We start from the raw sequence: 55,872 nt of genomic DNA, 5'->3' as shown, positions 1-55,872 counted from the left end.
ACACCAAATACACGCCGAACTCGCCCTTGGGCGCCTCGACCGCGGCGTAGACCTCGCCCTCGGGGACGTGGAAGCCCTCGGTGTAGAGCTTGAAGTGGTGGATGAGCGCTTCCATCGAGCGCTTCATCGCCCGCCGCGGCGGCGGCGCGAACTTGCCGTCGACGGAGGCGATCGGCCCCTGCCCGGCGGGCTCGCGCAGCTTGGCGCAGCACTGCTTCATGATCTTGGCCGATTCCCGCATCTCTTCCATGCGGATCACCTGCCGGTCGTAGGTGTCGCCGTTCTTGCCCACGGGGATGTCGAAATCCATCTCCTCGTAGACCTCGTAGGGCTGGCTCTTGCGCAGGTCCCACGGGATGCCCGAGCCGCGCAGCATGACGCCGGAGAAGCCCCAGGCCATGCACTCGTCCACCGACACGATGCCGATGTCGACGTTGCGCTGCTTGAAGATGCGGCTCTCCATCACGAGCGCGTCGAGGTCGTCCACCACCTTCAGGAACGGGTCGCAGAAGGCGTCGATGTCCTCGATCAGCTTCGGCGGCAGGTCCTGGTGGACGCCGCCGGGCCGGAAGTAGTTGGCGTGGAGCCGCGCCCCGCTGGCGCGCTCGTAGAAGATCATCAGCTTCTCGCGCTCCTCGAACCCCCAGAGCGGGGGCGTGAGGGCGCCGACGTCCATGGCCTGCGTGGTGACGTTCAGCAGATGCGACAGCAGCCGCCCGATCTCGCAGAACAGCGTGCGGATCAGCTGGGCCCGCCGCGGCACCTCGATGCCCGCGAGCTTCTCGATGGCCAGGCAGAAGGCGTGCTCCTGGTTCATCGGCGACACGTAGTCGAGCCGGTCGAAATAGGGCGTCGCCTGGACGTAGGTCTTGTGCTCGATCAGCTTCTCGGTGCCGCGATGCAGCAGGCCGATATGCGGATCGACCCGCTCGACGACTTCGCCGTCGAGTTCGAGAACCAGCCTGAGAACGCCGTGCGCCGCAGGATGTTGCGGCCCGAAGTTGATGGCGAAGTTGCGGATGTTGTGTTCAGTCATCGACCGGCTCCGCCGGAGAGCGAATAGGGAGTAGCGAATAGCGAATAGGTCTGCGGCGTCATGGTCGCGCTTCCTTCTCGCCTTGCGTGGTGCGTTGGAGTGAGCGGATCAGCGAGCGGAGCATCTTGCCGATGTCGTCGCAGCTGCTCAGGAGCTTGCCGGTCCGTACCGAAGGGAGAAGGCCGATCCGGTGCGACAGGGTCAGATGGGTTTCGAGTTCCTTGGTCGAGCCTTGCGCGATGCGCAGGAACTGGACGAAGGCGCCCGGCGTCTCGCGGCCATGCCCTTCGGCGATGTTGGCGGCGATGGAGGCCGCAGCACGACGGATCTGCGCGGTGAGGCCGAAGACCTCCTCGCGCGGAAACGACCGCGTCTCGCTGTAACACATCACCGCCAACTCGATGGCCTCCTGCCAAACCTTGAGATCCCGATAGGAACTGATCGTTGTCCGATTCACGCCAGTCCCCTATTCGCTACTCCCTATTCGCTACTCGCTCTCAGGCTTTCGCCTTCTCATCGCCCGGGAGCACGTAGTCGGTGCCCTCCCACGGCGACAGGAAGTCGAAGTTTCGGAATTCCTGCGTCAGCTGGACCGGCTCGTAGACGACGCGGCCCTCGTCCTGGTCGTAGCGGACCTCGACGAAGCCGGTGAGCGGGAAGTCCTTGCGCAGGGGGTGGCCCTCGAACCCGTAATCGGTCAGCAGCCGGCGCAGGTCCGGGTGGCCCGAGAACAGGATGCCGTAGAGGTCGTAGGTCTCGCGCTCGTACCAGTTGGCGGCGGGGAAGACCTCGATCACCGAGGGGACCGGCGTCGTCTCGTCCGTCTGCACCTTCACCCGGATGCGGGTGTTATGGCGCAGCGAGAGCAGGTGGTAGACGACGTCGAACCGCTTCTCCCGCTGCGGATAGTCGGCCCCGCAGAGGTCGATGAAGCAGCGGAAGGCGCAGGACGGGTCGTCGCGCAGGTAGGTCAGCGCGTAGACGATGTCGGAGGCCTGGACGACCAGGGTCAGCTCGCCGAAGGCCGTGCTGCGCGCGACCACCGCCGGCCCGAGGGCGCCGGAGACCCGCTCGGCCAGGGCGGCCAGGGTCGCCTCGCCGCTCTCCGGCCGGGTGTGGGTGAGGATCGAGATGCCGTTCGTCATGGTCAGCGCTCGATCGTGCCGATGCGGCGGATCTTCTTCTGCAGGAGCAGCACCCCGTAGAGCAGCGCCTCCGCCGTGGGCGGGCAACCGGGGACGTAGATGTCCACCGGGACCACCCGGTCGCAGCCGCGCACCACCGAATACGAATAGTGGTAGTAGCCGCCGCCGTTGGCGCAGGAACCCATCGAGATCACGTAGCGCGGCTCCGGCATCTGGTCGTAGACCTTGCGCAGCGCCGGGGCCATCTTGTTGGTGAGCGTGCCGGCGACGATCATCACGTCCGACTGCCGGGGCGAGCCGCGCGGGGCGAAGCCGAACCGCTCGCAGTCGTAGCGCGGCATCGACATCTGCATCATCTCGACCGCGCAGCAGGCGAGCCCGAAGGTCATCCACATCAGCGAGCCGGTGCGGGCCCAGGTGATGAGCTCGTCCGCGCTGGTGAGCAGGAAGCCCCGGTCGGCCAGCTCGTCGCTGATCGACAGGAAGGTCGGGTTGTCCGCGCCGATCGGCCGGCCGGTATTCGGGTCGATGATGCCCTTGGGCTGCGGCGCGATGGCCGGGGCGCGGGGGGAGGTGTCGGTGATCAGGGCCATTCAGCGCCTCGGATTCATGCGGTCTCGGTGGCCGTGACGGCTAGTCCCACTCGAGGGCGCCCTTGCGCCACTCGTAGACGAAGCCGACGGTCAGCACGCCGAGGAAGATCATCATCGACCAGAAGCCGTACCAGCCGAGCTCCCCGAAGGTGATCGCCCAGGGAAACAGGAAGGCGACCTCCAGATCGAAGATGATGAACAGGATGGCGACCAGATAGAAGCGCACGTCGAACTTCATGCGCGCGTCGTCGAAGGCGTTGAAGCCGCACTCGTAGGCCGACAGCTTCTCGGGGTCCGGCGCCTTGAAGGCCACCAGGAAGGGCACCACCAGCAGCGCGGCGGCGATGAAGAGCGCCACGCCGATGAACACGATGAGCGGCAGATAGTCCGCCAGCAGTCCGGTCATGCCCAAGCCTCGCGAGACGAGGGACGTGTGCGGCGCGAGGCCGGACCGGCTCCCCCGGTGGAATTGTTCTTATGCCAGGATGCGTTCGGGCGTGGCTTAGTCGAGCCGCCGCCGCATGACAATGGGCGTTGCGCGTCGCACAAACTGCGTCCTGCGCATAGAGATGGTCGACCTTCCCGGCGAACCAACACGGCAGATCCGCACAGGCGGCAAGGCGCCACCTGCGACAACCGTCGTTCCCCCCTTCCCTCCCCCCACCCGCACCGGCTGCGGCGGCCGGTGATTCCGGCGCCGGCGATTTTCCCGGCCGAGTCGCGCTTGACAGTAAGGCTCCCCCCCCATAAACCCCGCCTCGTCGCGCAGCACTGAGGTGTTCAGCAGCGGCCGCCCGCGCGGGCGTAGCTCAGTTGGTTAGAGTGCCGGCCTGTCACGCCGGAGGTCGCGGGTTCGAGCCCCGTCGCCCGCGCCAGTTTCCCCACCATCCCCCCCCTCCGTCATCGTCTTTCGCGATCGCAGCGGCGTGTTCGCCGCCAAGCGCCCGCGGCACACGACCATCGACTGCGGCACGCGACCATCGCCCGGGGGGACCTGACCATGCGCCGCACTCGGTACGCCCGTACCGGTTAACGCATGTTGCGGCGATCCTTTCGTCTCCGGGCGACAATCGGGGCCCTGACGCGAGCCATGTCCTCGCGGCACCGATCAGCGGACCAGATGACCGAGCCTGACGCGCTGAACCACGTCGGCGGGGTGAGCCCCGCCCTTCCCGATCCCGTGCGCCGGCACCTGGGTGCGCTCCTGCGGGGTGCCTACGCGGAGGCGCCCGGCGAACCGGACCGCTTCGCCGACCTCCTGGCGCGGCTCGAGACGGCAATGGGTGGCCCCGGGGGCCTCGGCGCGGCCGCCGAGACGGCCTTCCGCACGGGCCTCCTGGCGAGCGTGCCGGCGCTGCGCCGGTTCGCCCTCTCCCTCGCGCGCGAGCCCGCCGCCGCCGACGACCTCGTGCAGGACGCGCTGCTGCGGGCGTGGCGCGGGCGCGGCGGGTTCACGCCCGGCACGAACCTCGAAGCGTGGCTCTTCACCATCCTGCGCAACGTCTTCTACAGCCGCCACCGCCGCCAGACCCGCGAGGTGTCCGACAGCGACGGCGACTATGCCGGCCGCCTCGCCGCGGCCCCCGAGCAGGGCGGGTACCTCGACCTGCAGGACGTCCGCGCCGCCCTCGACCGGCTCGCCCCGGCGATGCGCGAGGCCCTCGTCCTCGTGGGCATCGAGAACCTCAGCTACGAGGAGGCCGCCGCGGTGATGGAGTGTCAGATCGGCACCGCCAAGAGCCGGGTCTGGCGGGCGCGGGCGCAGCTCGCCCGGATGCTCGGCTACGGCGGCGCCGACATCGGTAGCGACGGCGTCACCCTCTCGGCGCTCGGCACGGTGAGCGACGCCTCGGCCTAGCCCGGCAGGCGCAGGGTGGCGCGCAGGCCGCCGAGGGACGAGCGGCCGAGGCTGAGGGAGCCGCCGTAGAGCTCGGCGAGCTCCAGGGTGATCGGCAGGCCGAAGCCGTCGCCGGGGACGCCCTCGTCCAGGCGCCGGCCCCGCTCCAGCATCGCCGAGGCCGCGTCGGACGCGAGGCCGGGGCCGTCATCCTCGATCCGGATCTCCACTTGGCCTCCGGCCCGCTCGGCGGCGACCCGCACCGTGCCCGCGCACCAGCGGCAGGCATTGTCGAGGAGGTTGCCGAGCATCTCGTCGAGGTCCTGGCCCTCGCAGGCGACGGAGGTGTCCTCCGGCACGGCGAGGGCGATCTCCGGCCGCCGCTCCGCATGGATGCGCAGCAGCACCTCGCGCAGGTCGGCGAGCCGGGGGAGGAGCGGCGTGCGGGCCCGGGCCGGCCCGGCCAGGGCGGCCGCGCGCGCCCGGCGGAGATGGTGGCGCACCCGGCGGTCCATGTCGTCCACCTGCGCGGCCAGCCTGCCGCCGGGGTCCAGGGCCGGGTCGCGCAGCGCCATCGCCAGGGTTGCCAGGGGCGTCTTGAGCGCGTGGGCGAGGTTGGCCACGTGGCCGCGGGCCCGGTCGAGGTTGCGCTCGTTCTGCTCCAGCAGAGCGTTCAGCTCGGCCACGAGGGGCCGGATCTCCTTCGGCTGGTGGCCGGGCAGCCGTGCCTCCCGCCCTTCGCGCACCGCGGCGAGGCCGTCGCGCAGGCGCTTCAGCGGGGCGAGGCCGAGGCGCACCTGTGCCACCGCCCCGGCGGCGAGGAACAGGCCGAGCAGGCCGAGGGCCAGGGCGAGGCTCGCCAGCACGTCGCGCAGCGGGCCGTAGGCGGCGGCCTGCGGTGCGCCGACGAGGATCGTCGCCCCCGGCAGGGCGAGGAGGCGCACGAGCAGCGCGCCGCCGCCGGGGGCGCGCCCCTCGGCGGGCCGGGGCCGCTCGCCCTCCCCCGCCGGCCCGAGCCGGCCGAGGGCGATGGCGTGCCCTTCGAGGGATTCCGAGCGGATCGCCCCGGTCCCGCTGCGCACCTCCCAGACCCAGCCCCCGGGCCGGTCGAAGGGCGGCCCGTCGAACCGTTCGGGGTGGGCGGCCAGCGTCCCGGCCTCGAACCCGGCCCGGAGGGCGGTGACCTGCGCGTCGAGCCGCTCGTCGATCTGCCCGCCGACGAAGCGCGTGAGGATCACCGCGATGCCGAGGCCCGCCGCCAGCAGCGCCACGGCGACCAGGGCGAGGGCCGCGGCCACGAGCCGGGCGCGGAGGGAGCGCAGGCGCTTCACGACGCCTCCGCCGTGAGGCGATAGCCGTGGCCGCGCACGCCCTCGATCCGCGCCGGGGCGACCTTCTTGCGCAGCCTCGCGAGGATCACCTCCACCGAGTTCGAATCGACCTCCGCGTCCCCGTCGTAGACCCGCTCGATCAGGTAGGTCCGGGGCACCACCGAGTCCTTGTTCAGCATCAGGCAGGACAGGACGCGCCATTCGAGGCCGGTGAGGCGCAGGGGCAGGCCGTCCCGCTCGAAGGCGCCGAGGCCGGGGTCGAAGCTCAGGGGCCCGCAGGCGATGCGGCTCGCGCCGTTCCCCTGGGTCCGGCGCACCAGGGCGCGCAGGCGGATCACCAGTTCCTCCACCCGCACCGGCTTGACGAGGTAGTCGTCGGCGCCGGCCTTGAAGGCGGCGACCTTGTCGCTCCACCCGTCCCGGGCCGTCAGGACCAGCACCGGCAGGGTCCGCCCCGCCGCCCGCCACGCCGTGAGGACGGACACGCCGTCGCCCTTCGGCAGGCCGAGGTCGAGGACGCAGGCGTCGTACCCTTCCGTCTCGCCGAGGTGGCGGGCATTCTCGCCGTCCGCCGCCCGGTCGAGGACGAAGTTCTCCGCGCGCAGGGCCTTGTCGATCTCGGCCGCCAGCGCCGCATCGTCCTCCACCAGCAGGATCTTCACACCCGTCTCCCTCGCGCGGCCGGCGCGGCCCGCTGTCGATCTAGGGCCGCCCCCGCCTTGGCGGGCGCGGCGACGCCATCCAGGCCGGCGGGAGGCATCCCGCCCCCGGCCCCCCCGGCGCGCGTCGCGGCGCTCGCGGGGGTGGCGAAGAGCGACCGCCGCCGGGGTAGGTCAGGCCGTTTAACCGGGGCTGAACCGCCGGGTTCAGTTCCCGTCGCCCCCTCCCGCTTAAGCCCTGTCTCCACGGACCGAGCGGGTCCGCAACAGGAAAGCGACGGATTATGAGCGAGACACACGACGAGACCCGGACGATCGATGCCACCGCGACGGAGATCCCGGCGCAGGGGGCCCGTTCCAAGCCGATCCCGAAGCGGACCTGGGTGATCGGCGCCCTGGCGCTCCCCCTGGCCTTCGGGGCGGTGGGGATGTCGCTCGCCCGGAACGGGGCCGTGACGCAGACGGCGGTGGATCCGGTGGCGATCCAGGCCCTCGCCCCCTCGGGCGCCACGGCGGTGAAGGGCGACGTGGTCGAGATCTTCGGCAACAAGTTCGTGGTGCAGGACCCGACCGGGCGGGCGCTGGTGGAGACCGGGCCGGCGGGCGAAGGCGGCAAGCTCGTCGCCAAGGGCGAGGGCGTCACCGTCCAGGGCCGGTTCGAGAACGGCTTCCTCCACGCCCGGCTCCTGACCCACGGCGACGGCCGCCAGGTCGTGCTCGGCCCGGCGGGCGGCCCGCCCTTCGGCACCCTCGATTGGGCGAAGGACCGGGTCGGCCTCGCCCCGTCGCCGGACGTCCCCGCCCTCACGGCCACGGTGAAGGCGGCGGGCTACGACGATGTCCGCGTCACCGGCCGGGGGCCGCGCCACCTGGAGGTCGCCGCCAAGGACAGGGACGGCCAGGAGCACCAGCTCCATGTGGGCTTCGACGGGCAGGTCCGCGAACGCCCGGCGCCGTGAGCGCGCCGCCGCGTGCAACCACCGGGCGTCTGGCGCGTCCTCCGCAGACCGGATCGGAGCGGAGGACGCGACATGGAACCGATGAAGCCGATGGAACCCATGAAGCCCATGGAGCCGATGAAGCCCATGGAAGGCACCAAGCCCTGGTGGCCGGAGGATCTCGGATCCCCCTCCACCAGCGGCGCGCAGAACGGGATGAAGTACGCCTTCTTCCCGGACAAGCACCGCCTGCTCATCGAGACGAACGGCACGGTCGAGACCTACGACAGCGGCGACCATCGCATCGGCGGCGTCTCGCAGGCCGATGGCGGGTCCAAGTCCCTCACCTTCACGAGCCAGAACGGCGAGGTCGATCTCGGTTCGCTGAAGAAGGTGGACTGAGGCCCTTGCGCCCTCCTCCCGGTCCTTTAACTCGACAGTCGAGACAGGACCGGGAGCAGGCCGTGGGCGAGCGGATCGACCTCATCGCGCAGGATGGGAGCACGGCATCGCTCTCGACCCACGGGGCCGAGCCGGTCTCCTGGCAGGTCGGGGGCACCGAATATCTCTGGAGCGGCGACCCCGCCCACTGGAACAGGCACGCCCCGTGGCTCTTCCCGGTCGTCGGCGCCTCGGCCGGCGGGGCGGTGACCGTGGACGGGCGCCGCTACCCGATGGGCCAGCACGGCTTCGCCCGCGACATGCCCTTCACCGTGATCGACCGGAGCGCCGATTCGGTGCTCCTGCGCCTCACCGACGGCCCGCAGACGCGGGACCACTACCCCTTCGCCTTCCGCCTCGATGTGGCGGCGCGGCTGCGCCGGGCGGGGCTCGACCTCGCGGTGACGGTCGCCAACCCCGGCGGGACGCCCCTGCCCTATGCGCTGGGGTTCCACCCGGCCTTCCCCTGGCCCTTCGCGGGGGGCGAGCGGGCGAAGGAGGGCGGCTATGCGGTGGCGTTCGAGCAGGCCGAGCGGCCCTTCGCCCCGATGGTCGGCGAGGGCGGCCTCCTCCTGCGCGACGAGCAGCCGGTGCCCCTCGACGGCGCACGCCTGCCCCTGGACCCCGCGATCTTCACCGAGGCCTTCGTCCTCCGGAACGCGAACAGCCGGGTGATGCGCTTTACCGGGCCGGGCAAGGCGATCCGCATGGAGATGGAGGACTTCCCGCACCTCGCGGTCTGGACCAAGCCGACCGCGCCGTTCCTCTCCCTGGAATGCTGGACCGGGCATGCCGACTGGGCGGGCTTCGCGGGCGAGTTGGCGCAGCGCGACTCGCAGCGTCTCCTCGCCCCCGGTGCGCAGGCGCACCACGAGGTGCGCCTGAGCCTGGAGGGCTGAGGGCGTGCGCGTCTGGGTGGCGCGGCCGGAGCCGGGGGCCTCGCGCACGGGCGCGGCCCTGGCCGGGCTCGGCCACGCGGCCCTCGTCGCCCCGGTCCTGGCCGTCCGTCCGGTGGGGGAGCCGCCCCCCGCGGGTCCGTTCGAGGGCATCGTCCTCACCAGCGCCAACGCCGTGCCGGCCCTCGGCGCGGATTTCCGCGGCGTGCCGGTCTTCGCCGTGGGCGCGCGGACCGCGGAGCGCGCCGCCGCCGCCGGGCTCGGCCCGGTGACCGAGGGGCCCGGCGACGGTGCGGGCCTCGCCGCCCTCGTCAGGGGCCGCCTGAAGCCGGGCGCCCGCCTGCTCCACGCGGCCGGGGCCGAGCGCAAGCCCGAGCCCGCCGCCGCCCTGGAGGCCGCCGGTTTCCGCCTCGTCACCCACGTCGCCTACCGCGCCGAACCCGTCCCCCGCCTGCCCGATCCGGTCGGCGCCGCCCTCGCGGCGGAGGGGCTGGAGGCGGCCCTGCACTACTCGCATCGCAGCGCCGAGGCCGCCGCCTCGCTGTGCGAAGCGGCGGGACTCGGCGGAGCTTTCCGGGCCCTCGATCATTACTGCCTGTCCGCGGATGTCGCCCGGGCCCTGGAAGTCGCGGGTGTCCCGGTCCATTTCGTCGCGGCGTACCCGCGCGAATCCGCGCTGCTCGATGGGCTTTCCCGGTGACGGGTGGCCCGACACACGCATCAGGCCCCCATCGCCGGAAGCGGCGGCGGGGTGGTAGGGGAACGGGCCACCGCGACGCCGCGGGGGCTACGACGCCGAAAGTGGAGGATCTGCCCGTGACGCCAGCGCCCAGCGACGCAGACAAGCCGGTCTCCGGCCCGGCCGGCGCCAAGCCGGACGCGTCGCCCGCGAAGGGCGGCTCGCCCTCGCCCGCGCCCAGGGTCCCCTCCGCCGATGGGGCGAAGCCGGCCGTGCCCGGCGGCGACGCCAAGCCGGGCGCCGGGCCCGCACCCGTCTCCCCCTCCGCGGCGAAGCCCGTGACGCCCTCCCCGGCCGGCACCCCGCCGAAGCCCGGCCCGGCGACGGCCGCCGTCTCGGGCGATGCCAAGACCGAGCCTTTCAAGGCCGAGCCGCCCAAGGCCGGGCCTCCCAGCTTCGAACCCCCGAAGGCCGACCCGGCGAAGCCCGGGGCGCCCGGGGGTGCCAAGCCTGATCTCAAGCCGATCCCGGCGACCGCGCCGGAGACGAGGCCCCCGGCCTCCGGCCCCGCCAGCACCCCGCCGAAGCCCGGCGGGTCGGGCGTCACGCCCCCCGGCGCGGCCAAGCCGGATGCGGTCAAGCCCGAACCCGCCAAGCCGGCCGCCGCGGGCGACGCATCGAAGCCGGGCCAGGGCAAGCCCGATCCGGTGGACACGGCCGGCCCGAGCGCCCGCGCCGGCGGCCCCGCGGGGGCCGTGGCGGGTGCGGCGGTGACGGCCGGGCCGATCCTCGACCTCAAGGCGACCCGCGTCCCCGACGCCTCCGCGGGCAAGGACGCGCCGAAGGATCCGGCCAAGACCTCCGCCACCGGGGCCAAGCCCCCGGAGGCGGGGATCGGCGCCAAGCCACAGACCAAGCCCGAGACGAAGCCCGAGACCAAGTCCGGCACCGGGGGCCCCTCCGGGACGGGGCCTGCGGCCACCGTGCCCCCCGCCGCCCGGGCGCGGGGCGGGTTCGGCTCGGTCGCCGCGGCCGGCCTCCTCGGCGGCGTGATCGGCGCGGGCCTGCTCTTCGCCGCGGACAAGGCGGGCCTCGGCGGCGATGCGGGCCGCGTGAGCGCCCTCGATCAGAAGCTCACCGGCCAGATCACCGCCCTCGACCAGCGCGTCGGCACCCTCGCCCCCAGGGACGCCCTCTCGGCCCTGGACAAGCGCGTGGCGACCGCGGAGGCCAGCGCCAAGGAGGCCCTCGCCAAGGCTTCCGTCGACAAGGCTTCCGTCGCCCCGGCGGGCACCCCCGACCAGGGTCAGCCGGCCGGCCAGGCCGCGCTGCCGGCCGACCTCGCCTCGCGCCTCGACAGCCTCGACCAGCGCGTCGCCGCCCTCCAGGAGGAGCCGGGGCGCGACGCGTCCGGCGCGGCCGGGCTGGGCGTCACCCAGGCCGACGGCGGCAAGCCCCTCGCCGCGCTCGCCGCCCGGGTGAGCGCCCTGGAGGGGGCCTCCGGCGGGGCGAGCGACGGTCAGGAGCAGATCAAGCAGACGGCCGACGCCCTCGCCTCCCTGAAGGGCGAGGTCGAGGCCCGCACCAAGCGGAACGCCGATGCCGACGCGGCCCTGGGCCAAAGGCTCGACTCGCTACAGCAGACCCTCGACGCCCGGGTGAAGTCCGCCACCGAGTCGGTCCAGGCGACCACCGAGGCGAGCCGCAAGGCGGCCGAGGCGGGGCAGGCCCAGGCGGCGGAGACCGCCAAGGCCACGGACCGCAAGCTCGCGGAGCAGGCCGACCGGATCGCCGCCCTCGACAAGGGGCTCGCCGACCGGGCGCCGGCCTCCACGGTCCAGGCGGCCCTCCGGGTGGTCGTCGCGGACCGGGTGGCCTCGGCGCTCGCCAGCGGCGCGCCCTATGCCGAGCCGCTGGCGACCCTGCGCAAGCTCGATCCCGCCGTGCAGGATCAGGCCTCGGCGCTCGCCCCCTTCGCCGAGAAGGGCGCGCCGACGGTCGGCCAGCTCGCCGGCACCTTCCGCGGCATCGCCGACAGGATCGCCCAGGCCCGTCAGGCGGCCCGGGCCAAGGCGGCGGCCGAGACGGGCGACTTCCGCGCCAAGCTCCTGAGCATGGCCGACGGGCTGGTGCAGGTCCGCAAGGCCGATTCCGCCGCCCCGGCCGACGGGCCGTCGGCGGCGCCCGAGGAGGCGGTGCAGGCCGCCCTCGACCGGGGCGACCTCGCGGGGGCGGCCAAGGCCTTCGACGCCCTGCCGGCCGAGGCGAAGGCGCAGGCGGGGGAGTTCGGCACCACCCTCGCCACCCGGGCCCAGGCGGCCCAGGCCTCCCAGGCGCTCACCGCCTCGGCCTTCCAGGCCCTGCCGGCCCCGGCCGGGCAGAAGTGACGGCGGCGCCCGCCCGCCCCCGCAACCCGTCGGCATGGGGCCGCACGCGCCCCGCGCCATCCCGCACGCGTGCCGGCCTTCCATGGGCCGGCGCCAGGAGAGACTGACCCCATGTGGCGCGCCCTCGCCTACCTCGTCCTGCTGGCCGTGGCCGCCTTCGGGGCGGTCTGGATCGCCGACAGGCCCGGCACCGTCACGGTGGTCTGGAACGGCTACCAGATCGGCACCAGCCTCGCCCTGGCCATCGTCGGGGTGATCGCGGCGGCGGTCGTCCTCGGCCTCGTCTGGGCGATCATCCGAGGGGTGATCGGCCTGCCGGAGGTGCTGGTGCGCGGCTCCTCCGAGCGGCGCCGGGCCAAGGGGCTCTCGGCGCTGTCGCGGGGCATGATCGCGGTGGGCTCGGGCGATCCCCTGGCCGCCCGGCGCTATGCGGGCGACGCAGAGCGGCTCCTGGGGACCGAGCCGCTGACCCTCCTGCTCAAGGCGCAGGCCGCGCAGATCTCCGGGGACCGCGAGGGCGCCGAGCGCGCCTTCCAGGCCATGGCCGACGAATCCGAGACGCGGGTGCTGGGCCTGCGGGGCCTGTTCGTGGAGGCGCGCCGCCGGGACGACGAGGTCGCCGCCCGGGCCTACGCCACCGAGGCGGCCCGGCTGGCGCCGAGCGTGACCTGGGCCAACGACGCGATGCTGGAGGCGCATTGCGCCGACACCGACTGGACCGGCGCCCTGGAGACGGTGGAGCGCCGGGCCTCCCTCGGCCTCATCGACAAGCCCGCGGCCAAGCGCCAGCGGGCGGTGCTGCTCACCGCCATCGCCCGGGACCGCGAGGCCGGCGAGCCGGAGGCCGCCGCCGAGCGGGCCCTCCAGGCGGTCAAGCTCGCCCCCGACCTCGTGCCCGCGGCCTGCATCGCCGCCCGGCTCCTCGCCCGCCGGGGCGACCTCAAGAAGGCCGCGCGGATCGTGGAGGCGGCGTGGCGGACGAACCCGCACCCCGACCTCGCCAAGGTCTATCTCGGCCTGCGCACCGGCGATTCCGTGCGCGACCGGCTCGCCCGGGCGGAAAACCTCGCCAAGCTCTCCTCCTGGGACCCGGAGGCGCGCCTCGCCGTGGCCCAGGCGGCCCTCGACGCCCGGGAGTTCGGCCGCGCCAGGGAGGCGCTGCAGCCCCTGACCACCGACCAGCCGACCGTGCGCACCTGCCTGATGATGGCCGCCATCGAGGAGGCCGAGCACGGCGCCCAGTCCGGCCGCGCGCGGGAATGGCTCGCCCGCGCCGCCCGCGCCCCGCGGGACGCCCTGTGGATCGCCGACGGCACCGCCTCGCAGACCTGGGAGCCCGTCTCTCCGGCCACGGGGCAGCTCGACGCGTTCCAGTGGCAGGCCCCGCCGAACGCCCTCGCTGCCCCCGCCGGGCCGATGGACCCCGAGGCGGACGAGCCGCGGGAGGAGACCCTCTTCGTGCCGGCCAAGCCCCCCGCGGCCCCGCAGGCGGACAAGGGAACCGCCGACCCCGTCTCGGCAGGCATGGCCGCAGCCGCCCTGCCCGTCCCCGCCCCGGTCCTCCCGGCCGCGACGGCGGCGGTCCCGCCCGCCGGACGCGACACCACCGCACGTGGTATCGAGCTTGCATCGGGTCCAGGACGTAGCAATATCTAGACAACGGCTCATTCCGGGCCACGCGGGGCAACCCGCCGACAAGGGCGTCGTGGGCTGTGGCCCGGACGCCCCGAGGAGCCTCCGATCGCCACGCGCACCGTCAAGCCCGGCCAGGCCAAGTCCAGCCAGGCCAAGTCCAGCCCGTCGAAGTCCAGCCCGTCGAAGTCCAGCCTGTCCAAGCTCGCCTCCACCAAGTCCCACTCCGCCAAGTCCGGCCCTGCCAAGGGGGCCGTGAGCAAGGAGGGGGTGAGCAAGGGCAGCATGGACCGGCCCCTGGCCTTCGACCTCCCGACGGAGGAGACGGAAGAGCCCCGGCGTCAGGTGGGCGTCCTGCCGATCCGCCGCGGCCGCGACGGGGCGATGAAGGTCCTCCTCGTCACCTCGCGCGAGAGCCGCCGCTGGGTGATCCCGAAGGGCTGGCCGATGAAGGGGCGCAAGCCCTTCGAGGCGGCGGCGCAGGAGGCCTACGAGGAGGCCGGGCTGCGGGGCGCGGTCGGCAAGCGTCCCCTGGGCTACTACCTCTACGAGAAGCGCCTGAAGAACCTGGAGGCCGTCACCTGCCAGGTGAAGGTGTTCCCGCTGCGGGTGCGCAAGCAGCTGAAGCATTTTCCCGAGGAAAACCAGCGGGATCTGCGCTGGTTCACCCCTGCGGAGGCGGCGGACGCGGTGACCGAGCCCGGTCTCGCGGCGATCATCCGCGCGACGCTGCAACGTCCGGCGGTGCTGGAGGCGACGGCCTAGCCCTGAGGGGCTCCTGCAAAACGAGCGTTGCCAAGCCGTCCCCGATCCGGTATGGCCCCACTCGCGCGGTCGGAACGCCCCAGCGGCACCCCGATCCGCCCGCATCCCCGAGGGGATGCCAGATGCTGCGGTAGCTCAGTGGTAGAGCACTTCATTGGTAATGAAGAGGTCGAGAGTTCAATCCTCTCTCGCAGCACCAGTCACCTAGCTCGGTCTTAGAGCCCCCCAAAAAAGCTTCCGGGTAACGTGCTGGGTAAACGGCGCGCGTCCGTTATGGCAGGTCTGCAGCCCCGAACCTCCGGCCCCTGCCCTGTCGAGGGAGCGGCCTCGGCGTGCCGTTGCGTTGACGGTGGGAACGGGCCTCGCACCTGCAGGAGCATGGATCGCGATAGACAGCACTCTCGGTGCGGGTGGTGGTGAGGGCCGGCCCGCAGGGGGGTGCTTTCGCCCGGCCCATCGTCGTGGTATTACCGAAATCATGCCGGCGTCGAGTGCGGACATACCGAAGAAGCGCGGACGGCCTGCAACTGGGCGTGATCCGATGCTGACCGCACGCATGCCGCAAGAGGTCATTGAGGCGCTCGGCGACTTCGCCCGTGATCGGGAGGTCAGTCGGTCCGAAGCTCTGAAGCGGATCGTCAGCGAGCACCTCACGGCGAAAGGCTACCTGAAGTGAGCCACAACGCTCAGCCTTTGAACGCGCGCGATGTCCTGCGTTTGTCGACGAAGCTCGCTGAGCGGATGCTCCACACCAACAGCACGGGGCACGCATTTTCCGTCGATGAACTCGAAGCAGTGGTGAAGGCGGCGGAGTTTCTTCACGCCCACAACGTGCCATGGCCGGCGGTCGTCACCGAAATCATCGACATGCTCGTCGCGCAGAAGGAAGCTATCGGTTTGGCGGCGGGCGATACTGCCGCCAGCGGTTCGGATGTCATCCGCTAGCCAGCCATCGGGAGAGGCGCTGGGGGCGAAGCAAGACCGAGGCTGGACACCGCGCGGTCGGGGCGACCGGATGGGGCGCCTAGACGAGGGCCGGGAGCACGAACGGAGCCGACATTCGGTCGTCTGCCGCGGCGGCTCTACTGACGCCGCCAGTCTACGCACCGGTTAGCGTTGTCGGCTTCAAGGCAGTCGGTCTCGGACGCCAGGGAGCCGCAGGATTGCCGGCCTGACCGGCCGGGTCATCGCTGAGAATGGCACGGGAAGCGAGCCGGATTATCCACGTCATTGAGTCTCGATTTCGCACCGCCCGGCTGTAAGCAGATGACCCGGTCGGCTTGAATCGTTATGACTGATAAGCTTCTCCGATGGCCTTCGAAATTCATTATATGGCCGCAAAATTACGGCCTAAGCCTCATAATCGATATCGAACAATGGTAGGGTTATGATAATAACGCGCTTCATTCTTATGGCGGTTTCAGCTTTAGCCTCTCTGTTTTTGATTGCTTTCTGGACCATATCCGGCAGAGCTGCGGATCTCCTGCTCTTGATTGCGCTGATATTTTTCGCGTCGAACACATTTTATCTTTTCTTTACGCGACCGACAATCATGACGAGCGATATCATTCAAAAAGTATCGGCATTCTTTGCCCGCGCGTCATTGGAGCTACAATATCAAGCTCAAGAAGCCCACGAGCGGGAGGTGATTTCAGAGAAAAATCGTCTCAATGAAGCGGAGTACAATCAGCAAAAACTTCAGGCTGCGCGGGATTTTCTGGAACAGGTGCGCGCGAAGATACCATCGGACAGAAAAATAAGCCTGGATACTCGACAAATTACACAGCAGTTCCGTCTCAAGGATCCCGCACTCCCGGCGCCGGTATCCTACCCAGCCGCAGCGGACAGTGCCCGCCTCACAATCAGCCACGATACTGTTGCGGCGTCCGCCCAACCCACACCGTCGATAGTGCCGTCGCCATCCAGCGCCGCCTTAAACTGACATGGCCGCTCGAGGGGCAGGCTCTCGGCCCCGCCTCGCAAGGGCGACCAGCCCGCTCTGGACGGAATCGGCGCGCATTGCGGACGGGCGGTTTTGCGGATCCAAGCTTGCCTGCCGATCGACGACACGGCCCGGCCAAAGACGGGAACCCGCTCGGTGCGCGTGGCGCGCCAGTCCGGCGGGCGGATCGCCAGGAATGCTGATTGCCCGTTACTCGTCTCCCTCGCGGGGCGAGCCGGGCCACCTCTCCGTCGCCTCAGTCGGAGCGAGATGCCCGGCCTGAGGATGTACAGGTCCGCCTTCGGCATGTTGCGCAGAAAGGCGTCCGCGCCCGGCACGATGACGGGCGGGGTCATGGCGGCCCCACGGCACGGGCGTCGGTAGCGGCTGGCCGTGCCTCCAGGCCGGCCAAGCCGAGCAGGAGATGGTGCGGGTGAGGCAGTCGTAGGGCAATGCTGCCCGGATCTCCCGCTCGTCCGGCCGCGCCAGAATGGCGTACTCGTCGGTCCAGGTGTCCGGATCGTACCGCGCAGCGTGGGGGCCGGTGCTGAGGGGGCGTTGCTTGACGCTCTCCAACGAGCTGAACGCGTCGCCCTGCTCGGAATGCGCCGCCGCATCGGCCCAGTGCCGGGCGATTCCCTGCCACGTGGCACCCCGGCCCTCCGCGATGGCCTCGGCGTTCCGGATGGGCCATCGCTGTGCGGAACCCGGCCGGGCCCCGGCGATCCCGTATGACGGGCGTGTATCGCGCGATGTCGAAAGGGGCGACCAGCGCCTCCATGGTCTTGGCGGGATCACCGGAGGTGTCGGTGTGCTGCGCGGCAGACGGCGCGTCGCCCTGGCCGAAGCCCCAGTCGTCGGGGGCGATCGGCTGGTCGCGGTCGGACAGCCGTGGCAGCAGCGGATCCCACTGCCGGTCGCCGTGCGGCAGCGGGACAGTCGGCGCGTGCCGCAAGCCCGCCTCGCGGGGAAAAACGGATCGCGACCCGATGAGCGGCCGCCGTGGCCGGAGCCCGACACCGCCCGCGCCTCACCCCCGGCTGCCCCTTCGCTGGGAGACGGACCGGCATCGGCCCCCCGATGATGCCGGAGCACAGCATCCGCCAAAATCGAAGAACTCGATGTATTTCGAAAATCAAAGAAAATTTCAAATAGACAACGACGATTGATAAAAGAAAACCCATTTTATTTGGCGAAACTCGGAACCGTATTTATGGTCAAGCTGCCGAACGAGTGGCGGCCAAACCATTAAAAAGCTGCAACGCTCACCTTCGCCAAAAGCGAAGACTGCGATTGCGCGCGGATTCGGGTCGATGCCGGCGCTTGCGCGCGAGTGGCGTCGAATGTGGGGACACCATGCGACACCTCAAGACGATTCTGCTCTGCTCTTCGGCCCTGTTGGGCACCGGAGGCGGCGCCCGCGCCGCGGATCTCCCGGTCAGGAAGGCAGTCCCCGTCGACTATGTCCGCGTCTGCACCACCTACGGTGCAGGCTTCTTCTACATTCCGGGGAGCGACACCTGCCTGCGTCTGTCGGGCCGGGCGCGGTACGACTACCTGTACCAGAGCAGCAAGGTCCGCACCGGCACCGGCGGTGACGTGTCCGGTTATGTCGGCCTGCTCCGGCTGAACCTCGATGCCCGCACGGCCACCGATTACGGCACCCTGCGCGCCTTCATCCGCCTCGACGTGGCCTCGCGCAGCGGCCCCTTCCTGACCTCCGCCTCCCGGCAACGCGAGGGGCAGGCCTTCCCGGGCCTCGGCGCCGACGCCTTCGGCCGGACGCAGGATTTCGTGAACGCCGACAAGGCCTTCATCCAGTTCGCCGGCCTCACCGCCGGCCGCGCCTCGTCCTTCTTCGACTTCTACTCCCACGACTTCGAACTGATCGGCGGCACCGCCGGATCGGACAATTACAGCACGAACCTGCTCGCCTATTCGGCGGTGCTCGGCAACGGCATCACCCTCACCGGCTCGATGGAGGATCCGACCTTCCGGCGCTTTCCGATCTTCGGCAGCGGCGCCGCCGTCGGGGCCTTCACGGCGGCCGGGGGCTTCGCCGGCTACAGCAACGCCTTCAATCCCTTCACGCCCTCCACCTTCCTCGCCCCCATCGTCGTGGGGCCGGGCACCGTCGCCTTCGTGGACGTGACGCAGAAGAGCCGGTTGCCGGACTTCGTCGGCGTCGCGCGCCTCGACCAGCCCTGGGGCTCGGCCCAGCTGTCGGCGGCGGTCCACGAGATCGACGCGGGCGACGCGTCCAGCACGGTCGCGGGCGTCAGCACCGCCACGGCGGGGCTCGGCATCGCGCCGACCGGCCGGGCGTCCAGTGCCTACGGCTTCGCGGTCCAGGGGGCCGTGAAGGTCAACCTGCCCTTCATCGCCCAGGGCGACGCCTTCTACCTCCAGGGCGCCTACGGCCAGGGCGCCATGAGCTACACCGGCATCTCGAACTACACGGCGCCCTACGATGCCCTCGCCGCCGCCCCGGTGAGCGGCGGGTCGTTCCTGCAATACTACTCCGATGCCGTGCTGAACCCGGCCACCGGCAGGCTCGAACTCTCGACCTCGTTCTCGGTCGTGGCCTCGCTGCTGCACTACTGGTCGCCGTCCTGGCGCTCGGCCGTGTTCGGGAGCTACGCGGAGATCGACTACAACCCGAAGGGCCGCAACGCCCTCGGCGCCCTCGGCTTCGGCTTCGCCCCGACCGGTGCCAGCGCCGCCAACGCCCTCGCCTTCGCCACGAGCCCGATCCTGCGCGGCAACAACCAGATCGTCACGGGCGCCAACTTGATCTGGACGCCGGTGAAGGACCTCGATATCGGCGTCGAGGGCGAATACATCCGCACTGCACTGAACAGCGGCGTCACGCCCGACATCTCCAAGAACTCCCTGCGCACCATCAGTTCGCAGGATGCCGGCCAGTTCCGCTTCCGCGTCCAACGCGACTTCTGACCCGACCTGTCCCGCACGATCGAACCCGCCCGGCCGTCAGGCCGGGCTTTCGTCGTTGGCATGGCGAGCAAGCATCGTTCAACGAATAAAACTTTTTTTCATTGAGATATCATCAGGTCATGCTAGAAAGATCATAGCTCTTCGGCGGAATATTCGCTGCCTCCGAGCGAATGCTTAGGTTTCAGCGGCGACCGACTCAGGTACCGGGGCCTGTCGGCTCTGAACCAAAGCTTCAGACCCTTCGACTCAGCCGACCGGGAAACCGGTCGGCTTTTTCGTGCGCTGAAACCGGGGCCATCCGGCTTGAAATCGGCTTTAAAAATCGAACCGGATGTTCAAGATGAAAACCTTATTGTTTGATAAAACATTGAATTTATACTTGGGTAGATACATTATGATGGCATGTCGCCAGCGAGCGACGCCACCAATACGAGATTCCGCCATGAAGACCATCGTCCTGGCCTGCACCCTCGGGGCCGTCCTGATGTCCGGCGCCGCCTCTGCCGAGGGGACCCCGCCGCGCATCGACCCGAACCTCATCATCCGCACGGGCGGCGACGGGCTCGATGCCGACGCCTACGCGCAGGGCAACGACCGGTCCGGCGGCATGTGGCAGAACGCGGAGGGCGCGAGCGGCTCCCTCGCGGCGCAGCGCCCGACGGCGGTGGGCGCGATCCCCGCCAACCGGCAATGGACCCGCCTGCGGACCCAGCAGCGCCGGGGTTCCGGCGACTCGTACTGAGCGGGGAGGCCCCCGGCCGCGGCGCGCCCTACGCGCTCCGGGCCGGGCCCACCGCCAGGGGGCCGGCCGTCGGCATGGCCGGCTTCCAGACCAGGGTCGCGCGCGTGCCGCCCCCGTCGCTCGCGATGTCGAAGACGGCGCTGTGCAGCCGTGCGATCGAGTCCACGAGGCTGAGCCCGATCCCGAAGCCCCCCTTGCCCCGGATCAGGGCCCCCCGCCGGAACCGCTCCCGCACGGCGCCCAGTTCGTCGGCCGGGATCCCGCAGCCCGTATCCGCGACCCGGATGCCGGCGGGGGCCTGCAGCAGGGCGACCTCCACCTCGCCGCCGGCGGGCGTGAACTTCAGGGCGTTGTCGATGAGGTTGCTCACCGCCTCGAAGATCAGGCTGCGGTCGCCCTCGACCAGGCAGGGCTCCTCCGGTCGTTCCCAGCGGAGCGGGATCTCCCGCTCCAGAGCCAGGGGCTCGTAGTACTCCACCGCGTCTTCCAGCAGGCGCGCGAGGTCGACCTCGGTGAAGCCGGAGCGGCGCAGGCGGTCCTCCATCTCCGAGATGCGCAGCAGGGCGGAGAAGCGGATGACGATGTCCTTCACCTCCACCAGGGCGTCCTCGTTGCAGGCGCGGAACGCCTCGACGCTGTCGGCCTTGCGCAGCGACCGCTCCAGGGTGCCCACCACCCGCGTCAGGGGCGTGCGCAGGTCGTGGGCGATGTTCTCGTTGACGCCCTTGATCTCGAGCATCAGCCGCTCGAGCTGATCGAGCATGTCGTTCACGACGCGGGTGAGGTGGGCGAGGTCGGCCGAGACGCCCCGGGTCGGCAGCCGCTCGCTCAGGTCGCCGCGCATGATGCGCTCGACGGCCTTGGTGATGGCGTCGTTCTGGCGGAGCGACCCGGCGCCGAAGATCACCGCGCCGATGAGGCCGATGACGACGGTGGCGGCCATGCCCCAGACGAAGGTCTCCACCAGCGCCTTCTCCAGGGCCTCCAGATCCTTGGCCGAGCGGCTGACGAGGACGTAGTCCCCGTCCGGAAGCCGGCTGAGCTGGCTGAACAGGGTGCGGGGGCCGTGGTCCGTCCGGTGGGTGAGGATGAAGGGGTGGCCGACGGGGGCCGCCCGGGGGAAGGGGATCGGCGCCCCGGCCCGGTGGGCGTAGTCCGGGCCGAACAGCGTGAGCGGGCGCCCGCCCTCCGCGAAATCCTCGGACGCGTCGATCCGCTCCCGCAGGGCGCGCGGCGAGAGGCCGAGCAGATGCTTGGACTCCCACCCCACCCATTCGAAGGCGGCCTTGCGGCCGTAGCTGCGGGTGTCGACGTAGAGGAACCCCGACAGGGCCAGGGAGGCGGTCCCGAAGGTCGCGAAGAACAGGCACGCGACCCGGAACCCGCTGGTGCGGCGGACCTCAAGCAGTCGCACGGAGGATGAAGCCCGTGTTGCGCACGGTGTGGATGCGCGGGTTCAGTCCGTCGGGATCGATCTTCTTGCGGATCTTGCCGATGTGCACGTCGATGACGCTCGACTGGTGATTGAAGCTGTAGCCCCAGACCGACTCGAAGATCATCTTCCGGCTCACCAGCACGCCGGCGTTCTGCATGAGGAACTCGATGATCGCGAACTCCTTCGGCAGCAGCTCGATCTCCCGGTCGGCGCAGTGGAGCACCCGCTCGATCAGGTCGAGGCGCAGGTCGCCGACCACCAGTTCGTTGACCGCCTCGGCGGCCAGCTTGCGCCGGGCCAGGGCATCGACCCGGGCGGTGAGCTCGATGAACTCGAAGGGTTTGGCGAGGTAGTCGTCGCCCCCGGCGCGCAGGCCGTCCACCCGCTCGTTCACGGCCGAGAGGGCGCTGAGGATGAGGACCGGGGTGGAGACCTTGGCGGCGCGCAGCTTCGTGAGCAGCACGAGGCCGTCGATCTCCGGCAACATGCGGTCGAGGACGATGACGTCGAAGTCGCCGCCCAGGGCCTTCTTCAGCCCGATGGACCCGTTCGAGGCCTCATCGACCCGGAAGCCGTACTCGGTCAGGGCCGAGCCGATCTCGGCGGCGACCCGCCGGTCGTCCTCGACGACAAGAACGCTGGCCATCCTTTTTTCCTTCTTATTATGGACCCGCCGGACCGCCCTGCGCGCGGGCGTCTCGGACGGGTCGCCGGAGTTAGGCTCTTCGGCATCGGAGTCAAATGGCGGCCCGTCGGGGCGGGGGGCGTGCGTCATTTCGTCGGCGAAGCTTATCGAAGGGGGGCTGTCCTCGGCCATGCCGGTCACTCCGCGCTGGCCTGCACGGAGAGCTTGGCGACGGGCTCCCCCGAGGAGACGGTGCCTTTCGGGACGACGCGGCTGCCATCGTGCAGGTCGGCGGGCGGGTTCAGGACCACCGTCTCGCCGCCCTTCAGCCCGCTGCGGAGCTCCAGCCACGTGCCGAGATCGCGCGCGATCGTGATCGGCCGCAGCTGCACCGTGTCGTCGGGCTGGACCACCGCCACCTGCGTGCCGGCCGCGTCGAAGATCAGCGCCTCGGCGGGGATGCGTACGCCCGGATGCGCCCGGGGCACGGCGAAGGTCACGCTGACGTAGAGGCCGGGCCGCAGGACCCCGTCGGGATTGCCCACGTCGACCTCGGTGTCGAGGGTCCGGACCGCCGAGCGGAGCGCCACGGAGCTGCGCGAGACCGTGCCCGCGAAGGTGCGATCCGGCAGCTGGGCCACCTGCACCGTCGCCCCCACGCCGTCGTGGATGCTCACCGCCGCCGATTGCGGCACCTGGACCGCGACGCGCAGCACGTCGGTGCTGTCCTCCGCGAAGAGCGGCGAGCCGCCGCCGGAATCGGCGTGGACGAGGTCGCCGACATCGACCCTGCGCGACACGACGATGCCGTCGAAGGGGGCGGTCACGTCCTCGAAGGTGGTGAGCGTCCGCAGCCGGTCCACGGTGGCCTGCTGGGCGGTGATGTTGGCCTCGGCGACCTTCACCTTCGCGTCCGCGGCGGTGAGGGAGGCCGTGGCGGTGAGCATCTGCGCCCGGCTCTGGTCGGCGTTCTGCTTCGAGGCCCAGCCCTGGCCGGCGAGCGTCGCGGTGCGGGCGTCGGTGGCGTTGGCGAGGGTGACGTTCGCCCTGGCCTGCTCCACGTCGGCGTGGGCGACGGCGAGCTGGGCCTGGAGCTGCCCGAGCTGGGCCTCGGCCTGGCGCTTCTGCTGGTCGAGATCGGGGGAGGCGATGCGCACCAGCAGGTCGCCCTTCCTCACCCGCGAGCCGATATCGACCTTGCGCTCGGCGACGTAGCCGGTGGCGCGGGCGAAGATGTCGGCATGGTCGAAGGCCTCCGTCTGGCCCGGCAGGGTCAGGCTGATCGGCCCGTCGTCCTCGGCGGCGGGGACGGTGCGCACCGTCGGCACGAAGCCGGCCGCGTCCGCCTGGGTGTCCAGGGAGGTGCGGTAGGTCTGCCAGTGGTGCCAGCCGCCGAGCCCGAGGGCGCTGCCGAGCGCCAGCAGCGCGATCAGGAACGGGCGCTTGCGCGGCGGGGGCAGGGCGGCGTGGGCGAAGGTCTCGCCCGCCGCGTCCTGGCGCAGGGGATCGGCCGCGACGGCCTGGGCATGGGCCCGTTCCACGGCGCCGGCCCCGGCGGCACCGTTCCCGGTGCCATCATTCCCGGCGTCTTGGGGATCGGTGAACGGGCTCATCAATAATCCTCGAGGGGCTTGATCGGGGCGCGGCGGAAGAGGGTGTAGAGGAGCGGCACGAAGAGCAGCGTCGAGAGCGTGCCCATGCCGATGCCGCCCATCACGGCGCGGGCGAGCGCGGCGTTCTGCTCGGAGCCCTCGCCCGAGCCGATCGCCATCGGGATCAGGCCGAGGAACATCGCCGAGGCGGTCATCAGCACCGGCCGCAGGCGGGTGTGGCCGGCCATCAGGGCGGCCTCCTTGGCGGAGCAGCCCGTGGCCTCCCGGTGCTCCTTGGCGAAGGTGACGAGCAGGATCGAGTTCGCGCTCGCCACCCCCACCGACATGATCGCCCCGAACAGCGCCGGGATGGAGAAGGCCGTGCCGGTGAGGAACAGGCTCATCACGATGCCGCAGAAGGCGAGCGGCAGGGCGGCGATGACCACGAAGGGGTCGGCCCAGGTCTGGTAGTTGAGGACGAGCAGCAGGTAGACCGCCACCAGCGCGATCCCGAGGCCGGTCTCGATATGCGCGAAGGCGCTCTCCATGCTCTCGATCTGGCCGCGCACCCGGATCTTGTCGGGGGCGGGCAGCTGCGCCTGCGCCTGCGCGACGATCCCCTCGACCGCGCGCCTCACGCTGCCGAGGTCGGCGTCCTGCACGTTGGCGAGGATGTCGAAGGTCGGCTGCGTGTCGATGTGGTTGATCACCGTCTGCTCCGGCTGCCGCCGCATCGTGGCGATGTTCGAGAGCAGGACCGGGATGCCCGGCTCGCCGTCGCCGGTGCCGTGGACCGCGACCGGCGTGTTCATCAGCCGGGCGATGTCGTCGTTGCGCCATTCCGGCGTCTGCACCCAGAGCTGGTAGGGCGTGCCGGATTTCGGGTCGGCCCAGAAGTTCGGGCTGACCTGGAAGGAGCCCGACAGCGAGACGTTGAGGTTCTGGGCGATCGTCTGCTCGCTGACGCCCATCTCCGAGGCGAGCCGGCGGTCGACGTGCACGGCCATCTGCGGCGCATCGACGATCTGGTGCAGGTGGACGTCCACGGCGCCGCGCACCGCCGAGATGCGGCGCACGAGGTCCCGGGCCACGGCGAGGTCCCGGGCGTCGTGGCGGCCGGAGACCTGCACGTCGATCTGCGCCACGGTGCCGAAGTTCAGGATCTGCGTGATGATGTCGGAGGGCTGGAAGTAGAACACGTCCGAGGGGAACGCATCCCGCAGGACCTTGCGCAGGCGCCGCTCGTAGAACGAGATCGGCCTGTGCTCGCCCTTCAGGTTGATGAGCATCTGCCCGTCGTTGTAGGCGACGAAGGACGCGTCCATGAAGGCGTAGTTGTAGTTCGACGCCGGCAGGCCGATGTTGTCGAGGATCAGCCCGAGCTCGTCCTTCGGCACCACCTGCCGGACGATGTCCTCCACCTGCGCGAAGGTCTTCTCCGCCTCCTCGATCCGCATCCCCGGCCGGGTGCGGATGTGGAGCGTCATCTGGCTCGATTCGATCTGCGGGAAGTAATCCTGGCCGACGAAGGGGAAGAGCCCCGCCGTCACGGCGAAGACGCAGGCCACCCCGGCGAGCGCCCGGCCCGGCCGCCGGATCACCGCGCCGAGCAGGCCGACATAGCCCGCATGGAAGCGCGCGAAGCCGCGCTCGAAGGCCGCCCGGAACGCCAGGGCGCCGCGCAGCGGGAGGCGCAGGAGCCCCGCCAGCGGCGCGAGCAGGCGCATGAGGGGCGCCCGGCGCCGGGGCTTGGCCTCCGGCGCGGGGAGGCCGCCGCCGTGGTGCCGGGCGTATTCCGGGGCGACGAGGACGTCGATGAGGATCGCCACCAGGGTGCGCGAGAGCAGGTACGAGGCCAGCATCGCGAACACCACCGCCTCGGCCTGCGGCACGAACAGGTAGCGGGGGGCGCCGGTGAGGAAGAACACCGCCGAGAAGGCCGAGCAGATCGCCAGCGTCGAGATCAGCGCCGGCTTGGCGATGCCGGCCACGCCCTCCAGCACCGAGCGGCGGAAGGGGTAGCCCTCCTCGAACATCCGGTAGGTGTTCTCGATGGCCACCGTGGCGTCGTCCACGAGGATGCCCACCGCCAGGGCGAGGCCGCCGAGCGTCATGACGTTGATGGTTTGGCCGAGCGCCACCAGCACCGCCAGCGAGGTGAGGATGCACAGCGGGATCGAGACGAGGACCACCAGCGTCGAGCGCCACGAGCCCAGGAACAGCAGGATCGCGAGCCCCGTGAGCCCGGCGGCGATCACCGCCTCGCGCACCACGTCGCCGATGGCGTCGGAGACGAAGACCGACTGGTCGAACAGCGGCGTGATCGTCAGGCCCTTGGGCGCCGCCGCGCGGATGTCGGGCAGGGCCGCCTTCACCGCATCGACCACGGCGAGGGTCGAGGCCGAGCCGTTCTTGAGCACCTGGAGCAGCACGGAATGCTTGCCGTCGGCGCGCACGATGTTGATCTGCGGCGGAGCCCCGTCGCGGACATGGGCGACGTCGCGCAGGAGGACCGGCTGGTCCTTCACCACCTTGATCGGGATGCGGTTGAGCTGATCGACGAGGCGCGGGCTCGAATTCAGCCGCACGGTGTATTGCTGGCCCCCGATCTTCGCGAGGCCCGAGGGGACGACGAGGTTCTGCGTGAGCACCGCGTTCGTCACGTCCAGGGGCGTCATCCCCACGGCGCGCAGCTTGGCGAGGTCGAGATCGACCATCACCTGGCGCGGGGCGCCGCCATAGGGCGAGGGCAGGGTCGAGCCCGGCACCTGGGCGAGGCGCTGGCGGGTGCGGTACTGGGCGTAGTCGAACACCTTCGTCAGGGGCTCGGTGGTCGAGGACAGGGCCAGCTGGATCACCGGCACCGAGGAGGCCGAGAAGCGCATGATCACCGGGGGCTGCACGCCCGGCGGCATCCGCGAGCGGATGGCGTTCATGGCGGAATCGACCTGCGTCATCGCGAGGTCGATGCTCACCGCGGAATCGAAGGAGATCCGCTCGGTCACCGTGCCCTGGATCGACGTCGACTCGATCCGCTTGATGTTGTTCACGTTGCTCGACAGCGAGAATTCGCTGTAGTTCGTGATGCGCTGGACCATGTCGGTGGCGTCGAGGCCGCTATAGGTCCACACCACGACGACGACGGGGATGTTCACCGAGGGCAGCACGTCCTTGGGCGCCACGGCGATCGCGCCGAAGCCGGCCAGGGCCATCAGGATCGCCAGAACGTAGAAGCTCTTGCGGAATTTCAGGGCGAAGCGGACGAGATTCATCGATCGATCGGGCTTCCCGGCACGATCCGCCCCGCGGCCGGCGCAGGTCCGCGCTCGGTCGAACAGAGGAAAGGCGCTATTTCAAAATTCTTCGAAGCGAAGCTGGTCGGCTGCTAAATAGTACCGCCGGGATAGTCTTGCGAATGAATTCGCGATTGATTTTTTAAAGATATTTTAGAACGGAAAATTGGGCTGCAAGCTCTAAAATGCGCCTATCCCAGACCGCTGGGACGCCGAGGGACGGCGCGAAAGCACGGTCGCCGCGACGCGTGTTTATAAATTAAGTTTCAAGATATATATTTGGTTTTAGCGATTGAATATTTATTCGGTTGCAGGGGCGGGGCGCGTTCGCAAGCATTCTCCGGCACCGCCGACGTGGCGGGCTTGCGCGTTCGGAGTTCGCGATGTCGAGACAGCGCCGGTGCGCCCTCGCGATTTTGGCGATCCTGTCGGCCTGGACCGCCCCCGCCCCCGCCCTGGCCCGCAACGAGCAGCCGGCCGGTGGCGCCTTCATGAGCAGCTACACGAGCGATCCGTATTTCGATCCGCGCTCCCGCTCCTCGCAGGCCCACTCCCTCGGCGACATCGGCGGCCAGCCGATGCTGACGGAGCCCGGCGGCGAAAGGCCCCCCTGCACCCTGTTCGATCGGGCCTGCGGGCAAGCGTTCGAGCGCAACCGGCGGCACGCCTATCCGTGAGGGGCGGGGCCAGGAAGAGAGGCGCGTCTTTCCCTCGATCGGTCCGCTCGACTCGAAAACCCGTCAGACAAGAGTACGCCCATCCCGGGCGGTCGATCTCATTCAATGGTCGCTTCAAAGCGGGCCCTGCGCGGTCTGCTCCTGGTTTGCCAGATCCCGGAGGACCTTCCGGTTGACCTTCCCGACGGCGTTCAGCGGGAGCCTCTCCAAGGGACGGATCCGGGCCGGGACGTAGATCCGGGCGAGCGAGGCCCGCACGAATGCCTGCAGGCTCGGTTCGTCGAGGCCTGCCCCGTCGCGAAGCACCACGAAGGCGACCGGCACCTCGCCGAGATCGGCATCCGGGGCGCCCACGACACAGCAATCACGGATGGAGGGGTGGACGGCGAGATGCCGCTCGATCAGGGCCGGCGAGATGTTCTCGCCGCCGCGGATGATCACGTCCTTGATGCGGCCGGTGATGGCGAGATAGCCGTCCGCATCGAAGCTGCCGAGATCCCCGGTCCGCAGCCAGCCGTCTGTGATCGGCGCCTCTTCACTCCCGAGATAGCCCCTCATCAGGGCCGGGCCGGAGATTCGGATCTCGCCTTCGCGACCCGGCGCCGCCTCCAGGCCGGTGACGGGATCGAACAGGCGCACCTCCTGGCCCTTCAGCACCGTGCCGATCGTGCCGATCCGGCGCGCGCCGGGCGGGTTCATGGTCGAGGTGCAGGTCGCCTCCGAGAGGCCGTAGGAGACGACGAGGGGCACGCCGAACGCCTCCTCGATCTGCCGATGCAGGATGGGCGTGATCGGCGCCGAGCCGCAGCGCAGGAAGCGCAGGCACGGGAAGCGCTCGCCCGGCAGGAGGTGCGGCAGCATCCGCGCATAGATCGTGGGCACGCCGGTCATGTAGGTGATGCCGCCCGTGCGCAGCCGGCCGAGGGCAGCCTCCGGCTGAAACCGCTCCATCAGCATCACCTCGGCCCCGGCGAGGAAGGGCACGATGAGCTGATTGTTGAGGCCGTTCGTATGGTAGAGCGGCATCACGTGCAGGAGCCGGTCGGTGGGGCCGGTGCCGGTATGGGCGAGCACCCCGTCCGCGTTGCAGACCAGGCTTTTGTGGCGCAGCAGCACCCCCTTCGGCCGGCCGGTGCTGCCGGAGGTGAAGAGCAGCATCGCCTCGTCCTCCGGGCCGAGCGCGGCGGCGAAGGCGCCCTCCCCGCTCAGGTCCGCGAGGGCGTGCCGGGCGAGGCCTTCGAGGGCCGGCACCGCGAGGCGCTCCGCATGGGCCGGGGCGACCACGAGGTGGCGCATGCCCACCAGGGCGGCCTGCTCGGCCAGCACCTCCGGCGCGAGGCCGGGTTCGACGAAGCAGACGCAGGCGCCGGCCTGCATCGCCCCGAAATAGGCCATGATCGCCGCCGGGTCCTTCGGCGCCACCAGCCCGACCCGGTCGCCCCGGGTGACGCCCCGGCCGTGGAGGATCGCCGCCGCCGCGTCGATGCCGGCTCCGAGTTCGGCGTAGGACACCCGCGTTTCGCCCGAGAGGGCGATGCGGCCCGCCTCGGCATGGCGTGCGATGGCCGCCCGCAGGCGGGCACTGATCGACTCGGTCATGGCGGCGCGTCTCCCTGTGGCTGGTGCCCGCCCCTCAGCGCAGGCGGATCTTCGCGTCGGCCGCGAACCGTCCCTCGGGATCGAGGGCGGCGAGCCCGGCCCGCTCCTCCGGGGTCGGCGGAGGCGTCGGCCCGGCGCCCTTCGCGTCGAAGGTGAAGCCCGTCCGATCACGGACCTCCTCCAGGCTCGCCTCCGGGTGCCAGGAGGCGAGGGCGAGCCGGCCCTCCCGCTTCACGAAGACGGCGATGGGCGTCACCACGCCGTGCATGCCCCCAGCGGCGGTGACGAAGTCGAGGGTCTCGACGAGGGTCCGCCGGGAATGCTCGGTCCGCCACGTCACCGCCCGGCGGGCCGTGGGCAGCATCACCGCGCCCCCTCCCCCGCCCGGCAGGCGCACCCGCGGGGCATGCCAGTCGCCGATGCAGGACACGTTGGTGCGGCCGATCCCGTCCACCTGGGCGGCGCCGAGGAAGCACAGGTCCATCAGGCCCCGTGTGCAGAGGTCGTAGAAATCCTCGTTGGAGAAGATCGAGCGCGAGCCCTCGGCGAGCACGGGATCGGAGGACGAGATCGGCACCTTCGACGGGCTCGGATCCACCCCGCCCGCGACGTTGATGTAGGTGAAGTCGAAGGGGTACGCCTGCTTGGCGAGGAGGCAGGCGAGCATCGGCAGGGCCGAGTTCACGCCGCTGAAGGTGATCTCGTCCGGCCGCACGAACCGCGCGAGGTTGGTGACGATGTAGGAGAAGCCCGACCAGCCGGCTTCCACGGTCGCGCGCCCCTCAAACATGGGCGGCCTCCCGGGCCTCGGGGCCGGCGGCGAGGTGGCGGTCGAGCACGCCCGGGCCGTCCTCCATGTAGGCTTCGACGGCGGGGTAATCGATCTCGTAATCGGGCCAGAGGGAGCCGGGCCACGCGCCGTTCGGCACGATGCTCACCGCCTCCACGAGGAAGTGGGGCACCAGGGTCAGTTCGGGCTGGTCGCGGAACGAGGCGTTCGAGGCGACGCGCTCGGCCACCACCAGCACCCGCTTGGCGGAGCGGCTCATGATGCGGTCCCAATGGGAGGTGCCGAAGACGCGCACGTCGCCGGCCTCGCTGACCTCGTTGGCCTGGATCACCGCGAAGTCCGGGGCGATGCGCGGGATGACGTAGACCGTCTCACCGCTGCCGTAGGGGTCCTCGACAGTCTTCCAACCGTTCAGGGCGGCGAGGTCGGAGCCGTGGATGCCGCCGCAGGGCATGAAGGGCACGCCGAAGGCCGCCGCGCGCAGGCCCGCCGTCAGGCTCGCGCAGGCATGTTCCTCCAGGCGGACCTGCCCGGTCTCGATCGCCTTCCGGTACCACGGGGCGAGGCCGAAATTGCCCTCCATCGCCACGATGCCGGCCTTGGCCCGCGACAGGGCGCCGGCCCGGCACAGGAGGTCGATGTCGTAGCCGGGGGATTGCTTGACCACTTCGAGGTCGCGACGACCCTGGCGGATCAGCTCGCGCACGAAGGCGAAGGGCCCGCGATGCAGGAAACTGCCCCCCAAAGCCAGCGAGCTGCCATCCGGCACCCGCCCGGCGAGGTCGGCGAGGGAGACGATCTTCGAGGCTCCGGCGCTCATGGAACTCCTCCTTTCGACTATCGGTCAGCCGGCGCGGTAGGCCCGGATGCGGTCCTTCAGCCCCGGCCGTGCGGCCGAGGCGACGAGGTCGGCGAGGTCGTCCGCGCGGGTGTCCCGCGCCGCCGCCCGGTGGAGGGCGGCGCTCGCCCATTCGGACAGGCGCACCGACGCCTCCCCCGCCGAGGCGAGGGCGTCCGGCCAGGCGGCGACGGGGGAGAGGCCGGTGAGGAAGCCGTCGGCCAGCGCTTCCCCGGCGTCGAACACGCGCCCCTCCTGGAGGGTGAGGCGGGCCTTCGAGCCGCCGACCCGTTCGGCATAGCGCCGGGTGCCCAGCACCAGCCCGAAGGACAGGCCCGGCATCCGGAAGGTGGCAGCCGGGTCGGCGAGGCGGCGCCCGCAGGCGCAGATCAGATCGACCCCGGCGCCGAAGTTGCGCCCGTGGGCGAGCGCCAGCGTGTCGAAGGGGGCGTGGGCGAGCGCCTGGAGCAACTGCTCGATCCGCACGAAGCGCAGGAGGAGGTCGCCCTCCGACTGGTCCTCGTAGCCGCCGAAATCGAACCCGGCGCTGAAGGTGCGCCCCTCGCCCCTGAGGACGAGGAGCCGGGTGCCGTCGCCCGCCGCCTCCCCCACGGCGTCGAGGAGCGCATCGACCAGCGAGGCCGAGAGGGCGTTCATCTTGTCCGGCCGGTTGAGGGTGAGCACCAGGGTGGTGCCGGTGCGCTCGCGCAGAAGCTCGCTCATGCCCCTGCCCTCACGCCGTCCTGGCGAGTGGAAAGGGCTGTTGTTCGGGGCCGAACACCTCGTCGTTGTGCTGACCGAGCGCCGGGGGCTCGCGATAGACCGGGAACCCCTCGCCGGAGAACTTCAGCGGCGAGACGAAGGTGCGCGTTTCGGCTCCGCCCGGCAGGGTGAGGGGCTGCACCCAGCCCATATGCGCGACCTGCGGATCGGCCAGGGCGTCCGAATAGCCGTTGATCGGTGAGCAGGGCACGCCCGCCGCCCGGAAGCGGGCGAGCAGGTCGGCGCAGGTCTCGTCCGCGAAATCCCGCTCGAGGATGTCCAACAGGGCGTGCTGGTTCTGCGCCCGGAGCGCGGTGGAGGCGAAGCGCGGGTCCTGCGCGAGGTCCGGCCGGGCGATCGCCGCGCAGGCGGCGCGATAGAGGGCGTCGTTGCCCGCCGCCATGGCGAAGTAGCCGTCCTTGGCGCGGAACGCCTGATAGGGGGCGTTGCGCGGATGGGCCGAGCCGAGGCGCCGGGGATCCTTTCCGCTGCCGAAATACTCGCTGGTCTGGAGCGCTCCCATCGCGAGGGAGGCGCCGAACATCGAGGCGTCGATGTGCACGCCCTGGCCGCCCGCGCGCACCTGCAGCAGGGCCGTGGCGATGGCGTAGGCGGCGTAGAGCCCGGTGCCGAAATCGGAGATCGGCACCCCGCACTTGACCGGCGGCGCGCCGGGCTCGCCGGTGACGCTCATCACCCCGCTCATCGCCTGGAGCGTCAGGTCGAACCCGGCCTCGGCCGAGCGGGGCCCCTCCTGCCCGAAGGCCGAGATGGAGCAGTAGACGAGGCCCGGCTGCGTGGGGGCGAGGCTCGCATAGTCGAGGCCGAGGCGCTTCATTACGCCCGGCCGGTTGTTCTCCAGCACCACGTCCGCCGAGCGGATCAGGTCCAGCGCCTTCGCCCTGTCGGCGGGGGCCTTGAGGTCGAGGGTGACGGAGCGCTTGTTGCGGTTGAGGGAGGCGAAGTTCTCGCTGAACCCCTCGTTGAGGGGCGGCCAGGCGCGCATGGAATCGCCGCCGCCGGGATTCTCGACCTTGATGACGTCGGCGCCCATGTCGGCGAGCAGCATGGCGCAGAAGGGGCCCGCGGCGACGCTGCAGAATTCGATGACGCGGATGCCGGAAAGCGGATGCACGGGCGATCTCCTCGGATGGCGGGCGGCTGCCCGGCTCAGGCGAATTCGCGCGAAGGCGCGCGGCGGGAGGACATGGCGATGGGGTTGTAGCCGAGCGCCCGCGACAGGGTGCGGGCGGTGTCCACCACGCCCTCGCTGAAGTCGCGCAGGGCGGCCGGGGTGAGGCGGGCGGCGGGGCCGGAAATGCCGATGGCGGCCACCGGCTTGCCCAGGGCGTCATGGACGATGGACGCGAGGCCGCAGACGCCTTCGCGCCACTCGCCCCTGTTGATGGCGAAGCCCTGGACCCGGACCTGTTCCAACTCCCGGCGCAGGGCGTCGAGGCTCGTGATGGTGCGGGAGGTGTGGGCTTCCAGGGGATCGGACAGGTGGCGCAACGCCTCCTCCTGGTAGGCCAGCAGCGCCTTGCCCGAGGCGACGCAATAGGCCGGCGCCCGTCCGCCGATGGAAGAGTAGGCCCGTACCGGCTGCGGGCTCTCCATCTTGTGGAGGTAGATCACCTCCGCCCGGTCCAGCAGCGACAGGTGGATCGTCTCCTGGGTCGCATCGGCGAGCGCGCGCATGTGGGGCTCGGCCACCCGGCGCACGTCCACCCGCGCCAGCACGGCGCTCGCCAGCTCGAACAGCTTCAGCGTGCATTCGTAGGTGCCCCCCGGGAGCGCCCGCACATAGCCCGCCGCCGTGAGGGTCTGGAGGGTGCGGTGGGCATTGCTCTTCGTGAGCTGGAGCGTGCGGGCGATCTCGCTCACGCCGCGCGGCTCGTCGCTGGCGGCGAGGTGCTCGAGAACGGTCAACCCTTTGAGCAGCGTGCTGTCCATTGTTCCAAATATCAGAACGGCGTCCTGAGAAATTGGTAGACTCGTGACGCCGTCCGGTCAAGGCATACCTGCACGATCTTGCCAGCACCGTGTGACGCCTCTTCCGTCGCCTCCACCCCCGACCGTCCCTCGCCGTCACTGCGAGCGGAGCGAAGCCATCCAGTCGGCATTGGCTCATCCGGACGAGTTGCGCTCTGGAAGGCTTCGGCTCCGCCCCGCCATGACGGCTGAGGGGGTGGGGTGGCTGGACGGCGGGCGCAGCGATTTTCGCGGTGCGAAAGCGCGTCCACAACCATCACGGGGATTATCCGAGACCCATTGACAGCATGCAGGATACCTCCTTACCGTCGTGAATCATGATACATCGTTCTAATATTTAGAACATCTGCCGAAGGGTCGCCGAATACGAGTGGTCCACGGCGGGGGCGGTCCGACACCGCGGATGACGAGGAGGGACGACATGGCCACAGAGACGGGCACGGCAGCGGAGAGACGGGGAAGGACCGGCGCGGTGGTGCGGGTCGTCGGCGGCAACTTCCTCGAAATGTTCGACTTCATGGTCTACGGGTTCTACGCCCACTACGTAGCGCAGACCCTGTTTCCGCCGGGCGACGAGAACTTCGCCCTCATCATGTCCTGGGCGACCTTCGGGGTCGGCTTCCTGATGCGGCCCCTCGGGGCGATCGTGCTCGGCGCCTATGCCGACAGGCGCGGCCGCCGGGCCGGCCTCCTCCTCAGCCTGTCGATCATGGCGGCGGGCGTGGTGATGATCGCCTTCGTGCCGAGCTACGCCACGATCGGCATCGCCGCCCCCATCGTCGTAATTCTCGGTCGCCTGCTCCAGGGCTTCTCGGCGGGCGCCGAGAGCGGGGCGGTCTCGGTCTACCTCTCCGAAATCGCGCCTCCGGGCCGCAAGATGTTCTACGTGAGCTTCCAGACCTGCAGCCAGCAGGTCGCCGTCATCTTCGCGGCGGTGATCGGCATCGGCCTGCGGGTGGTGCTCACCGCCGAGCAGATGCAGGCCTGGGGCTGGCGCGTGCCGTTCATCATCGGCTCGCTCCTGGTGCCGCTGATCCTCGTCCTGCGCCGCTCGCTGCAGGAGACGGAGGAGTTCAAGGCCCGCAAGAGCCATCCGAGCCTGGGCCAGATCTACCGCACGCTGCTCACGAACTGGCGGATCGTCGGCACGGCGGTGATGATGATCACCCTGACGGCGGTGATGTTCTACCTGATCACCGCCTACATGCCGACCTACGGGAAGCAGGTCTTGAACCTCGCGCCGATGGACGGCTTCCTCGTCACCGTCGCGCTCGGGTTCGCCAACCTCGTCTGGATGCCGCTCATGGCGAGCCTCGCGGACCGGATCGGGACGGTGCGCATCCTGGTGGCGGCGGCCTCGGGGATCGCCGTGTTCTCCTATCCCTGCATGCAGTGGCTCGTGGCCGAGCCGTCCTTCGGCCGCCTGCTCTTCGTGGAGCTGTTCCTCGGCTCCCTCTACGGCATGTGGCAGGGCGTACTGGTGGGGGCCCTCGTCACCATGATGCCGGCGAACGTGCGGACCTCCGGATGGTCGCTGGCCTACAGCCTGACCTACGCGATCTTCGGCGGCTTCACCCCGGCGCTGGTCACGTACCTGATCCAGGTCACGGGCGACAAGGCGATCCCCGGCTTCGCCCTCACCGGCGCGGCGATCATCGGGGTGATCGGCACCCTGCTCGCCCGCAAGTACCTCCAGGCCGGCGAGACCGCCGACGCGCATCAGCGCCTCGCCGCCCCCGCCCGCGCCTGACGTCCCCTCCCGGAGCCGCCCGCGGATCCGTCCGCGGGCGGCCGATGCATAAAGCCGAGGATCACCCCATGAATCCGACCAGGGATGCCGCCGCCGAGGCGGGAACGGTGCAGGGCACCACCGCGCAGATCCTGCTCTCGACCCTGCGGGATGCCGGCGTGACCGACATCTTCGCCCTGCCGGGCATCCAGAACGACGACCTGTTCGACGCCCTCCACGGCGCGGAGGGCGTGCGCACCATCCACACCCGCCACGAGCAGGGCGCCGCCTACATGGCCGCCGGCTACGGCATGGCGACGGGGCGCCCCGGCGTGTACGCGGTGGTGCCGGGGCCGGGCTTCCTCAACACCACGGCGGCGCTCTCCACCGCCTATGGCTGCTGCGCCCCCGTGCTGGCGCTGGCCGGGGAGATCCCGCAGGCGATGATCGGCCGGGGCGTCGGCATGCTGCACGAGATCCCCGACCAGATCGGGATCATGCGCCAGTTCACCAAATGGGCCGGGCGCATCCGTGGCCCCTCGGAGGCCGTTGCCCTCACGGCGCAGGCCCTGCGGCAGGCGGCGCGGGCGCCGTTCCGGCCGGTCGGCCTCGAATGCCCGATGGATGTCTGGGGCCGCCGGGGCGTGGCGCTGCGCGAGGCGCCCCCCGGCCCGGAGCCCGTGGCGATCGACACCGACGCGGTGCGCAAGGCCGCCAAGCTCCTGGGCGGGGCCAAGCGGCCGATCATCGTGGTCGGCGCCGGGGCGCAGGACGCCTCCGCGGAGGTGACCGAACTCGCGCGGATGCTCCAGGCTCCGGTCTCCGCGCACCGGATGGGCCGGGGCGTCCTGTCGAGCCGGGACCCGCTCTGCGTCGATCCCGTCGCCGGCCATATCCTCTGGGGCAGCGCCGACGTGGTGCTCGCCGTCGGCACCCGCCTCCAGATGCAGCTGATGCAATGGGGCCAGGATTCCGACCTCAAGGTCGTGCGCGTCGAGGCCGACCCGGAGGCGCTCGACAAGATCGCCGCCCCGGCGGTCGGCCTCGTGGGCGATGCCGCCCCAATCCTGCGGGCGCTCCTCGCCGAACTGCCGGCCCACGCCACCCGCCGGGAGCGGATGGGCGAGATCGAGGACGCCCGCGGCCGGGCGTGGCAGAAGCTCTCGACCCTCAAGCCGCAGATGGCGCTGCTGGAGGCGATCCGCGCAGAGCTGCCGGAGGACGGGATCTTCGTCGATGAGCTGACCCAGCTCGGCTATGCGAGCCGGGCGCTGTTCCCGGTCTACGCCCCGCGCACCTTCCTCTCCCCCGGCTACCAGGGGACGCTCGGCTGGGGCATGGCGGCGGCCCTGGGGGCCCAGGTCGCCAAGCCCGGCACGAAGGTGGTCTCGGTGATCGGCGACGGCGGCTTCCTGTTCAACGCCCAGGAACTCGCCACCGCCGTGCAGCACCGCATCCCCCTCGTCACGGTGCTCGCCAACGACAACGCCTTCGGCAACGTCCGCCGCATCCAGGACGACCAGTATGGCGGGCGGCGGATCGCCAGCGAGTTGCGCAACCCGGATTTCGTGCGCCTCGCCGACAGCTACGGCGCCCTGGCACTGCGGGCGAACGGGCCGGACGAATTGCGCGCCGCCCTCGCCCGTGCCTTCCGCGAGGATGGCCCGAGCGTGATCGAGGTGCCGGTCGGCCCGATGCCCGATCCGTGGACGATGCTGCGCTACCGCTCCTCCCGGCCCGTCCGGTAGCCATGGACCCGTTCGAGGCAGCCCTCGAGGCGATCGTCGGCGCGCAGGGCCTCCTGCGCGGCGCCGATGCCGCGCCGCATTGCGTCGATTGGCGGGGCCTCTACCGGGGCCACGCCCGCGCCGTGGTGCGGCCGGCCTCGACGGCGGAGGTCGCCCGGGTCGTCGCCCTGTGCCGGGAGCACGGCGTGCCGATCGTGCCGCAGGGCGGCAACACCGGCCTCGTCGGCGGGGCTACGCCCTCCCCGGCGGGGGATTCGATGATCCTCCTGACCGGACGGATGAACCGCATCCGGGAGATCGACGCGGCAAACGGCACGCTGACCGCCGAGGCCGGGGCACCGCTCGCCGTCGTGCGGGAGGCCGCCGCGGAGTCCGGGCTGATGTTCCCCCTCTCGATCGGATCGGAGGGCAGCGCGCAGATCGGCGGGGTGCTCGCCGCCAATGCCGGCGGCAGCGGCACGGCCCGCTACGGCAATGCCCGCGACCTCGCCCTCGGGCTGGAGGTGGTGCTGCCGGATGGGAGGGTGTGGAACGGCCTGCGCAAGCTGCGCAAGGACAATTCCGGCTACTGCCTGCGCCATCTGATGATGGGCGCGGAGGGGACGCTGGGCATCATCACCGCCGCCGTGCTGCGGCTGGTGCCCGCGCCGCGCTCCGTCGCCACGGCCTTCTGCTCCGTGTCCTCGACGGCGGCGGGTGTCGCCCTGCTCTCCACGCTCCGGACGGCCATGGGAGGCGACCTCCACACCTTCGAATACATGAGCCGGCGCGGCCTCGGCCTCGTGCTGCGCCACATCCCCGGCACGCGCCTGCCCGTCGCGCCGGCCGACCACCACATCCTCGTGGAATTCGCCGCCGCCACGGCCGACGGGGCACGCCCGGCCCTCGAGGAGGCCCTGTCTGCCGCCTACGAGGAGGGCCTCGTGACGGATGCCGTCCTCGCGGACAGCGAGACGGCGCGGGCCGGCTTCTGGCGGCTGCGGGAGGCCTTCGCCGAGGCGCAGGTCCGCCACGGTCCTCACGTGAAATGCGACATCGCCGTGCCGATCTCGGCCGCCTCCCGCTTCCTCGACACGGTCGGCCCCACCTGCGCCCGCGCATTCCCCGGCTGCTCGGTGGTTCTCCTCAGCCATCTCGGCGACGGCAACATCCATTGCAACGTCCACGCGCCGGAGGGGTGGGCCGAGGGGGATTTCTCACCCTTGCGGGAGGAGATCGCCGGCCGTGTCGATGCGCTGGCGGTGGAGTGTGGCGGCACGTTCTCGGCCGAGCACGGTATCGGCGCCGCCAAGCTCGGCGAGATGGCCCGCTTCAAGGACCCGGTGGAGCTCGAACTGATGCGCACCCTGCGCCGGGCCCTCGACCCGGACGGACTGATGAATCCGGGCAAGCTCATTCCGGCCTGAGGCAACGCGGAGCGCGCGGTGGGGTCGGTTCTGCTCCCGCACGGCAGGCGTGGCGCCACCGGCCGGCTCCCGCCGCATGGGCCGGCGCCTCGGAATGGCTGGCCAGGGTCGGTTTCTGTCGGTCCGCTTTCACGCGGCGGAGGAAGCGGCGCGGTCCCGCCGGCTCACGGACCGCCTCGGTCATTCGAAGCGGGGATCGAGAGATCGATGTTTCATTCGGTCACGCTGACCCGCACCCGATGCCAGCAGGTGCAGAGGTAGCCTTTGTGGTTCCAGACGTCGTCCGGCAGCGCCGGCTGCGTCTGGCCGGCCGCGTCCCAGGCACGGACCGCAAGTTCGTGCTCGCCGGGCGGCAGGGCGAGTTCCACGCTCCAGAACGTCCAGGCAAACGGCGCGTCCGCCTCGTGCGCGAGATCAGCCTGCCCCCAGGACCGGCCGCCATCCCCGGAGACATCGACACGGACGATGGCCCTGTCGCCGCTCACCGCGTAGCCGCGGATCCTGGTCCTTCCGGCCGTGAGGGCAGCGCCGCGTTCCGGCTCGCAGATCGCGGCGTTCAGCGGCATCGTATCGATGGTGTGTCCCCCGGTCGGGTCCGCCGTCTCGGCGGTCACATCGGGCGGGTACAGCTTGTAATCGCCCGCCTGGATCGGGTTGTCGGACGGGTGGTCCTGCACGGCGAGGCGCCGGATCCATTTGGGGCTGCGCACGCCGGCAAAGCCCGGCACCACCACGCGGGCCGGGAAGCCGTGCTCGGGCAGCAAGGCTTCCCCGTTCATGGCGTAGGCGATCAAAGTCTCGGGCGCGATCGCCTTGCCGAGCGGGATCGAGACCCCGTAGGGGCGGCCTTCCACCATGTCGTGGCTCTCGAAGGCCACATGGCGGTCCGCCCCATCCGCGACACCTGCCTCGCGCAGGATGTCGCCCAGGCGGACTCCGGTCCATTCGGCCGTCCCGATGGCCCCGGCCTCCCAGGGATCGCCGGATACCGGGGCGACCGCGCGCATGTCTGCGCGACGATTGCCGGCACATTGCATCGTTGCCGTGACGGTGGCTTCCGGGAAACGGGTACGGAGGTCGTGCAGCGAAAGCTCCCGCGTGACACCGGCTCCGCCATCGACGGTGAGGCGCCAGGTTTCGAGGTCGAGGTCCGGTAGATCGCCGTGGGAGCGGACATAGAAGTCCTCCGCCGGGGTCCTGTAGGAGGCGCGCAGTCGGCCGAGGGGCGGTTCGGCATTGTAGGGCTGATCGCCATGGACGATCAGGCGAGCCTTGCGCTCGGAGAGGCGCGACATCGGGGCTCCCGTTCGGGTGAGGACCGGGGGGTGAACGCGCCGGCTATCCGGCGGGTTCGAGGCGCAGGCCCGTGGCCTCATCGAAGACGTGGAGATGGGCGGCGGGGAACGACACCCGGATCGCCTCGCCCGGCGGCGGGCCGTTGGCGGTCCGGAGGGTCAGCGAGGCCCCGGCGGCACTCCGGCCGTGCACCAGCATCTCCGAGCCGAGGAGCTCCACCACCTCCACCGGCCATGCCGCGCCCGCGGGGTCGAGGGCCACGTGCTCCGGGCGGATGCCCAGGATCACGCGGTGGCCGTCCGGCCGGGGAATCCGCCTCGGGCCCAGGTCGATCTCCGTGCCGTCGAGGGAGACCGCGGTGCCGTTCCGGCCGAGGAGGCCGGGCAGGAGGTTCATCGCCGGCGAGCCGATGAAGCCCGCCACGTAGGTGTCGGCGGGGCGCTCGAACACCTCGGTCGGCGTCGCCAGCTGCACCGGCACGCCCTGGTGCATCACCAGCAGCCGGTCGCCCAGCGTCATGGCCTCGACCTGATCGTGGGTGACGTAGAGGCTCGTCACCTTCAGCCGGCGCTGGAGACGGCGGATCTCCCCGCGCATCTGCACCCGCAGCTTGGCATCGAGGTTCGACAGGGGCTCGTCGAACAGGAACAGCTTCGGGTCGCGGACGATGGCCCGGCCCATGGCCACGCGCTGGCGCTGGCCGCCGGAGAGCTGGCGCGGCTTGCGGTCGAGGAGCGCCTCCAGGCCGAGCAGGGCCGAGGCGGCATCGACCTTCGCGCGGATCTCGGCCCGGGGCAGGCCGCGGATCTTCAAGCCGTAGGCCATGTTGTCGAACACGCTCATGTGCGGATAGAGCGCGTAGTTCTGGAACACCATGGCGATGTCGCGCGCCGAGGGGTCGATGCCCGTCACGTCGCGCCCGTCGATCAGGATGCGGCCGGCACTGGGTGTCTCCAGCCCCGCCACGAGGCGCAGGAGGGTGGATTTCCCGCAGCCCGAGGCGCCGACGATCACCAGCATCTCCCCGTCCGCGAGGGCGAGATCGACCCCCTTCAGGATCTCGTGGGCGCCGAAGCTCTTGCGCAGGCCCTCGAGCCGCAGGCCCGCCATCACTTGTCGCCCTCCGTCAGGCCCTTCACGAACCAGCGCTGCATCAGCAGCACCACCGCCACGGGCGGGATCAGCGCCAGCACCGCCGTCGCCATCACCTTGTTCCACTCCGTGGCGGTGTCGACGCCGATCATCTTGACGATGCCGATCACCACCGTGTCGAGCTTCGGGTCGGTCGCCACCAGCAGCGGCCACAGGTACTGGTTCCACCCGTAGACGAACAGGATCACGAACAGCGCCGCGATGTTGGCCCCCGAGACCGGGATCACGATGTCCCGCAGGAAGCGCAAGGGGCCGGCCCCGTCCATCCGCGCCGCCTCCACCAGCTCGTCCGGGATGGCGAGGAAGGTCTGCCGGAACAGCAGCGTCGCGGTCGCCGAGGCGATCAGCGGAATCGTCAGCCCCGTGAAGCTGTTGATGAGGTCGAGGGACGACATCACCTGGAAGGTCGGGATCAGCCGCACCTCGACGGGCAGCATCAGCGTGAGGAAGATCAGCCAGAAGGCGGTCATCCGGAAGGGGAAGCGGAAGAACGTCACCGCGTAGGCCGAGGGCAGCGACAGGGCGATCTTGCCGAGGGCGATGGCCAGCGCCATCCCCGCCGACACGAGCAGCGCCCGCCAGACCGGCCCCGCCCCGGACGACCCCTGGACCAGCACCTCCCGGTAGACGCCGAGGCCGGACAGGTCCGGCAGCAGCGAGATCTCGCCCCGGGCGATGGCGGCGGAATCCTGCGTCGAGCCGGCGATCGCGATCCAGATCGGGAAGGCGAAGAGCAGGATCGCCAGGATCATCACCGCGTGGGGGACGAGGCGGAGCAGACCTTGGCGCATCAGGTGACGGCCTTCCGCCCGAGGAACCGGAACTGCAGGGCGCACAGCACGATGACGCCCGCCATCAGCACAACGGACTGGGCCGAGGACGAGCCGATATTCGCGTTGACGATGCCGTCCAGGTAGACCTTCAGCACCAGCGTCTGGGTCGACTGGCCGGGGCCGCCGCCGTTCACCGCGTAGACCGTCGCGAAGGTGTCGAAGGCGGCGTAGACGAGATCGACCACCAGCAGGAAGTACACGGTCGGCATCAGCAGCGGCAGGACGATGGTGCGGAACCGGTGGACCCCGCGGCTGCCGTCGATCCGGGCCGCCTCGATGATCGTCTTCGGGATGGCCTGGAGGCCGGCCAGGAAGAAGATGAAGTTGTAGCTGATCTGCTTCCAGGCGGCGGCCAGGATCACCAGCGCCATCGCCTGCGTGCCGTCGAGCTTGTAGTCCCAGGCGATCCCGATCCGGTTCAGCCACGCGCCGACGAGGCCGATCTGCGGGTGGAACATCAGCACCCACAGCACCGCCGCCATGGCGGGGGCCACGGCGTAGGGCCAGATCAGCATCGTGCGGTAGAAGGCGCGCCCGCGGAGCTCGCCATCCGCCAGGACGGCGAGCAGCAGGGCCACGCCCATCGAGACGGCGGTGACCCCGGCGCAGAAGAACGCCGTCCGCCCGATCGCCGCGACGTAGAGGGGATCGCCGAACAAATCGGCGAAGTTGTCGAGCCCCACGAACTCCGTGCTGGTGCCGAAGGCGTCCTCGCGCTCCAGGCTCGACCGGATCGCCTGGACGGCGGGCCAGAGGAAGAACACCAGCGTCAGCACCAGTTGCGGCAGGATCAGCAGGGCCGGGAGCATCCGCCCCGGGAACAGCGTGCGTCGTTCCATGGTGGGAGAGCCTTCCGCCGACCTGCCGCGTCAGCCCCTGGCCGACTTCTGGAACTCGCGCAGCACGCGGTTGCCCCGGCTGACGGCGCCGTCCATCGCGGCCTGCGCGGTCTGCTGGCCCTGGAGCGCCTTCTCGATCTCCTCGTAGAGGATCGCGCGGATCTCCGGCAGGCGGCCGAGCCGCAGCCCGCGGGAGTTCGGGGTCAGCGCCCCGCGGGAGAGCTGCCGCGCCGGCACGTCGGTGCCGGGGTTCTTCTCGAAGTAGCCGGATCGCTTCGTCGCCTCGTAGCCGGCCACCGTCACCGGGACGTAGCCGGTGTGCTGGGCGTAGAGGGCGACCTGCTCGGGCGTGGAGATGAACCCGTAGAACGCGGCCACCGCCTTGTACTCGGCCTCGCTCCGCTTCGGCGCGGTCATCGCCCAGAGGCTGGCGCCGCCGATGATGGAGTTGTTCGGGTTCGGGTTCAGCGCCGGCTCGGTGGGCAGGAACGCCTCGGCGTAGCGGAACTTGGCGTTCTTCACGATGTCGGCGCGGCCCGAGGACGAGCCGAACCCGATCGCCGCCTGGCCGGAGTAGAACACCGCGTCCGGCGCCGTATCGCGCCCGGCGTACTTGAAGGCGCCGTCCTTCGCGAGGTCCATGAACCGCTGGAGCTGATCGACGAAGGGCTTCGTGTTGATGAGCAGCTGCGCGCCGAGGCCGTCGTAGCCGTCGTTCTCGGTGGCGTAGGCGAGGTTCTGGATCGCGGCGTATTCCTCGAACTGGATCCAGGTCATCCAGGCCGACGTGCTGGCGATGGGCGTCGGCGCCTTGGAGGCCAGGGTGCGGGCCGCCTGGGCGAAGGCATCGTAGGTGGCCGGCGGCGTGTCCGGGTCGAGCCCCGCCTTCTCGAAGGCGTCGCGGTTGTACCACATCACCGCGGTCGAGGAGTTGAACGGCATCGAGGCGAGCTTGCCGTCCGGCAGGCTGTAGTAGCCGCGCACCCCGGGGATGTAGGCGTTGGGATCGAGGGCGAGCCCGGTCTCCTCGGCGAGCTTCCAGACCGGCTTGATGGCGGGGCCCGCCTGCAGCATCGTCCCGGTGCCGACCTCGAAGACCTGGACGATGTGCGGCGCCTTCCCCGCGCGGAAGGCAGCGATCGCCGCCGTGAGCGTCTCGGGATAGGTGCCCTTGAACACCGCCTCCAGCGTCACCTCGGATTGGCTGGCGTTGAAGTCCCGCGCCAAGCGGTCGACTTCCTCGCCGTTCGCCCCCGACATCGCGTGCCAGAGGACGATTGGCGTCCTGTCGCCCGCGAGGGCGCGGGGCGACGGGCGAAGCGCGGTCCACGCGGCGAGACCGCCGACGCCGGCCAACAGGACGCGACGATCCATTCAAACCCTCCCTGTGGCGGGATCGCAGCGCCCGTTGATGCCGGGCTTGGGACGCGATCCCGTGGCGGTGCCGGCGCGGGCGCGGCACCACGCCTCCGCGCGCATCATGCACGGGCGGGGCGGTGGAATAAAGCGCGGACGCGCCCCTCTCCCGCCCCGCGCCGAAGTCTCCGGCCGGCCGGAGGGGGGCGCCCCGGGGTCAGGGGGCGGCCTGGGTGACGGCGCGGTCGGCGTTGACGCGCGCCGCCCAGTCCCTGGCGCTGGCCTGGCCCTTGAGGTCGATGAGGCGGGCGCCGCTGACATCGACGTTCTTGAAGTCCGCCCCCGCCACCGTGGCCCCGGTCAGGTTCGCCCCGGAGAGGTCCGAGCCCATCAGCACCACGTCGGTGAGGTCGGCGTCCTTGAGGTTCGCGTATTCCAGGCGCGAGCGCCCGAGGTTGGCCCCCTTCAGGTGCGCCCCCGAGAGGTTCACCGAGGTGAACACCGCCCGCATCAGGCCCATGGACTGGTTCCTGATGTCGGCGCCGCCCTTGAGATCGACCAGCGTCGCCCCGCTCATGTCGGCGCCCTTGAAGTCCCCGATCGGCATGGCGCGGCTGAGGTCGGCGCCGCGGAAGTTGGCGTCCCGGGCGGTGATGCCGAACATCGTCGCGTCCGCGAGGGTGGCGCCCGACAGGTCGGCCTTCAGGAACCACGCCTGCTGCAGGTTCGCCCCGCTCAGGTCCGTGCCGCGCAGGTTCGCCCGGTTGAGGCGCGCGGTGCGCAGGTTGGCGCCCTTCAGGTTCAGGCCGGAGAGGTCGAGGCCCGACAGCGCCTTGTCGTGCAGGTCGAGGGGCCTGCCGCCCGCGGCCGCGATCATCGCCACGATGTCGGCGCGGCTCATCTCGGCCTGGGTCATCGCGGGCGAGGTCATGTCCGCTCCGAGCAGCAGGTCCTGTTCGGCCCGAGCGGGGCCGGCGGCGAGGGCGGCGAGCAGGACGCTCAGGGCGAGGCGGCGCATTCTTCACTCCCGTCGGGCGCCTGGCAGGGCCGGCCCCGTATCGTGTTCGTTGGGCCGCGATGCTATGCCGGGCCGTCGCACCCGGTCGGTGACCCAGGTCACACAAGTCCGGCGCGGCGGGAGAAAAACGCAACGCGCGCCGGACGATCCCCCCGTCGCCGCGGCCGGAGGGTGACGCCAGCCATGACGGACGCGCACAAGGTCGAGCGCTGGATCGGCCGGTTTCCGCTCATCCAGTCCCTCGCCCCCGCCCACCTGCAGCTCGCCAGGGGCACGGTGCAGTTTCCGGTGCTGGAGGCCGGCGCCGTCGCCTACGAGCTGGACGGGGCCTGCGCCCACTACCTGATGTGCCTGGAGGGGCGCACCCGCATCTTCCGCATGTCGGAGGGCGGGCGCGAGGTGCTGATCTACAAGGTCGGCCCAGGGGGCACCTGCGCCCTGACCACGCAATGCCTCCTCTCCGGCGGCACCTTCCCGGCCCAGAGCGTGGCCGAGGAGCGGACCGAGCTCGCCGCCCTGCCGGAGAGCACGTTCCAGCACCTGATGGGCGACAGCGCCGCGTTCCGCAGCCTCGTCATGGACGACTACACGCGGCTCATGTCCGGCCTGTTCACGCTGATCGACGAGGTGGCCTTCGCCCCGTTGAAGCAGCGCCTCGCCCAGCGGCTCCTGGCGGAAGCCGACCCGCGGGGCGTCGCCGCGGTGACCCACCAGACGCTCGCCGACGACGTCGGCAGCGTGCGCGAGGTGGTGAGCCGCATCCTCGCGCAATGGGCCGAGGCGGGCCTGATCGAGCTCCGGCGCGGCGCGGTCGAGATCGTGGACCGATCCAGCTTGGCCGCCGCCGGCAGGCGGTGAGCCGTCGGGTGCCGGGCCGGGCGCTCACGCCATCGCGGTCAGCGCCACGGCACGCACGCTGGCGAGGCACGGGTTCTGGTTGTCCCGGCGGGCGGCCAGCAGCAGCTCCGGCTGGGCCGTGGGCGGGAGGCGGATCGGGCGCAGGGCCACGTTCGCCATGCGGATGCTGCGGACGCCCTCCGGCACCAGCGCCACGCCGAGGCCCGCATCGACCAGCGCCAGCATCGCGTGGACCTGGTTCACCCGCTGCACGACCCGCGGGCGCACGCCGCTCGCCTCGAACAGCGCGTCGAGCAGGTCGATGAAGTAACGCCCGCCCCGGGGCGACCACGTCACGAAGGGCTCGCCGTCGAGGTCGCGGACCGTCGGCGCCCGGCCCGCCGCCAGGGCATGGTCCCGCGGCACCGCCAGGATCAGGCGCTCCCGGGTCAGCGGCACCGCGGCGACCGCGTCGTCGTTCAGGGCCGGCGAGGGGCGCAGCAGGGCGAGGTCGATGCGGTTGCCGGCCAGCGCGGCGATCTGCTCGCCGGAGACCATCTCCTCCAAGACGAGGTCGATCTCGGGCAGGCGCGCCCGGACATGCGCCACGAGGCGCGGCAGGGCGCGGTAGGCCGAGGCCGCGGTGAAGCCGAGGCGCACGAGGCCGCTCTCGCCGCGGGCGGTGCGGCGCGTCACCCGCGCCGCGCTCTCGGCCGCCGCCAGGATCCGGTACGCCTCCGCCAGGAAGGTGCGGCCCGCGGGGGTCAACCGCACCGCCCGGGTCGAGCGCTCCAACAGGTCGGCCCCCAGGCTCCGCTCCAGCATCTGAATCTGCCGCGAGAGGGGCGACTGCGTCAGGTTCAGCCGGGCGGCGGCCCGGCCGAAATGCAGCTCCTCGGCGACGGCGACGAAGCTGCGTGCGTGGCCGAGATCGAACATCGATGCAGGATCCGGGATAATCCAGCCAAAATCAACGTTGGACGCGAATCGGGGGCGGCCGTACCGAGGGGGCAGACGCTCAAGGGCGCAGGAGTCGGGAGAGAACGATGGCGCGGATGACCCCCCAGGAGATGGCCACCCAGCTCGGCTCGGGCCTGCTGTCCTTCCCCGTCACGCATTTTCGCGACGACCTCGGCTTCGACGAGGGCCCCTACCGCGACAACCTCTCCCGCCTCGCCGACTACAAGGTCTCGGGCCTGTTCGCCGCGGGCGGCACGGGGGAGTTCTTCTCTCTGACCCCGGCGGAGATCGACCGGGTCCTGCGCGCCGCCGTCGAGGAGACCCGCGGGCGCACGCCGGTCATCGCCCCGGCCGGCCAGGGCACGGCGCTCGCCGTCGAGATGGCCAGGGCCGCCGAGGCGGCGGGGGCGGACGGCATCCTGCTGCTGCCGCCCTACCTCGTGGGCTCGGAGCAGGCCGGCCTCGCCGCCCATATCGAGGCGGTGTGCAAGGCGACCGGTCTCGGCATCATCGTCTACAACCGCGCCAACGCGCAGCTGAACGAGACCACCCTCGCCGGCCTGTGCGACCGCTGCCCGAACCTCGTCGGCTTCAAGGACGGCGTCGGCGACGTCGAGCTGATGACCCGCGTCTATGCCGGGCTCGGCGACCGGCTCACCTATGTCGGCGGCCTGCCCACCGCCGAGACCTTCGCCCTCCCCTACCTGGAGATGGGCGTGACCACCTATTCCTCGGCGATCTTCAACTTCCTGCCGGAATGGGCCCTGTCGTTCTACGACGCGGTCCGCCGGCGGGACCGGGATGCGGTCTACGCCGAGCTGCGCGACTTCGTGCTTCCCTACATCGCGATCCGCAACCGGAAGCGGGGCTACGCGGTGTCGATCGTCAAGGCGGGCATGACCGCCGTCGGCCGCCATGCCGGCCCGGTGCGCCCGCCGCTGACCGACCTCGATGCCGGCGAACTCGCCGAGCTGAAGACCCTGATCGGCGACCGCCGCTGAGATCCGCGCCCCGGGCGGTCCGTCCGCCCGGGGCGCCCGTCCTACGACTGCGACACGCCGGCCAACGGCGGAGCATCGATCGCCCCACCAAAGGGGGCGCCCACCCGGGAGAACGCCCATGGACATCTCGACTTCCACCGCCGGTGCGAAGGCGGCGGCCCCTTCGGGGGTGGCGCGCGGCCGTGTGCGCATCCTCATCGCGCTGATGCTGTTCGCCGCCACCGCGATCAACTACGCCGACCGCGCGACGATCTCGATCGCCGGGCCCGACATGGCCAGGGAACTCGGCCTCACGCCGGTCCAGATGGGCTACGTCTTCTCGGCCTTCGCATGGTCCTACGTGCTGGCGCAGATCCCCGGCGGCTGGCTGCTCGACCGGTTCGGCGTGAAGGGGGTCTACGCCGCCTCCATCGCCATCTGGTCCGGCTTCACCCTGATGCAGGGCGCCGTCGGCTTCTTCACGGGGCTCACCGCGGTCGTCCTGCTGTTCGCGCTGCGGCTGCTGGTGGGCCTCAGCGAGGCGCCGGCCTTCCCGGCCAACGCCCGGATCGTCGCCGCGTGGTTCCCCGCCAGGGAGCGCGGGATGGCCTCGGCCTTCTTCAACTCCGCCCAATACTTCGCCACCGTGCTGTTCACGCCGCTGATGGCCTGGATCGTCCACACCTTCAGCTGGCACCACGTCTTCACGGTGATGGGCCTGCTCGGCGTCGTCTTCGCGCTCCTGTGGCTGAAGGTCGTCCATGGCCCCGAGGATCACCCGATGGTGGGCCGCGCCGAGCGCGACTACATCCGCCAGGGCGGCGGGCTGATGGCCATGGACGGCGGCCGCTCCGGCGGGGCCGGCGAGGCCGGGCGCACCCTGCGCCAGCTCCTGTCGAACCGGATGCTGCTCGGCATCTATCTCGGGCAGTACTTCATCACGGTCCTCACGTACTTCTTCCTCACGTGGTTCCCGGTCTACCTCGTGAAGGAGCGCGGGCTGTCGATCCTCCAGGCGGGCTTCGCGGCGGTGCTGCCGGCCCTGTGCGGCTTCATCGGCGGCATCCTCGGCGGCTTCATCTCCGACGTGCTGCTGCGGCGGGGCTACTCCCTCACCGCGGCCCGGAAGATCCCGATCGTCGCCGGCATGCTTGTCTCCATGGCGATCATCGGCTGCAACTACGTCCAGGCGGACGCCCTGGTGGTCGGGCTGATGGCGCTGGCCTTCTTCGGCAAGGGCGTCGGCGCCCTGGGCTGGGCGGTGGTGGCCGACACCTCGCCCAGGGAGAGCGGCGGCCTCTCGGGGGGCCTGTTCAACACCTTCGGCAATACGGCGGGCATCACGACGCCGATCGTCATCGGCTACATCGTCCAGCAGACCGGCTCGTTCAACGGCGCCCTGGTCTTCGTGGGCGCCAACGCCCTGGCCGCGGTGTTCTGCTACCTCGTCGTCGTCGGCCCCATCCGCCGTGTCGAGCTGAGCCCGCGGCCCTGACCCTCCCGGGCCCGCGCCCCGGCCGGGCCCTTCCTTCCCATCACGACGAGCGCTTTCAGGGAGGCAGACCATGCCGTTCGAAGAGACCCCCCACGCCGCCCGCAACACCCCCGTCGTCACCCGGATGCGGGTGGTGCCGGTGGCGGGCCGCGACAGCATGCTCCTGAACCTCTCGGGCGCGCACGGGCCGTTCTTCACCCGCAACCTCGTCGTGCTCACCGACTCGACCGGCGCCACGGGCCTCGGCGAGGTCCCCGGCGGCGAGGGCATCCGCAGGGTGCTGGAGGAGGCGGCCGACCTCGTGGTGGGCCAGCCGCTCGGCGCCTGGAACGCCGTCCTCAACGCCATGCGCAGCCACTTCGCGGACCGGGATGCCGGCGGGCGCGGCCTCCAGACCTTCGACCTGCGGATCACGATCCACGCGGTGACGGCGGTGGAATCCGCCTTCCTCGACCTTCTCGGGCAGTACCTCGGCGTGCCGGTGGCCGCGCTCCTCGGCGAAGGCCAGCAGCGCGATGCGGTCGAGATGCTCGGCTACCTGTTCTACGTCGGCGACCGCCGCCGCACCGGCCTGCCCTACCGCGAGCCCGAGGCCCGCGACGGCTGGATGCGCCTGCGCGACGAGGAGGCCCTGACGCCGGAGGCCGTCGCCCGCCTCGCCGAGGCGGCCCACGAGGCCTACGGCTTCAACGACTTCAAGCTCAAGGGCGGCGTTCTCGCGGGCGAGGCGGAGATCGAGGCGGTCACCGCGATCAAGCGGCGCTTCCCGCAGGCCCGCGTCACCCTCGATCCGAACGGGGCGTGGTCCCTGGCCGAGGCCGTCGCCCTCTGCAAGGGCAAGGGCGACGTGCTCGCCTATGCGGAGGACCCGTGCGGGGCCGAGGGGGGCTTCTCGGGCCGGGAGGTCATGGCCGAGTTCCGCCGGGCCACCGGCCTGCCCACCGCCACCAACATGGTCGCCACCGACTGGCGCCAGATGCGCCACGCCATCCAGCTCGGCTCCGTCGACATCCCGCTGGCCGACCCGCATTTCTGGACGATGGCCGGCGCCGTGCGGGTGGCCCAGCTCTGCCGCGACCACGACCTCACCTGGGGGTCGCACTCGAACAACCACTTCGACGTGTCGCTCGCCATGTTCACCCACGCCGCCGCGGCGGCCCCGGGGCGGGTGACCGCCATCGATACCCATTGGATCTGGCAGGACGGGCAGCGGTTGACCCGGGAGCCCTTGCGAATCCGCGGGGGGCTCGTCCAGGTTCCCGAGCGGCCCGGCCTCGGGATCGAGATCGACTGGAGCGAGGTCGAGGCGGCGCACGAACTCTACACGCGCCACGGTCTCGGCGCCCGGGACGACGCCGCGGCGATGCAGGCGCTGATCCCCGGCTGGACCTTCGACAACAAGCGCCCCTGCCTCGTCCGCTGAGGCGGAGCGGGGGCCGCCATGGAGGACGGAATGGAACTCACCGGACACAGCATCGTCGGCGGCCGACCCGCCGAGGGCGAAGGCACACCCTTCCACGCGGTCGAGGCGGCCACCGGCCGGGAGACCGGCCCCCTCTTCCGCGCCGCCACGCCGGAGACGGTCGACCGGGCCTGCGCCCTCGCCGAGGAGGCGTTCGACACCTTCCGCGCCACCGACCCCGCGCGGCGGGCCGCCTTCCTCGATGCGGTCGCCCAGGCCATCCTCGACATCGGCGACCCCCTGATCGTCCGCTGCATGGAGGAGAGCGGGCTGCCCCGGCCGCGCCTGGAGGGCGAGCGCGGCCGCACCGTCGGCCAGCTGCGGATGTTCGCGGGCGTCCTGCGCGAGGGCAGCTTCCTCGACGCGCGGATCGACCCCGCCTTGCCCGACCGCCAGCCCCTGCCCCGGCCGGACCTGCGCCTGCGCAACGTGCCGGTGGGCCCGGTGGCGGTGTTCGGCGCCTCGAACTTCCCGCTGGCCTTCTCCGTCGCCGGGGGCGACACCGCCTCGGCCCTCGCCGCCGGCTGCCCGGTGGTCGCCAAGGCCCACCCGGCCCATCCCGGAACCTCGGAACTCGTCGGCCGGGCCGTCGCCGGGGCCGTGGCCGCCTGCGGACTGCCCGCGGGGGTGTTCTCCCTGCTGTTCGATGACGGCATCGCGGTCGGCAAGCGCCTCGTCTCCGATCCCCGCATCGCGGCGGTGGGCTTCACCGGCTCGCGCACCGGCGGCACGGCGCTGATGGCGCTCGCGGCGGCGCGCCCGGTGCCGATCCCGGTCTATGCCGAGATGAGTTCGATCAACCCGGTGATCCTGCTGCCGGAGGCCCTCGCGACCCGCGGCGGCGCCATCGGCAAGGCCTTCGTCGGCGCCCTCACCCTGGGCTCCGGCCAGTTCTGCACCAATCCGGGCCTCGTCCTGGCGGTGGAGGGGCCGGGGCTCGACGCCTTCCTCGCGGGTGCCGCGCAGGCGTTGGAGGGCGTCGCCGCCCAGACCATGCTGACGCCGGGCATCCACCGCGCCTATGGCGCGGGCGTCGCGGCGCTCGACGCGAACGAGGCCGTGACGCGGCTGGCCGAGGGCCAGGGCGGCGGGGCAACGCAGGGGCGCGCCGTGCTGTTCGCCACCAGCGCCGCCGCCTTCCTGGACGACCACCGCCTCGCGGAGGAGGTGTTCGGCGCGGCGTCCCTCGTGGTGCGCTGCCGCGACCTCGGCGAGGTCCACGCCGTGCTGGCGCGCCTCGAAGGCCAGCTGACGGCGGCGCTGCACCTGGAGGCCGGCGACCATGAGGCCGCCCGCGCCCTGCTGCCCCTGCTGGAGCGCCGGGTCGGGCGCATCCTCGTCAACGGCTTCGGCACGGGGGTCGAGGTGGGCCACGCGATGGTGCATGGCGGGCCCTACCCGGCGACCTCGGACGGCCGCACCACCTCCGTGGGCAGCCTCGCCATCGCGCGCTTCCTCCGGCCGGTCTGCTACCAGGACCTCCCCGACGCGCTCCTGCCGCCGGAGCTGCAGCAGGCCAACCCGCTCGAGATCCCCCGCCGGGTCGACGGCCGCGCCGGGGCGTAACGAGCACCCCCTCCCCCTCATCCTGAGGTGCGGCGACAGCCGCCTCGACGGAGGGCTCCAGGGATCGCCGTGCGGTCCGGAACCCTCCTTCGAGGCCCGCCGCGGCGGGCACCTCAGGAGGAGGATGGAGGGTGGGACGGCGATCTCGCCGGCCCCGTCTCGGGACGGAGCACCAAATACCCCGGGACCGCGACGGCGGCCGGGACTGACGGGAGGCCAGCCATGGATACGCCAACGACCACGCCTCTCGGCATGGGCTCCGCCCCGGCCCCGAAGCCCGCCGGCGATGCCCCCCGCACGATCATGGTCCGCCCGGACGACAACGTCGCCATCGTCGTCAACGCCTTCGGCCTGCCCGCCGGCACGGTGATCCCCGGGGGCATTACCCTCCGGGAGTTCGTGCCCCAGGGCCACAAGGTGGCGCTCACCGACATCCCGGTCGGCGGCCCCGTCCGCCGCTACGGCGAGGTGGTGGGCCTCGCCATCGCGCCCATTCCCCAGGGCAGCTGGGTGGAGGAATCCCGGGTCGAGACCCCGACCGCCCCGGACCTCGCCGCCCTCGACCTCACCCCCCGCCCGCCGGCCCCGTTGCCGCCGCTCGAAGGCTATACGTTCGAGGGCTATCGCAACCCGGACGGCACGGTCGGCACCAAGAACATCCTGGCCATCTCCACCAGCGTGCAATGCGTGGCCGGCACCCTCGATGTCGCGATCCGCAAGATCAAGGACGAGCTGCTGCCGCGCTACCCGAACGTCGACGACGTGGTCGGGCTGACCCACGCCTACGGGTGCGGCGTGGCGATCAACGCCCCCGAGGCGGCGATCCCGATCCGCACCCTCCAGAACCTCGCCCGGAACCCGAATTTCGGCGGCGAGGTGATGGTGGTGGGCCTCGGCTGCGAGAAGCTGGTCTCCGAGCGCCTGCTGCCGGACGGAGCCCCCCCGGGCGGCGTCACCCGCCTGCAGGACGAGCACCATGCGGGCTTCGGCATGATGCTCGACACGATCATGGCCATGGCCGAGGAGCGCCTCGCCGTGCTCGACCGGCGGCGGCGCGAGACCTGCCCGGTCTCCGACCTCGTCGTCGGCCTGCAATGCGGCGGCAGCGACGCCTTCTCCGGCGTCACCGCCAACCCGGCCATGGGGGTCTGCGCGGACATGCTCGTCCGCTGCGGGGCGACGGTGCTGTTCTCCGAGGTGACGGAGGTCCGCGACGCGATCCACCTCCTCGTCCCCCGGGCGGCGACGCCGGAGGTGGCGGGCGCGCTGGTGCGCGAGATGGCGTGGTACGACGACTACCTCGCCAAGGGCGGCGCCGACCGGCGGGCCAACCCCTCGCCGGGCAACAAGAAGGGCGGCCTCAACAACATCGTGGAGAAGGCCCTGGGCTCGGTCGCCAAGTCCGGCACGGCGGCGATCAGCGGCGTGCTGGCGCCGGGCGAGCGGGTGCGGGAGAAAGGCCTGATCTTCGCCGCGACCCCGGCCAGCGACTTCGTCTGCGGCACGCTGCAGCTCGCCTCGGGCATCACCCTGCAGGTCTTCTCCACCGGGCGCGGCACGCCCTACGGCCTCGCCCAGGCGCCGGTGATCAAGGTCGCCACCCGCACGGAACTCGCCGAGCGTTGGTCCGACCTGATCGACTTCGACGCGGGCCGCGTCGCCACCGGCCGGATGACCCTGGAGGAGGCCGGGGCGGACCTGTTCCAGCTGATCCTCGACGTGGCGAGCGGGCACAAGCGCCCCTGGTCGGACCGCTGGGGCCTGTTCAACGACCTGACGCTGTTCAACCCGGCCCCCGTGACCTGATCCGGTCACAAAACGTTACGCCGGCGCCCCCGTCCGTCACACCCCGGAACGGGGCGTGGGCGACCTTCTGCCCCTCCGCCGCGGCCGCCCTGCCGCCGCACGCGGACCCGGAACCCGCTTCCGTTCGCAGAAGGACAGACCGATGCTGAAGATCCTCGCGCCCGCCGCCCTCCTCGCCGGCCTCTCGGTGCCCGCCTCCGCCCTGCCGCTGGTGCAGGATGCCCTGTCCGTCGGGGCCGGCGAAGCGCAGATCGTCCAGGTCTATGGCGGCTGCGGCCCCTATGCCCATCGCGGCCCCTACGGCGGCTGCCGCACCGGGGGGCAGTGGGGCGGGTATGTCCGTGGCCGGTCCTGCCCCGCCGGCTTCCATATCGGCCCCTACGGCCGTCGCTGCTGGCCGAACTGAGCCGGCCCCGCTTCCGCCGACGGGCCCGCGCGCCTCACCGCCCGCAGCGTGAGACGAGCCGCGCGAGCCCCGGCCGCAGCGGCAGGAAGAGGCGATAGGCGGCCTCCGCCAGGGGCAGCACGGGCTGGACGCCGAACACCCGCAGCTCGACGAGGCGGCCGAGCCAGCGCCAGCCCGGCAGGGTGCGCCACAGCCGTGCGAAGGCCGCCGCCCCCGAGGCGAGCCGCCCGTCCGCATCGCGGACATGGAAGCGCCCCAGGGCCGCGTTCCGGTCGAGGCCGGCGCCGAGATCCGGAGCCGCCTCGCCATGCCCGACATTCACGAAGGTGAGCCGGTCGGCCCCCGCGCAGCGGCGATAATGGTCGATCTCGGCCCGGCAGAGCGGACAGCCGCCGTCGTAATAGACGCGCAGCCCCGTCCCCTGTCCCGGGCGGGGGCCGGCCTCGGTATGGGGAACGTCCGCCACGGCCCCGCGCCCCGGCCGGATCAGGCCACCTTGCGCCGGCCCTTCGGCGCCGCCCGGTCGCCGGGGCGGCCGAGCCCGAGGGACTTGGCGAGGCTGGAGCGCTTCTCGCTGTAGGCCAGGGCGACCATCGGGTAGTCGGCCGGCAGGCCGAAGCGCTCGCGGTAGCTGTCCGGGTCGAGCCCGTGCGACGTCAGGTGCCGCTTCAGAGTCTTGTACGTCTTGCCGTCGATGAAGCTGACGATGCCCTCGGGTTGAACGGACTTGCGGATCTGAGCCGGCGAGAGTTTCTCGGAGGGCTCTTCAGTCTTGGTGGCGGCGCCACCTTTGCCGAAGCCCGCGAGAGACGCGTGGACGGTCGCGATCAGGGCCGGCAGATCGCCCGCGGCGACATGGTTGTGCGAGACGTAAGCGGCGACAATTTCGCCGGTCATCTCAATAAATTCGATAGTGTTGTCGTCCGCTTGTCCGGTCATCTGTTGCGCTTTCGGCTAGCCCTCAATCGGTACTTAAAGCAGCAATCAGGATCCTTCAATGGCGCCTTATCTTTTTATAATCACAACCTCAAGATGCCAAATTTAGAAACGATAAGACATGATAGTGGCTTTGCGTGCGCCGCCAGCGGTCAACACGGTGAATGAAGTCTGATCGGTTGGTTCGGGGGCGGTGCGGGCGGCGCAGGCGCGGCGGGGGCGCCCGGCCCGCGGAAACCGGTGTAAAACCCCGCGAAGACACGCAAATCCCGTTGTCTGGAACGGAAAGTGCCGCGCACGCGTAACAGGCCCGCGCGACTCTCTTTAGAGTCTCTAACAAAACCGGGTTTGGCGCGTTGGGTGGAGATGGCGAGACCGCTCCTTCCCGATGGCCTGTGGGCCGAGATCGCACCGCTGCTGCCGCCTGAACGGGCCAAGCCGAAGGGCGGTCGGCCTCGAACCTCCG

Annotated in this window: 50 protein-coding genes, 2 tRNA genes and 1 pseudogene (1 of these 53 only partly in view); 27 read left to right on the top strand and 26 right to left on the bottom strand. The window is 71.1% G+C overall.

Annotation, left to right across the window (positions count from 1 at the left end; translation table 11 throughout):
• The 5 genes in view from MKK53_RS17615 to MKK53_RS17595 are tightly spaced (at most 58 nt apart) and all read right to left on the bottom strand, a layout consistent with a single transcriptional unit that may run on beyond the window.
• Positions 1-1,036 carry the 5' portion of an NADH-quinone oxidoreductase subunit D gene (locus MKK53_RS17615; RefSeq protein WP_243930011.1) on the bottom strand. Its footprint begins 155 nt before the window's first position, so the window shows 1,036 of its 1,191 coding nt (coding positions 1-1,036); it begins with the start codon at positions 1,034-1,036; its stop codon lies off the left edge, out of view.
• 58 nt (positions 1,037-1,094) lie between these two features.
• Positions 1,095-1,493 (bottom strand): four helix bundle protein, encoded by a 399-nt coding sequence (locus MKK53_RS17610; protein ID WP_313901563.1) that lies wholly within the window; start codon positions 1,491-1,493, stop codon positions 1,095-1,097.
• Between the two features lie 40 nt (positions 1,494-1,533).
• Positions 1,534-2,181 carry an NADH-quinone oxidoreductase subunit C gene (locus MKK53_RS17605; protein ID WP_243930010.1) on the bottom strand — a complete coding sequence of 216 codons (648 nt, stop codon included), beginning with the start codon at positions 2,179-2,181 and terminating at the stop codon, positions 1,534-1,536.
• Positions 2,182-2,183: 2 nt separating this feature from the next.
• Positions 2,184-2,774, bottom strand: coding sequence for a NuoB/complex I 20 kDa subunit family protein (locus MKK53_RS17600; RefSeq protein ID WP_243930009.1), 591 nt, complete (start codon positions 2,772-2,774; stop codon positions 2,184-2,186).
• 40 nt (positions 2,775-2,814) lie between these two features.
• Positions 2,815-3,180 (bottom strand): NADH-quinone oxidoreductase subunit A, encoded by a 366-nt coding sequence (locus MKK53_RS17595; protein WP_243930008.1) that lies wholly within the window; start codon positions 3,178-3,180, stop codon positions 2,815-2,817.
• 392 nt (positions 3,181-3,572) lie between these two features.
• Here MKK53_RS17595 and MKK53_RS17590 point away from each other — a divergent pair.
• Positions 3,573-3,649: transfer RNA gene (locus tag MKK53_RS17590), tRNA-Asp, on the top strand.
• Positions 3,650-3,894: 245 nt separating this feature from the next.
• Positions 3,895-4,632 carry a sigma-70 family RNA polymerase sigma factor gene (locus MKK53_RS17585; RefSeq protein WP_243930007.1) on the top strand — a complete coding sequence of 246 codons (738 nt, stop codon included), beginning with the start codon at positions 3,895-3,897 and terminating at the stop codon, positions 4,630-4,632.
• Here the strand turns inward: MKK53_RS17585 and MKK53_RS17580 are convergent.
• A complete protein-coding gene (locus tag MKK53_RS17580; RefSeq protein WP_243930006.1) occupies positions 4,629-5,942 on the bottom strand; it encodes a sensor histidine kinase in 1,314 nt (437 codons plus the stop codon). The genes MKK53_RS17585 and MKK53_RS17580 overlap by 4 nt on opposite strands.
• On the bottom strand, positions 5,939-6,604 hold the full coding sequence (locus MKK53_RS17575; protein ID WP_243930005.1) for a response regulator transcription factor: 666 nt from the start codon (positions 6,602-6,604) through the stop codon (positions 5,939-5,941). The genes MKK53_RS17580 and MKK53_RS17575 overlap by 4 nt, the downstream gene beginning before the upstream one ends.
• Positions 6,605-6,885: 281 nt before the next feature.
• Between MKK53_RS17575 and MKK53_RS17570 the strand changes: the two genes are divergently transcribed.
• From MKK53_RS17570 to MKK53_RS17510, 13 genes are all read left to right on the top strand, one after another.
• Positions 6,886-7,560, top strand: coding sequence for a DNA-binding protein (locus MKK53_RS17570; protein WP_243930004.1), 675 nt, complete (start codon positions 6,886-6,888; stop codon positions 7,558-7,560).
• Between the two features lie 72 nt (positions 7,561-7,632).
• Positions 7,633-7,941, top strand: coding sequence for a hypothetical protein (locus tag MKK53_RS17565; RefSeq protein WP_243930003.1), 309 nt, complete (start codon positions 7,633-7,635; stop codon positions 7,939-7,941).
• Between the two features lie 62 nt (positions 7,942-8,003).
• Entirely contained in the window at positions 8,004-8,879 is an 876-nt protein-coding gene (locus tag MKK53_RS17560; protein WP_243930002.1) for an aldose 1-epimerase family protein, read from the top strand.
• Positions 8,880-8,883: 4 nt separating this feature from the next.
• A complete protein-coding gene (locus MKK53_RS17555; RefSeq protein ID WP_243930001.1) occupies positions 8,884-9,576 on the top strand; it encodes a uroporphyrinogen-III synthase in 693 nt (230 codons plus the stop codon).
• 116 nt (positions 9,577-9,692) lie between these two features.
• A complete protein-coding gene (locus tag MKK53_RS17550) occupies positions 9,693-11,942 on the top strand; it encodes a translation initiation factor 2 (protein ID WP_243930000.1) in 2,250 nt (749 codons plus the stop codon).
• 111 nt (positions 11,943-12,053) lie between these two features.
• The gene (locus MKK53_RS17545; RefSeq protein WP_243929999.1) at positions 12,054-13,598 is read left to right on the top strand and encodes a heme biosynthesis protein HemY; all 1,545 of its coding nucleotides are present in this window, start codon (positions 12,054-12,056) and stop codon (positions 13,596-13,598) included.
• A gap of 261 nt (positions 13,599-13,859) precedes the next feature.
• Positions 13,860-14,339, top strand: a complete 480-nt coding sequence (locus MKK53_RS17540; RefSeq protein ID WP_243930079.1) for an NUDIX hydrolase — start codon at positions 13,860-13,862, stop codon at positions 14,337-14,339.
• A 124-nt stretch (positions 14,340-14,463) separates the two neighbouring features.
• Positions 14,464-14,538: transfer RNA gene (locus tag MKK53_RS17535), tRNA-Thr, on the top strand.
• Positions 14,539-14,880: 342 nt separating this feature from the next.
• Complete coding sequence (locus tag MKK53_RS17530) at positions 14,881-15,015, top strand: ribbon-helix-helix protein, CopG family (protein ID WP_243929998.1); 135 nt, start codon at positions 14,881-14,883, stop codon at positions 15,013-15,015.
• The gene (locus MKK53_RS17525) at positions 15,012-15,284 is read left to right on the top strand and encodes a hypothetical protein (protein ID WP_243929997.1); all 273 of its coding nucleotides are present in this window, start codon (positions 15,012-15,014) and stop codon (positions 15,282-15,284) included. The genes MKK53_RS17530 and MKK53_RS17525 overlap by 4 nt, the downstream gene beginning before the upstream one ends.
• A gap of 466 nt (positions 15,285-15,750) precedes the next feature.
• Positions 15,751-16,281: a hypothetical protein gene (locus MKK53_RS17520; protein WP_243929996.1), complete on the top strand. Its 531-nt coding sequence runs from the start codon at positions 15,751-15,753 to the stop codon at positions 16,279-16,281.
• A 1,356-nt stretch (positions 16,282-17,637) separates the two neighbouring features.
• Entirely contained in the window at positions 17,638-19,236 is a 1,599-nt protein-coding gene (locus tag MKK53_RS17515; RefSeq protein ID WP_243929995.1) for a porin, read from the top strand.
• Between the two features lie 442 nt (positions 19,237-19,678).
• Positions 19,679-19,978: a hypothetical protein gene (locus MKK53_RS17510; RefSeq protein WP_243929994.1), complete on the top strand. Its 300-nt coding sequence runs from the start codon at positions 19,679-19,681 to the stop codon at positions 19,976-19,978.
• Between the two features lie 28 nt (positions 19,979-20,006).
• On the opposite strand, the gene MKK53_RS17505 is transcribed toward MKK53_RS17510, so the two are convergent.
• The 4 genes from MKK53_RS17505 to MKK53_RS17490 form a co-directional block, all read right to left on the bottom strand.
• Positions 20,007-21,392 (bottom strand): sensor histidine kinase, encoded by a 1,386-nt coding sequence (locus MKK53_RS17505; RefSeq protein WP_243929993.1) that lies wholly within the window; start codon positions 21,390-21,392, stop codon positions 20,007-20,009.
• Complete coding sequence (locus MKK53_RS17500; RefSeq protein WP_243929992.1) at positions 21,379-22,059, bottom strand: response regulator transcription factor; 681 nt, start codon at positions 22,057-22,059, stop codon at positions 21,379-21,381. Before MKK53_RS17500 ends, MKK53_RS17505 begins: the two co-directional genes overlap by 14 nt.
• 176 nt (positions 22,060-22,235) lie before the next feature.
• Positions 22,236-23,651 (bottom strand): efflux RND transporter periplasmic adaptor subunit, encoded by a 1,416-nt coding sequence (locus MKK53_RS17495; RefSeq protein WP_243929991.1) that lies wholly within the window; start codon positions 23,649-23,651, stop codon positions 22,236-22,238.
• Positions 23,651-26,902 carry an efflux RND transporter permease subunit gene (locus tag MKK53_RS17490; protein ID WP_243929990.1) on the bottom strand — a complete coding sequence of 1,084 codons (3,252 nt, stop codon included), beginning with the start codon at positions 26,900-26,902 and terminating at the stop codon, positions 23,651-23,653. The genes MKK53_RS17495 and MKK53_RS17490 overlap by 1 nt, the downstream gene beginning before the upstream one ends.
• A gap of 404 nt (positions 26,903-27,306) precedes the next feature.
• Between MKK53_RS17490 and MKK53_RS17485 the strand changes: the two genes are divergently transcribed.
• A complete protein-coding gene (locus MKK53_RS17485) occupies positions 27,307-27,600 on the top strand; it encodes a hypothetical protein (RefSeq protein ID WP_243929989.1) in 294 nt (97 codons plus the stop codon).
• Positions 27,601-27,714: 114 nt separating this feature from the next.
• Here MKK53_RS17485 and MKK53_RS17480 read toward each other — a convergent pair whose 3' ends face one another.
• Genes MKK53_RS17480 through MKK53_RS17455 form a run of 6 tightly spaced genes read right to left on the bottom strand, consistent with a single transcriptional unit; the run spans position 27,715 to position 33,542 of the window.
• Complete coding sequence (locus MKK53_RS17480; RefSeq protein WP_243929988.1) at positions 27,715-29,199, bottom strand: class I adenylate-forming enzyme family protein; 1,485 nt, start codon at positions 29,197-29,199, stop codon at positions 27,715-27,717.
• Positions 29,200-29,233: 34 nt separating this feature from the next.
• Positions 29,234-29,989, bottom strand: coding sequence for a CoA-transferase subunit beta (locus MKK53_RS17475; protein WP_243929987.1), 756 nt, complete (start codon positions 29,987-29,989; stop codon positions 29,234-29,236).
• Complete coding sequence (locus tag MKK53_RS17470; RefSeq protein WP_243929986.1) at positions 29,982-30,809, bottom strand: CoA transferase subunit A; 828 nt, start codon at positions 30,807-30,809, stop codon at positions 29,982-29,984. Before MKK53_RS17470 ends, MKK53_RS17475 begins: the two co-directional genes overlap by 8 nt.
• A 24-nt stretch (positions 30,810-30,833) precedes the next feature.
• Positions 30,834-31,550 (bottom strand): enoyl-CoA hydratase/isomerase family protein, encoded by a 717-nt coding sequence (locus MKK53_RS17465; RefSeq protein ID WP_243929985.1) that lies wholly within the window; start codon positions 31,548-31,550, stop codon positions 30,834-30,836.
• Positions 31,551-31,560: 10 nt separating this feature from the next.
• Positions 31,561-32,724, bottom strand: a complete 1,164-nt coding sequence (locus MKK53_RS17460; RefSeq protein WP_243929984.1) for a CaiB/BaiF CoA transferase family protein — start codon at positions 32,722-32,724, stop codon at positions 31,561-31,563.
• A gap of 35 nt (positions 32,725-32,759) precedes the next feature.
• Positions 32,760-33,542: an IclR family transcriptional regulator gene (locus tag MKK53_RS17455; protein WP_243929983.1), complete on the bottom strand. Its 783-nt coding sequence runs from the start codon at positions 33,540-33,542 to the stop codon at positions 32,760-32,762.
• A gap of 460 nt (positions 33,543-34,002) precedes the next feature.
• Between MKK53_RS17455 and tcuC the strand changes: the two genes are divergently transcribed.
• The 3 genes from tcuC (at position 34,003) to MKK53_RS17440 (ending at position 38,464) form a co-directional block, all read left to right on the top strand.
• Complete coding sequence (gene tcuC / locus MKK53_RS17450) at positions 34,003-35,331, top strand: tricarballylate/proton symporter TcuC (RefSeq protein ID WP_243929982.1); 1,329 nt, start codon at positions 34,003-34,005, stop codon at positions 35,329-35,331.
• Between the two features lie 68 nt (positions 35,332-35,399).
• On the top strand, positions 35,400-37,058 hold the full coding sequence (locus MKK53_RS17445; protein WP_243929981.1) for a thiamine pyrophosphate-dependent enzyme: 1,659 nt from the start codon (positions 35,400-35,402) through the stop codon (positions 37,056-37,058).
• Positions 37,059-37,060: 2 nt separating this feature from the next.
• Positions 37,061-38,464, top strand: a complete 1,404-nt coding sequence (locus MKK53_RS17440; RefSeq protein ID WP_243929980.1) for an FAD-binding oxidoreductase — start codon at positions 37,061-37,063, stop codon at positions 38,462-38,464.
• Between the two features lie 212 nt (positions 38,465-38,676).
• Here the strand turns inward: MKK53_RS17440 and MKK53_RS17435 are convergent, their stop codons facing one another.
• From MKK53_RS17435 to MKK53_RS17410, 6 genes are all read right to left on the bottom strand, one after another.
• Positions 38,677-39,759 carry a molybdopterin-dependent oxidoreductase gene (locus MKK53_RS17435; RefSeq protein ID WP_243929979.1) on the bottom strand — a complete coding sequence of 361 codons (1,083 nt, stop codon included), beginning with the start codon at positions 39,757-39,759 and terminating at the stop codon, positions 38,677-38,679.
• A gap of 43 nt (positions 39,760-39,802) precedes the next feature.
• The gene (locus tag MKK53_RS17430; protein ID WP_243929978.1) at positions 39,803-40,870 is read right to left on the bottom strand and encodes an ABC transporter ATP-binding protein; all 1,068 of its coding nucleotides are present in this window, start codon (positions 40,868-40,870) and stop codon (positions 39,803-39,805) included.
• Positions 40,870-41,703: a sn-glycerol-3-phosphate ABC transporter permease UgpE gene (gene ugpE / locus MKK53_RS17425; protein WP_243929977.1), complete on the bottom strand. Its 834-nt coding sequence runs from the start codon at positions 41,701-41,703 to the stop codon at positions 40,870-40,872. Before ugpE ends, MKK53_RS17430 begins: the two co-directional genes overlap by 1 nt.
• A complete protein-coding gene (locus tag MKK53_RS17420) occupies positions 41,703-42,584 on the bottom strand; it encodes an ABC transporter permease subunit (protein ID WP_243929976.1) in 882 nt (293 codons plus the stop codon). The genes ugpE and MKK53_RS17420 overlap by 1 nt, the downstream gene beginning before the upstream one ends.
• 30 nt (positions 42,585-42,614) lie before the next feature.
• Complete coding sequence (gene ugpB / locus MKK53_RS17415) at positions 42,615-43,958, bottom strand: sn-glycerol-3-phosphate ABC transporter substrate-binding protein UgpB (RefSeq protein WP_243929975.1); 1,344 nt, start codon at positions 43,956-43,958, stop codon at positions 42,615-42,617.
• A gap of 199 nt (positions 43,959-44,157) precedes the next feature.
• Positions 44,158-44,958 carry a pentapeptide repeat-containing protein gene (locus MKK53_RS17410; protein WP_243929974.1) on the bottom strand — a complete coding sequence of 267 codons (801 nt, stop codon included), beginning with the start codon at positions 44,956-44,958 and terminating at the stop codon, positions 44,158-44,160.
• 183 nt (positions 44,959-45,141) lie between these two features.
• Here MKK53_RS17410 and MKK53_RS17405 point away from each other — a divergent pair, with 183 nt between their 5' ends.
• Entirely contained in the window at positions 45,142-45,816 is a 675-nt protein-coding gene (locus tag MKK53_RS17405; protein WP_243929973.1) for a Crp/Fnr family transcriptional regulator, read from the top strand.
• A 24-nt stretch (positions 45,817-45,840) separates the two neighbouring features.
• Here the strand turns inward: MKK53_RS17405 and MKK53_RS17400 are convergent, their stop codons facing one another.
• Positions 45,841-46,734 carry a LysR family transcriptional regulator gene (locus MKK53_RS17400; RefSeq protein ID WP_243929972.1) on the bottom strand — a complete coding sequence of 298 codons (894 nt, stop codon included), beginning with the start codon at positions 46,732-46,734 and terminating at the stop codon, positions 45,841-45,843.
• A gap of 107 nt (positions 46,735-46,841) precedes the next feature.
• Here MKK53_RS17400 and kdgD point away from each other — a divergent pair, with 107 nt between their 5' ends.
• The 6 genes from kdgD (at position 46,842) to MKK53_RS17370 (ending at position 54,470) form a co-directional block, all read left to right on the top strand.
• Entirely contained in the window at positions 46,842-47,756 is a 915-nt protein-coding gene (gene kdgD / locus MKK53_RS17395) for a 5-dehydro-4-deoxyglucarate dehydratase (protein ID WP_243929971.1), read from the top strand.
• Between the two features lie 118 nt (positions 47,757-47,874).
• Positions 47,875-49,230 (top strand): MFS transporter, encoded by a 1,356-nt coding sequence (locus MKK53_RS17390; RefSeq protein ID WP_243929970.1) that lies wholly within the window; start codon positions 47,875-47,877, stop codon positions 49,228-49,230.
• Positions 49,231-49,300: 70 nt separating this feature from the next.
• Positions 49,301-50,653 (top strand): glucarate dehydratase, encoded by a 1,353-nt coding sequence (gudD, locus tag MKK53_RS17385; protein ID WP_243929969.1) that lies wholly within the window; start codon positions 49,301-49,303, stop codon positions 50,651-50,653.
• A gap of 30 nt (positions 50,654-50,683) precedes the next feature.
• Positions 50,684-52,258, top strand: a complete 1,575-nt coding sequence (locus tag MKK53_RS17380; RefSeq protein WP_243929968.1) for an aldehyde dehydrogenase (NADP(+)) — start codon at positions 50,684-50,686, stop codon at positions 52,256-52,258.
• Positions 52,259-52,510: 252 nt separating this feature from the next.
• The gene (gene garD / locus MKK53_RS17375; protein WP_409564358.1) at positions 52,511-54,064 is read left to right on the top strand and encodes a galactarate dehydratase; all 1,554 of its coding nucleotides are present in this window, start codon (positions 52,511-52,513) and stop codon (positions 54,062-54,064) included.
• A gap of 142 nt (positions 54,065-54,206) precedes the next feature.
• Positions 54,207-54,470, top strand: a complete 264-nt coding sequence (locus MKK53_RS17370) for a GCG_CRPN prefix-to-repeats domain-containing protein (protein ID WP_243929967.1) — start codon at positions 54,207-54,209, stop codon at positions 54,468-54,470.
• 34 nt (positions 54,471-54,504) lie between these two features.
• Here the strand turns inward: MKK53_RS17370 and MKK53_RS17365 are convergent, their stop codons facing one another.
• Positions 54,505-54,936, bottom strand: coding sequence for a thiol-disulfide oxidoreductase DCC family protein (locus MKK53_RS17365; protein WP_243929966.1), 432 nt, complete (start codon positions 54,934-54,936; stop codon positions 54,505-54,507).
• A 20-nt stretch (positions 54,937-54,956) separates the two neighbouring features.
• Positions 54,957-55,409, bottom strand: a complete 453-nt coding sequence (locus MKK53_RS17360; protein ID WP_243929965.1) for a MucR family transcriptional regulator — start codon at positions 55,407-55,409, stop codon at positions 54,957-54,959.
• A gap of 363 nt (positions 55,410-55,772) precedes the next feature.
• Here MKK53_RS17360 and MKK53_RS17355 point away from each other — a divergent pair.
• Positions 55,773-55,872, top strand: a pseudogene (locus MKK53_RS17355) (IS5/IS1182 family transposase); the annotation flags it as partial.

The sequence above is a fragment of the Methylobacterium sp. J-076 genome (assembly GCF_022829405.1).
Lineage (GTDB): Bacteria > Pseudomonadota > Alphaproteobacteria > Rhizobiales > Beijerinckiaceae > Methylobacterium.
This window is presented reverse-complemented; position numbering and strand designations above follow the sequence as displayed.

Coding starts and splice junctions, on each gene's coding strand:
- MKK53_RS17420 (WP_243929976.1), bottom strand. CDS start 42,584: ATGGAACGACGCACGCTGTTCCCGGGGCGGATGCTCCCGGCCCTGCTG.
- ugpB (WP_243929975.1), bottom strand. CDS start 43,958: ATGGATCGTCGCGTCCTGTTGGCCGGCGTCGGCGGTCTCGCCGCGTGG.
- MKK53_RS17570 (WP_243930004.1), top strand. CDS start 6,886: ATGAGCGAGACACACGACGAGACCCGGACGATCGATGCCACCGCGACG.
- MKK53_RS17510 (WP_243929994.1), top strand. CDS start 19,679: ATGAAGACCATCGTCCTGGCCTGCACCCTCGGGGCCGTCCTGATGTCC.
- MKK53_RS17600 (WP_243930009.1), bottom strand. CDS start 2,774: ATGGCCCTGATCACCGACACCTCCCCCCGCGCCCCGGCCATCGCGCCG.
- MKK53_RS17605 (WP_243930010.1), bottom strand. CDS start 2,181: ATGACGAACGGCATCTCGATCCTCACCCACACCCGGCCGGAGAGCGGC.
- MKK53_RS17390 (WP_243929970.1), top strand. CDS start 47,875: ATGGACATCTCGACTTCCACCGCCGGTGCGAAGGCGGCGGCCCCTTCG.
- MKK53_RS17480 (WP_243929988.1), bottom strand. CDS start 29,199: ATGACCGAGTCGATCAGTGCCCGCCTGCGGGCGGCCATCGCACGCCAT.
- MKK53_RS17495 (WP_243929991.1), bottom strand. CDS start 23,651: ATGAGCCCGTTCACCGATCCCCAAGACGCCGGGAATGATGGCACCGGG.
- MKK53_RS17440 (WP_243929980.1), top strand. CDS start 37,061: ATGGACCCGTTCGAGGCAGCCCTCGAGGCGATCGTCGGCGCGCAGGGC.
- MKK53_RS17445 (WP_243929981.1), top strand. CDS start 35,400: ATGAATCCGACCAGGGATGCCGCCGCCGAGGCGGGAACGGTGCAGGGC.
- gudD (WP_243929969.1), top strand. CDS start 49,301: ATGCCGTTCGAAGAGACCCCCCACGCCGCCCGCAACACCCCCGTCGTC.
- MKK53_RS17465 (WP_243929985.1), bottom strand. CDS start 31,550: ATGAGCGAGCTTCTGCGCGAGCGCACCGGCACCACCCTGGTGCTCACC.
- kdgD (WP_243929971.1), top strand. CDS start 46,842: ATGGCGCGGATGACCCCCCAGGAGATGGCCACCCAGCTCGGCTCGGGC.
- MKK53_RS17595 (WP_243930008.1), bottom strand. CDS start 3,180: ATGACCGGACTGCTGGCGGACTATCTGCCGCTCATCGTGTTCATCGGC.
- MKK53_RS17405 (WP_243929973.1), top strand. CDS start 45,142: ATGACGGACGCGCACAAGGTCGAGCGCTGGATCGGCCGGTTTCCGCTC.
- MKK53_RS17540 (WP_243930079.1), top strand. CDS start 13,860: ATGGACCGGCCCCTGGCCTTCGACCTCCCGACGGAGGAGACGGAAGAG.
- MKK53_RS17470 (WP_243929986.1), bottom strand. CDS start 30,809: ATGAGCGCCGGAGCCTCGAAGATCGTCTCCCTCGCCGACCTCGCCGGG.
- MKK53_RS17515 (WP_243929995.1), top strand. CDS start 17,638: ATGCGACACCTCAAGACGATTCTGCTCTGCTCTTCGGCCCTGTTGGGC.
- MKK53_RS17500 (WP_243929992.1), bottom strand. CDS start 22,059: ATGGCCAGCGTTCTTGTCGTCGAGGACGACCGGCGGGTCGCCGCCGAG.
- MKK53_RS17485 (WP_243929989.1), top strand. CDS start 27,307: ATGTCGAGACAGCGCCGGTGCGCCCTCGCGATTTTGGCGATCCTGTCG.
- MKK53_RS17380 (WP_243929968.1), top strand. CDS start 50,684: ATGGAACTCACCGGACACAGCATCGTCGGCGGCCGACCCGCCGAGGGC.
- MKK53_RS17520 (WP_243929996.1), top strand. CDS start 15,751: ATGGCGGTTTCAGCTTTAGCCTCTCTGTTTTTGATTGCTTTCTGGACC.
- MKK53_RS17400 (WP_243929972.1), bottom strand. CDS start 46,734: ATGTTCGATCTCGGCCACGCACGCAGCTTCGTCGCCGTCGCCGAGGAG.
- MKK53_RS17455 (WP_243929983.1), bottom strand. CDS start 33,542: ATGGACAGCACGCTGCTCAAAGGGTTGACCGTTCTCGAGCACCTCGCC.
- MKK53_RS17410 (WP_243929974.1), bottom strand. CDS start 44,958: ATGCGCCGCCTCGCCCTGAGCGTCCTGCTCGCCGCCCTCGCCGCCGGC.
- ugpE (WP_243929977.1), bottom strand. CDS start 41,703: ATGCGCCAAGGTCTGCTCCGCCTCGTCCCCCACGCGGTGATGATCCTG.
- MKK53_RS17565 (WP_243930003.1), top strand. CDS start 7,633: ATGGAACCGATGAAGCCGATGGAACCCATGAAGCCCATGGAGCCGATG.
- MKK53_RS17370 (WP_243929967.1), top strand. CDS start 54,207: ATGCTGAAGATCCTCGCGCCCGCCGCCCTCCTCGCCGGCCTCTCGGTG.
- MKK53_RS17545 (WP_243929999.1), top strand. CDS start 12,054: ATGTGGCGCGCCCTCGCCTACCTCGTCCTGCTGGCCGTGGCCGCCTTC.
- MKK53_RS17530 (WP_243929998.1), top strand. CDS start 14,881: ATGCTGACCGCACGCATGCCGCAAGAGGTCATTGAGGCGCTCGGCGAC.
- MKK53_RS17475 (WP_243929987.1), bottom strand. CDS start 29,989: ATGTTTGAGGGGCGCGCGACCGTGGAAGCCGGCTGGTCGGGCTTCTCC.
- MKK53_RS17360 (WP_243929965.1), bottom strand. CDS start 55,409: ATGACCGGACAAGCGGACGACAACACTATCGAATTTATTGAGATGACC.
- tcuC (WP_243929982.1), top strand. CDS start 34,003: ATGGCCACAGAGACGGGCACGGCAGCGGAGAGACGGGGAAGGACCGGC.
- MKK53_RS17435 (WP_243929979.1), bottom strand. CDS start 39,759: ATGTCGCGCCTCTCCGAGCGCAAGGCTCGCCTGATCGTCCATGGCGAT.
- garD (WP_409564358.1), top strand. CDS start 52,511: ATGGGCTCCGCCCCGGCCCCGAAGCCCGCCGGCGATGCCCCCCGCACG.
- MKK53_RS17585 (WP_243930007.1), top strand. CDS start 3,895: ATGACCGAGCCTGACGCGCTGAACCACGTCGGCGGGGTGAGCCCCGCC.
- MKK53_RS17430 (WP_243929978.1), bottom strand. CDS start 40,870: ATGGCGGGCCTGCGGCTCGAGGGCCTGCGCAAGAGCTTCGGCGCCCAC.
- MKK53_RS17490 (WP_243929990.1), bottom strand. CDS start 26,902: ATGAATCTCGTCCGCTTCGCCCTGAAATTCCGCAAGAGCTTCTACGTT.